Consider the following 57,671-nt stretch of genomic DNA (forward strand, 5'->3'; position numbering starts at 1 on the left):
GTGGTATTTAGCCACCTTCCCTCTTCGCGTCCTTAATAGAAATTAATAATCCTATGTCAGACCATATATAGATACTCGCTAGATTACCAATAGCAAAAAAAGCACTTTCGAACAATCCATAGGTCATCCAACTTATAAGAGTAGCTATCGCTATTGATTTATATTTGTAATTATCTACTTTGAATATTTTATAAACTATTATCAAGATAAATAATATGAACGTTCCAAATCCTAATAAACCATTTTGAATAAATAAACTTATATACGAATTATCATACGTCCCCACACCTAACTCTGATGCAAGGATTCCAATTCCTTTTCCAAAAATCCACTCGTAACCAGTCAAACTTTGAATTAAATTCGACCAATTCGTCATTCGAAAGCTTAGTAACTGGTCAATCGTTTGAAAGTTGAAAGATAGGTTAAATAAAACAAATACAAAAATTATAAGAAATACCATTAAAAGTATAATTTTAACTTTAGCATTTTTAAAGACTCTTAGTGAAAAATATACAACAATCCAAATTATTAATGAGTACAAAGGAGTACGGCTATCAGTTAATAGAAGGATATATAAAACTATACACATCAGAATAATAGATATGATTGTTGATTTACGTGTACCCTTTCTGAATATAAGGTTTTTTAATAAAATCAAGATCAGTATATAACAAAATAAACCTAGGAAATTAGGGTTTATGAAAGAGAAGGTATATCTTAACCGGAAATACTGTGGATCTATGTAGTATTGTTCCGTAACACCTATAACCGAAAGGAGTATTGCAATTGCCAATCCTGTTGCGACTGACAAGAACCAAGTAGTATTGATCTTAATATACTCCTCCCTAGATTTAAACCTACTAGGTAATAACATAAACGCAAAAGTACCCAATAATATATACCCTATTATAGAAATTAGCCCAGACATTATATTACTTGGTGTCAAAAATAAAGATGCAGCAAGCGCCAATACCCAAATGTAAAGCCCAATTAATATAGGAATATTTGATTTACTAAAACCGTAATTAGGTTTCATGACTGGTAGAACAAGAACAAGGGTTAATGCAACAAATCCTATTAGTTTTAAAGTATAGAAAAACCCTCTTTGGGGAATATCAATAAAAGAAAAAAGGTTTATTAAACCAAACAAAAAAAGAAAGGTATAAAATATATTTTTAAATTTCAAAATATTACTCCTTGTTATTTTATTATTACAGTAATTCTTATTTTATACTACATAGTAATTCAATCATAGGTAGTTACTGTAGTATCCAATGCCAAATTATATTATATAATGCAAAACAGTCTTTTGTGGAATTATAATAATTTGAAGAAGATTTTTAGCATTATTAATTTTTTGTGACACTTGGTCATGTTAAAAGGAGAAAGAAGACTAAAATGTAAAGAGTAGCCAAACATTAACTGGTAAAGCCGGTTAAGTCGTTATCCTATGATATTTGTTGAAAGTACTAGTATCCTACATGGAAGAAATACAGGAGCTGCCGTTTACCCATAGCCTTTAAAAGCAGAGAAAATAAAAAGATGGCCAACTAACCCTGCTAGGCTAGTTCACCATCTTTAGTATTTAATAATCAGAATATCATTTATTTTATCTTTAGCACAGTTAAATGTTTTTTTCTTACGGTCATCCCGGATGAATTCCATCATCTGTTGATTAAAATGTGCTTACACGTTTCGCACACTATTAGATTCCTTAAGAAAACGGGGCATATAGCCAAAGTCGGAACCTTTTCTAAATGATTCCGCATCTGTAGCATTGTAAGATCAGTTAACATCATATGCAATGCATAATGGGAAGTAATTGATTAAGCTATGGCTTGGATAGGCAAGACCAGAATTGCACTAGACGATTACAAAGTGGACGAATAAGATAACAAATTACATAATTACTCAGCCTATATACCTGAGAGCAACTTTCAGACCCTTTAGTTATATTCTTACGTTCTTAATTTTTCTAATAATTTTGCCAGGTATCTTTACTATTATATTTTTGGGACCCAGGTCTAAAATGGATTTAATATAATATAGTCTGTTATATCTTTTTGTATATCTTTCCATATGCTTAATAAAGTAATTCAAATCACCTAATTCTACTGCTTTTTTAAAGCCTATATGACTTTGTTTGGATATCTCCATTCGTAAATCTTGAATCATTTTTCTAATAAAAGGAATATTCCTGGAGGCCGGCATTCTTTTTTCTGGACGCCAATGCCCTATTTGATCTTTTTTATATAACCTATATCCAAGCTCCTCACGTGTGTGTTGAAAATGACTTGATTGTGATTTTACAATAGTTTCTACACTTATATTATCTAATTTTACTTTTTTTGTTTTAATACCGTCTTCAAGAATATTCGATATTATTTCATTACGGACGAGAATAACATTGTTTCCTTTACTATCGGAAGTATATTCTGGTAGCCATGCGTCCCCTAACGTAATATCAGCAGTTTCATTCATCACATCATCAGTAAAATCTGAAGCATTACTCTTAAAATATCCCTGTCCCCAGTCATGACCTAATAGTTCATTCATCTTTTTAACAACTGTAATCTCCTTGCCATTAACAATACCGGTCATTTCAACACCATAATTATTTGCAGGTTCATTAGGGATTTTTTTTCTAAAATTAATAAACTTTAAATCTCCAGGATGTATTCCTACCTGCCAAGCCAAACAATCAGCAAATTTGGCACTTTTTTGATGACCACAAATTAGACCTACCGTAAACTTAATTCTTTCCTTAATAATTGGGTCCTGTTCCGATAGGAGTCTTATTGCCATTATGAAACTGGGGATACCAATTATAGCGTAACGACCAGGTACTTCCTTTAATTTGTTAATTACTTGTGACAATTCTACAGGATAGTATTTTGTCTTAGCTCCTTCCTGTAACTCTTCTATTGTTCTAGATATATCATATTTAAAAAGTAATGGATCTTTCTTATCTTTATTTTCCTTAACATGAATTACTCCATCAATTAGTTTTCTCTCAAGTAACTCCTTAAAAATCCATGTACCAAACCCACCTGAGCTTGCATTTTCACGGTAACTGCCTTCTACCACATGGCCAGCATAGAGATCTTTATAGTACCCTATCCGTTTATCATATTTTATGCCAGGAACATCTGCATAAAGTTTTCTACTAATTTCATCCTCATTTGGACTTACATTTGCATTAGGACATACCGATAACATTGATATGTTATTCTCTTGTTGCCCTTCAATTTCAAAGTGTTTTCTAAAATGGGGTCTGTATTCCCCGAATTCATTTAATTCCATTTTCACATTTTTATTTACTACTGCACATGCCCCAGTTCCATATGTGTAATCGTTTTTAACTATAGTATTGATGTATTCACTTGTATCACTCATATTGCTAAGCACACCCGCCTAACTGAATTTTTATCATCTTACAAAACTATAATAATCATTATTTAAAAAGTAATTTATTTTTGCTTTTCATTTTTTCTATGATATTTCTAACAATTCTTTTAGAAGCTAATACTAACTCCTTCTCATACTTATCAAACCCAAGAATCCAGATTAAAATAGAATAAATCAAAGAAAATAGTACAATCTTAAAGACAAAAGCCAAAAGGCCACCTTGTGGGATTAAAAGGTTTAATACGGAACCTGCGATTAATGAGATTAAAACTGGTATGGTTATCAACAGTATATTTTTCCAGAAAAGTGGAATATCCAGTTTAATTCTACGGAAATAATAGATATTCATAATAAAAGCATTTCCAATAAGATATGACAGTCCAGTACCAACCGCAACTCCCATACCACCATATACTTTGGCCAACGGTATTGATATAAGTACGTTAACAACAGCAACTACTATTAAAACAACAGAACGAAAACCCTGTAAATTTTTTGCTTGCAAGATAGAAAGACCTAGATTTTGTATTAATGGTATAGTAATGGGAACCATAATAATTAGTGCCATATAATAGGCGTAGCTATAACTTTCACCAGCCCATACTTCTATAAAGGGGCGTCCAAATAATATAAAGCCACATATTATATAGGCCATAATAATATATTGAATCCTACCAAATTTTATCATCATATTCGTTAATTCATCAGTACTCGCATTTCTAGCAATCATTATTGAAATCCTTGGTAAAAACAAACCACTCAAAGCCGTGGAAAATTGCAAATAAAGCTTAATAAATTGGATTGCGATTGCAAACACAGCAACTGCTGCTGTTCCAGACACAGCACCTAAAATAACTTGTCCAGTATTCCAGTTAACTTGGTCAACCACTATCCCAAGAAAGATAAAAAAGGAGTAGGCTAATATTTCCTTTAATAATCGAAAATCTATCTTACCAAAGTTAATCTTTATACTGATGTACTTATAGCAATAAAAAACATTAAACAGTAACATAGTAATATTCAGTATAGTTGTTACTAGGACCAACATAACTGATCCATACCCCATAAATAAAAAAGGTAAGGTTATTAGCGGGGTCATTATTGAACGAATTATTCCTATCAACTTTACAACAATAAACTTTTCGTACGCTTGCAGGATGGAACCAAATACTGATAAAGGAAAAGAAAGCGCAAAGTTAATGATTAGGATAACAATCATTAATTTTGCTTTTTCTAATTCCACATTGGTTAGGTTGCTTTCGAAAACATTTTCAACTGTGTTATAAAGCACCAATCCAACAATAACAGTTAAAACCCCGATGATAGAATATAAAAACAAGAACATGCCATTCAGTCTTGCTTCAGAATCTTTATCTCCTATTGCTCGATTTCTTGCCACATAGCGTACGATAGCATTTCCTAACCCTAAGTCCATTATACTTAAATAAGCAGAAACAGAGCCAATCATAGCGTACAACCCGTACTCCGATTGGCCCAATAGTCTGATCATTATCGGCGTATATAGAAGGGCGATAATAAAAGTAATAAAAATAGATATATAGGATAATATCGCACCTGCTTTAAGCTGATTTACTTTCAAACAAGTTCCTTCTTTCCATTGCTCTTTATCTAATTTTTCGTTAATGTGGCAATCTCGCATAACACTTTATCTATTGTTTCAATTGCAGACTTATTGGTCGTTTTCATCTTCTCCTGAATATCACCATAGTCACTTTCAATTTTCTCCAACAAAAACTTTATTTTTTCTCTCATCTCATCATAGGTTAAATACCGAATATCTATAATGTATTCATCAAGTCCATATCTCTCCCCTATAATCCCCCAATATTTAGTACTATATGATAGTGCAATTGCTGGGATTTCACATTGTATTGAAGAAACGACTGGATGCATTCGGCTAGAGATTGTAAATAATGATTTTTGAATATATTCCCTAACCTCATATGGATACATCTCGTTATTTTCAACAATCAATCTATTGCTATATTTATTTTTAACTTTATTGTAAAGTTCGTTTGCAATTTTCCTATCATCGACATGTTCTGGTTCTAACACATGTGCAAGTAATACTAACTTTTTATCCGGATACTTTTCCATGATTTCATCAATCATAAACAAGTTAAAATCTATCCATTCATTTCTGTTTCCATCTTTTGAGTATCTATAAATTAATTCACTAGGACAATATGTGATATACTCTTTGGTCTTCTCTATTTCTTTTTGTTTAGAAAGAGGAAGCAAAGCTAAATCATCCATAATATCGATATTCTTTATTCCCAATTTTTTCAGATAATCATTAGTTATTGGATCCCGCGGATATATGTTATCTAAGTTATTTAAAAGTTGCTTCATCACTTTCTTTCTAAAGGATTTATACGGACCCATTGTTTGCCCAAGCATTACAACTTTAAAACCATTTTTTTTAAGTATATTAAACTTAATTGCGTTTAACACAGGGCCTTTCCATCCGTAATCCTCGGTAAAATCATCACCGCCTAAAACGACCACTAAATCAATCTTGTTGGAAAAGTCAGCTAAGATATTCTTAAATCCAATATACGCCAGTAAATAATCATCTCTCTTTAAGTCCTTTTTGAACATAGCATCCATAGGTACGGAATAAATTTCTTTTTCTCCGGTGGCCATTTTCAATCTATCTATATTTCTTTCATCCAAAGTTTCAACATAGTATTGATTTTTCTTGCCAGTTACTTTATTAAAATAACTAATGAAATTTTCACCCATCATCATAGAACCGTAATTAAATGTATTTGAACAATTATATATATATATATTCAAAACTTTCTCTCCTTAACAAGCAATTTATATTGAAAAGTTGTTTATTATACGAGGCGACTAACCCTTAAAATCGATGTACCACCCTTTTAAAATAGTGGTATACCAACGGTTTGATTCGTACTGTGAAATCTAATTAACAACCGTTAGGGCCGTATCTTCTAATTTGAATTTTAAAGGCAGGCAGAAATTACATAGCATCTGGGAGACAGGAAATATCCTAATCCTTCATCAACCGAATTAAGTTAAAAGCATGTGCTCTATGTATCCATTCCATGGTTCCATGGGGAACTTTTAAGAGTTTCTCGTGAAAATCGGCAACTGTTGCATCTTATTACCAGGTATAGAAAAGAGCTGAGCTAGTTCTATTCTATCAATACTTTGATAAGGTTTACCTAATACCAGGTGATACTACCGATATCCTGTTCTAACTAGTTGTGATATTGCAATATGTTAGAAGCGACTTTTAAATAAGGCATAGGCTTCCTTCGTTTAGGGGATTTAAGTCTCTCTACCCGATGGTATATTGCTTTAAGTTCATCCGGTTGCTTATGGATGAAGCTCACTAGAAAGGCCATATATTATTACACGTAATTGCCTTCTTCCCCATGACGGTAAGAACTAAGTAAACTCGGGAAATAATGTTTTAACCAGCGAAAATGATTATTTTACAACTTCCAGCTAATCTGTTAACTGAAGCATTCACCTGTACATGGCAGCATTGACTAGTTTATCTTTATGTCTTGTTTGACTTGTATAATGTCATACTATTCCTTTTCCATTTTCACATGAATGAAGTCTGACATAGCCAATGTAATGCTCCATTCTTCAAAGAAATCATACTCTGTATTTAATTCTTTGAATTAATTTGTAATATATTTGAGGAAAATATAAAAACAATATAATACGTAATCTTAGTTTTTTATTTGGACCTCGATAACTTCTCATTAATGACTTTATTAGTTTTATTAACCCCGGGTAATTTTTTTCAATATCATCATTAATAAACACCAAGGATTTTTTGATAGATAATTTTCTCTGTAAAAAAAGATATGTCACACAAGAGTTATAATTCACAAAGAAGTTCTCAATGATTTTTCCGTTTTTAATTTCATCAGCTATTCTTTCTAGGTTAGGATCATTAATTTGTTCTATACTTTCATAGATTCTTTTCATTGCATTAATTGCATCAAATCTTTTAATGTTGTAAGAATTTGATATAGATCCCTTCCTCTGAACGTAAAAGGATAGGACTTTATTAATGAAAGTAACATTTTTAGAACTTAATATAGAACGAATGATGAACTCCTGATCCTCACCATTTGAACATCCTTCAGTAAAATGGATATTGTTACTTATTAACATTTCTTTCTTGTAAGCAATACTAGCAGTCCATATATGCAAAGTTTGGTCAATAATCAGTCTTTCTAATGCAATATCTCTACTTAAGTTTATTGTATTAGGGATTATTTCCTCGGGGTAAATCTTAATTGTGTCGTTACTTTCAGTAACAAGATTATATCTCCAACAAAAAATATCAGATTTTTGGTTATATAAATTTATATTAATACTCTTTATTAAATCCTCCGAGATGTAATCATCACCATCTAAGAAAATTACATAGTCACCAGCTGCGATTCTTAATCCTTCATTTCTTGCTGAACTGACTCCTTTATTATCCTGTTGAATTAATTTGAAATTTGTTAAACCATTTTTAAAAATAAATTTTTCAACAACTCGATAAGTAGAATCAGTTGACCCATCATCAACTACTATTACTTCAAAATTTCTTTCTGTTTGATTAATTAATGACCTTAACGTCTTCTCAATATAGTCCTCAACATTATATGCTGGTACTATTATACTAACTATCATAATAAACTCCTTAACCAAATCAGTATATGAATAAAATATAATTTAAGTGAGCATTGGCTAATTCTTAAGTTGTTTAATTTTCCGGTTAATCATTATTGCTACTTTAAAAATATTTATACATACTTTAAACCCAAATACTCTGCAAATAAATGTGGTTATCTTACTAATAAAACCTTGTCCATACTTTAGAAATTGTTTATTCTGTTTTAATAGATTTATAACTTCTTTTTTATCCTCTTTATTTAATTGACCAGCAAACCAAATAGACACAAAATATCTTATTGAGAAATTTCTCAATAACATCTCCCTAAGATCACTTTTAATATGATATTTTTCCAATTCCTTTAACCAAAACATAGGTACGTACACACTATCTATTATATTTTTTTTTGAAAAATCAGATGTTATTTGACCATCACGTTCAAGTCTATAAACATATAGTGGTTTATCATAATATTCAACAAGATTAGCTTTTAAATACACATTGGGTGTCCATAAGACATCTTCATAGTTTCTTCCCTTTTCGAAATACAGGTCGTTTTCAATAATGAATGATCTTTTTATTACTCCACAACATGCAAACCACGGAAATTTAAAATCATATTTCAGTAATAAATTAAGCCAAGATATACCATTCTTACTCTGTAATTCCTTTGAATTAAAATAGACTTTTCTTTCTTCAAAAATGTTCTTTTTCTGATAATAGTAAATTAATCTATAGAAAGTAAAGTCAGGGAGATTTTGACATTTAATAAACTTAACTAAGTCCGATAAAAAATCGCCATTCCAATAATCATCAGAATCCAAAAACATAACATAATCACCAGTTGAGTTCAGTATCCCGACATTTCTGGCATCCGATAATCCACCATTGTTCTTATTAATAAGTTTTATAAAGTCGTAGTGGCTTTCATACTCGCTACAAATTATTTCACTTCTATCAGTTGACCCATCATTAACTAGAAGAATTTCAATATTTGTGTATGTCTGTGATATTACACTTTCAATACATTCTCTTAAATAATCTTCAACATTATAAACTGGTATTACAATACTAATTTTCATCTCTTCACAAGCCACCAATTAATACCACCTTCAACCTTTGTTCTTTCCAATCAGAGTATTCCTCCAAAAGTTAACAGCTTTAATCAACCCTATGGCAAATAAAAAGTTGTGTACCACAACCTAATTCTCCAACTACCCGCAGCAATTCCAATAGGTATGTTGATAAAAACTTCTTGGTATATAGCATAATAAACTAATAAATAGTTGATTCCCAAAAGACACCATGTAAATCTATAAATATTATTGATTTAATCAACATTGAATAATAATTAAAATCATCTGCTATTAAGACTCTAGTTGATCCTACAATAGTGAAAATCGGAATTTTATTTAATCTATTAACAATTTCGGTTACCGCTACAGTGCTTATACTTTCATTTATACAAACTAATTAAATCCAAATGTTTTTACCCTTATTTAATCAATAACTGATGGAAATTAGCTCCCACTTCTCAACGCTTCCAATGCCAAATGTCGGAATCATTTGCAACTCCTTCATTTTTTACTCCAAACAACCCTATTAACATATTCAGTATAAGAAAGAATAACCCTAAGTACCTTATCAGAAACATTAGGCATCGAATAATCACTAACTGGCCTTAATGTAATTTCCTCTTGAGTTTCCAAAACTGTTAGTCCCTGTAGAATTCTTTCCTTCCTAAGCCCCACCATCATCACAGAAGCTTCTTCCATAGCTTCTGGCCTTTCATGAGCTTGCCTTATATTCAGTGCTTTCAACCCAAGAATTGATGCTTCCTCACTAATTGTGCCACTATCACTAAGAACAGTCTTAGCTTTCGTTTGAAGTTTTATATAATCATTAAAGCCGAGAGGTTTCATTGTTTTAACAAGTGGATTAAACTCTATTCCTTTTGCATTAATCATTTTTTGAGTTCTAGGATGAGTACTTACTATTATAGGAAGTTGGTAGATCTCCGCAATTGTATTTAGGCTATCAACCAAATCAATAAAGTTAGTATCCGACCCTATATTTTCTTCTCTATGAGCAGAAACAACAAAATATTTACCTTCTTCCAACCCCAGTGTTTCTAGAATATCCGACTTTTCGATATCTTCTTTTCTAGAGTTTAGAACCTCAAACATAGGGCTCCCTGTTTTAATAATCCTATCTGAAGGGAACCCCTCTCTTAATAGGTATTCTCTAGCAATATCGCTGTAAGTGAGATTTATATCCGCAGTGTGATCAACGATTTTCCTGTTTGTTTCCTCAGGTACCCTTTGATCAAAACACCTATTTCCAGCTTCCATATGGAAAATAGGGATTTGTCTCCTCTTTGCAGCAATTGCCGTTAGACAGCTGTTTGTATCACCTAAAACCAAGAAGGCCTCTGGCTTTACTTCTTCTAGAATTGGATCAATTTTAACCAAGATATTTCCGATTGTTTCTACAGCTGTGCCCGTTGCCGCATTAAGAAAATAATCAGGTTTCTTCAAATTAAAATCTTTAAAGAAGACTTCGTTTAACTCATAATCATAATTCTGCCCAGTATGGACTAGAATATGTTCTATCGCATTGGATTCTTCTAATTTATTGATAACTGCAGACAGCCTGATAATTTCAGGTCTTGTACCGACTACTGTCATAACTTTTAATTGCTTCATATATATTATACCTCCAAGAAGTGTGTGTCAGGTTGATTCGGATCAAAGCATTCATTTACCCACATAACCGTTACTAAATCTTGTTCTCCCACATTTACGATTGAATGAGTATAGCCCGGTGGGATATCAACTACCTGCAATTTTTCACCACTCACTCGATATTCAATAACTTCTTCAGAGTCAATATTCCTAAACCTGATGAGTCCTTCCCCACTTACAACTAAAAACTTCTCATTCTTTGTATGATGCCAATGGTTTCCTTTAGTGATTCCTGGTTTGGAAACATTAATTGAAACCTGTCCTCTTTCAGGAGTCCGAATAAACTCTGTAAAAGAGCCCCTTTGATCTATATTCATTTTAAGATCATAGGAAAAATCATTCTCAGGTAAAAAACTTAAATAGGTACTATAAAGCTTTTTTATTAAAGGATCCTCCATACTCGGGATACTTTTATCTAATCGAGATTCCTTAAAGCTCTGGATAATATTCGCTAATTCACCAAGTTTAATAGTATGAGTCACAGGCACAGCACAGAAGATACCGTCTCTAGTTGGATTACCGTTCAAAGCTTTTAGAAATTCATCCAAGACGTCATCTATATAACAAAGGGTCAAATCTGCATCAGGATTATTTATGCTTATAGGCAACTCCCTTGATATATTATGGCAATAAGTAGCTACCACAGTATTGTAATTTGGTTTGCTCCACTTACCAAATAGGTTGGGTAATCTATATATATACGTTTTAACATTTGTTTCTTCACTATAAGAAAATAAGAGATTTTCAGCTGCTTTTTTGCTATTTCCATAAGGGTTTGCCTTTTCGGCTTGGATAGAAGAGGTAGCTAAAATAGGTGCTTTATTGTTGTGTTTTTTTAGTAAGTTTAGCAGTTCACTTGTAAACCCATAATTCCCGTCCATAAATTCACTTTCATCCAGTGGGCGATTTACACCGGCAAGATGAAAGACAAAATTGCATTCTTCAGTAAACTGATCTAAATCAGCTTTACTTGTTTCCCTGGATACTTCAAAAATTTCGTTATAGCCTTTGTTTTTTAAGTCAGCTATAAGATTCTTCCCTACAAATCCTATTGCACCTGTGACTAAAATCTTCATTTTTACAAGCAACCCCTTAGTTCATTGTTAATACATGTTTTTTCCAAGCTTTTAGCTCATTTCTTACATAATCCAACTCTAGTAACTTCTCTTTAATCTGATCAATCTTTAATCGATCTGTGTTATCAGAATTATATTCTTTATCGGTTGATAGCTTATGGTCTCCGTCTGCAAAGTATTTATCATAGTTTAAATCTCTGTCGTCAGAAGGGACTCGATAGAATCCGCCCATATCCTCTGCTATTACATGCTCTTCTCTCGTTAAAAGAGTTTCATATCTTTTTTCTCCATGCCTAGTACCAATTACTTTAATCTCGTTATCTGCATTAAATAGTTCTTTTACCGCCTGTGCAAGATCCCCTATTGTAGAAGCAGGCGATTTTTGCACCATAATATCTCCGGCTTCGGCATTTTTAAAAGCAAATACAACTAACTCAACCGCTTCCTCCAAACTCATAAGGAATCTCGTCATATTTGGATCGGTAACGGTTAATGGCTGCCCATTCTTAATTTGATCAATAAATAACGGAATAACAGATCCGCGGGAAGCCATTACATTTCCATATCTAGTTCCGCAAATTAATGTCTGACCAGGAGAAACTGTTTTTGACTTTGCTACAAATACTTTTTCCATCATTGCTTTTGAAATTCCCATTGCGTTAATTGGGTAAGCTGCTTTATCAGTGGAAAGGCAAATGACTTTTCGCACACCAAAATCAATGGCGGCAGCCAGAACATTATCCGTCCCCAATATATTTGTTTTCACTGCCTCAAGTGGGAAAAATTCACAGGAAGGAACTTGCTTTAATGCTGCCGCATGAAATACATAATCTACTCCATGCATGGCATTTTTAACACTAGATAAGTCTCTCACATCTCCAATGTAGAACTTCAATTTATCATTTTTATATTTTTTCCTCATATCATCTTGTTTTTTCTCATCACGTGAGAAGATGCGAATTTCTTTAATATCGGTATTTAGAAACCGATCCATAACAGCATTTCCGAATGAACCAGTACCACCGGTGATGAGTAAAGTCTTATTCTTGAACATTTTTTATTCCTCCCATTTAGGTTATATTCGAAAATACTCGTCCATTTTTTTCAGCAATCTATCTTTATCGAAATTCTGATCGTAGTAGGATTTCGCATTATTCCCCATTCTCAACATTTCATCTGTAGACATTGATAAAAGATTAATAATATTTTCCGCTAACTTTTCTGCGTCACCAGCAGGGGATGTTACGCCTGCAGCAGCTTCTCTGACTATCTGATTTGCTTCACCATCAGCCGAGACAATGACAGGTATCCCGCAAGCCAGATAAGATTGAAGTTTAGCAGGTATTGTCATAGAAAACAGAGGACTATCCGTTAAACATAAAATGGCTGCATCACTTGCCGCTAAAAATTCCGGTATTTTTTCTGCAGGCTGTCTTGCAATAAAGTTAAACATTTCAGTTGTACCCTGGCGGGTAACCATCTCAATTAATGTTTCCTTGTACCTTCCATCTCCAACAATATTAAAACGAATTTTCTTCTTTAATTTCTTCTCTTTTAATATTGCCGCTGTTTGCGGCAGGATATCTAACCCCTGAGCATTTCCGATATTGCCAGCAAATATAACATTAAAGGAATCGTCATTTGGAATTTCAACCAAGCTCTTTTTACTTAATGGTTGATAAAAATCCTCTGCATATTGCGGCCAATATTTTATTTTGTTCCTAGGTACTCCACGGTCTTCAATCGCATTTACAAAGCTATTTGAAGTAGTAAATATATAAGTACAGCGCTTATAAATATAGTCAACCATCTTTCCAATTGCACCTATTATTTGCCTGTTCTTAATTCCAGTAATGATTTCCACATTCTCTGGCCAAAGATCTTGGACATATAGGTAGCATGGAATTTTTCTCTTATTGGCATACCATACCCCAGGCAATGCCTGAGTCATTGGGGAAACTTCAAAGATAAATACGTAGTCAGCTTTTATCTTCGTGAAAACCTTCCAGAGGAATCCAGTGATTACGAAAGAAAGATAGTTTAATGCAAGCATAATAGAACTCTTCCCTCTAGGGATAAGTGGAATCCTTATAATTTCGATGCCATTATAAAGTTCTTTTCTTTTCTTAAATAAGCCATATCCCTCAAAATACTTTCCTTGTGGATAATTTGGAATGCCAGTAACTACTGTTACTTTGTAACCTTTTTTTACCCATTCTGCACAAATATCGTTTATACGAAATTGTTCAGGGAAGAAATACTGAGAAATAACCAAAATATGCTTATTCAACCCCTCACCAACTCTTCTCTTTATTTTTCTGTTAACTCTATAGATTCTTCAAAACTTCGGACACGGTAATCATTTTTATAATCAGATATTTCCATATCATAGACTAGATTTCCAAACACTTTGTTCACAATTCCTACCCTGGACTCTAAAACCTCAAGGAATGGATTAAAAAAACTAGTCAGAATCATCTTTTTCCCATGGACGTTAGCAATGGTTTTAACCATATTCGAAGTATTAACATAGAAACCATTTTGGGGGAAATGAAGACCGTTTTCTTCATTGATAATCATCAGTCTGATAAACTCGCTTAAATTATCGATATGCAGCATACTCCTTTGATTATCCACCTTTGGAAACAGCGGTAGCAAGCGAGCCATTTTGGACAATTTAGGATAATTTCCTTTTGAATTTTTCCCGTAAATCATCGGAGGCCTAAGAATCACTACCTTAAACTCATCACTTTCTAAAGCCCTGATCCCTTTTTCAGCTTGTAACTTGCTATCTCCGTAAAAGTTGCTTGGAGTCGGTTCAGTCTCTCTTGTAATGATTCTCTTACTACTGCTGCTGTCCCCATAGACAATAATGCTACTAGTAAAAATAAACTGCGATACCCCTTCTTCCTTGGCCTTTTGTGCAACAGCTATTGCCAGATCACGATTCACTTCATAATACTTTTCCTTTAAGCTAGGATCAGTTGATACATGAGCAATTCCAGCAAGATGCAAGACTACATCGTACCCAGAAAAATCATATCTTTTCCATTCCTGCCCTCTTACAGAAATTAGATCCACTATATAATCATCCGGCCAATTTTTTAACCATTGAATAAAATTGTTACCTACATAGCTTCCTTTACCTGTAATTAAAATTTTTTTTAAACTCATAATTAACCTTTCTTTACATCAGGAGGTTTAATTTGATTAAAACCTTCTTTTACACCATCAGATTTTAAAACACTGATTACAGTCAATATGAATATTTTCATATCAAACAAGAATGACATTCTTTTTACATACTCCCCATCCAGTCGGGATTTTACATTAATTGGCAATTCATCTCTACCATTAATTTGTGCCCAGCCAGTAAGCCCAGGATAAACATTATTCGCCCCATACTTATCTCTTTCAGCAATCAAATCATATTGATTCCACAATGCCGGACGAGGGCCAATAATGCTCATTTCACCTTTAAGAATATTAATGATTTGGGGCAGTTCATCCAGACTAGTCTTTCGCATGAACTTTCCTACTCTCGTAATATAGATGTCTGGATTTGCTAATAGGTGAGTAGGCATATCCTTTGGTGTATCAATTTTCATTGTCCTGAATTTTAAAATATAAAACTCTGTCTTGTTTTTCCCAATTCTGCGCTGTTTAAATAATATAGGACCCTGGGAACCAAGTTTTATACAGATGATCAGGAGAAGAAAAACAGGTGATAATACTATAAGACCTATTAAAGAAAGAATGATATCGATCAGTCTTTTTATTGTAATATACATACGCGTAACCCTCCTTGATTAGTTATTTAGTAAATCGGGACTTAACAGAAGTTTATCAATATTGCTGCCTAAACCAATCTACTTTGTATGCCCATCCCAAGAAGGGATTTGCCACTCACAATGAATCCTCGAATCATATAAATGGAAACAGCGTTAGTTCATCTTCCGGAAAATCTCATAGAAAAAAATATTATATTAAAGCTGTCCAGTATATTAGCGAATTTCGTTAACAAGCATCTAATTATCTGGCTAGACAGTTTGCTAAAAACAGGTCTTCCTATCCAACTAATTCCTAGCCATCAATCCCTAACGGCTGTTTCTCAGCGAACTTCATATTAGCAATGCACACAATCGTTTCCTTCATCTCAACCGAATCCTTATCAAGAAGTGTCTCAATCACGTTATAAAGCTCCCACTTCTCCATCGAATCTGCCTTCCCAATAAAGATTTTCGGAAACACCTGTCCCTCCTGAACCTCATTATCATTCAGAAGCTCTTCGTACATCTTCTCACCAGGCCTTAAACCTGAAAATTTTATACCAATTTCATCCACCGAATAACCAGAAAGAGTGATTAGATTTTTTGCCAGATCAACGATTTTAACGGGTTCCCCCATATCAAGGACAAATATTTCTCCTCCTCGCGCCAATGCCCCTGCCTGTATCACAAGCCTTGATGCTTCTGGAATTGTCATGAAATACCTGGTAATATCGGGATGTGTAACCGTTATAGGACCACCAGCTTGAATCTGTTTCTTAAACAATGGAATAACGCTACCGCGACTGCCCAGAACATTTCCAAAACGTACTGCTACAAACTTGGTCTTACTTTCCTTAGCTAGGTTCTGAATAATCATTTCAGCAAAACGCTTAGTTGCTCCCATTACATTCGGAGGGTTTACTGCCTTGTCAGTGGAAATCATCACAAAGGTACCAACACCAAATGTATCTGCTGCTTCTGCGACATTACGCGTACCAAATATATTATTTTTAACCGCTTCTTTTGGGTTATACTCCATCATTGGCACATGTTTATGTGCTGCCGCATGATACACTACATCTGGTTTATATTCATCCATCACATCGAAAATCCGATTTCGATCCTGTATATCTGCAATAATCGGAACTATATCAATAGATTCACCATATTGTTTTCTTAATTCCATATCAATTAAATAAATACTGTTTTCTCCATGCCCTAATAATAGAAGCCTAGCTGGTGTAAACTTACATATTTGACGGCATATTTCAGAACCAATTGATCCTCCCGCACCAGTAACTAGAATAGTTTTTCCTTCCACATAATCAGAAATACTACTGATATCCAGCTGAATTGGTTCACGTCCTAATAAATCTTCAACCTCTACATCTCTAAACTGTGTGACAGAGACATTACCAGACATGATTTCTTCAATCATTGGCATAATTTGAACCTTCGCCATTGTTTTTGAGCATTCCTCATAAATACGTTTTATCTCACCCTTTGACAAAGAAGGTATCGCAATAATTATGACTTCAATCTCATGTAAAGCAACAGCCATTGGAATAAAGGCCGTATCACCTACAACCGGTAATCCGTGGAATTCAAGTCTTTGTTTATTTGAATCATCATCAATAAAGGCAACAGGTAGTAAATCAGAGTCCACCTTATGAAGCAATTGTCTTGCTACCATCGTTCCGGCTGCACCAGCTCCAATAATTAATGTACGCTTTTTTGATGCATCAGATGTGTTGATGTAGCGATCTCTGATAACTCGCCAAGAAAATCTAGATCCACCTATCAAAAGAATATGGAGCATCCAGGTAATCCCTAAAGCCCTTACGTAAACATCCTGAAAAATAATTAGCTGAATGACAGATGTCGTTAAAATTGATAAAGATACAGCTTTTACTATCCCAATTAACTCTCGTACACTCGCATATTCCCATGCCTTGTTATAAAGTTTATAGATAAATGCATATACATGATGGCAGGTTAATAATGCTAGAGAGGTAATTAATAAGGTTTCCATTCTGAATATTCCCAAATACGGGTGAAGGATAAGGTAACTGCAATAGATTGCTGTCAACACGATAAGGGAGTCTAATAGGACCAGTGTGGTCAGCCTTTTCCGGTACGTCACGTTCTAACATCTCTCCTCTAAAAAAGACCGATACAATGTCCGGTCTTCTCCAAAATAGTTTTATTTTTTAATTAAGGTTAATTTTTCTTCCATAAAACGTAATAAATCCGAACGCAAAGTTTCATCCTGAAGGGCAAACTCAATTGATGTTTCAATAAAGCCTAATTTCTCTCCCACATCAAATCGTTTCCCGTCAAAATCATAGGCAAATACGCGCTGAATTTCATTTAGCTTTTGAATCGCATCTGTCAGCTGAATCTCTCCACCAGCCCCTATATTCTGCTCACCTAAGAACGTAAATATTTCAGGACGCAATATGTATCTTCCCATGATGGCTAGATTAGATGGAGCTGTACCTTTTTCGGGTTTTTCTACAAAGCTCTTTACCTGATAACGGCGGCCTTTTTGCTCTGTCGGGTCAATGATTCCGTAGCGATTTGTTTCCTCCATTGGCACATGCTGCACCCCTATAATAGAAGAAAAGGTTTTTTCATACTCATCCATCAATTGCCGGAGGCATGGCTTATCAGCCTGAACAATATCATCACCAAGTAAGACAGCAAACGGCTCTTCGCCAATGAAATTACGCGCACACCAAATCGCGTGTCCTAAACCTTTTGGTTCTTTTTGGCGGATATAATGGATATCGACCTTGGAAGGAGCCTGTACTTTTTCGAGAAGATCAAACTTGCCCTTTTCCATCAAGTTATTCTCTAAATCATACGCATGATCGAAATGGTCCTCGATAGATCTCTTTCCTTTACCGGTCACAATAATGATATCCTCTATCCCTGAGTCAATCGCTTCTTCCACGATATATTGAATCGTTGGCTTATCAACAATCGGCAGCATTTCCTTCGGCATCGCTTTTGTCGCAGGCAGGAATCGTGTACCAAGTCCGGCAGCCGGTATAATCGCTTTTCTTACTTTTTGCAAGGTATAGCCTCCCTTTTTTCAACCTCTATATATAACGAATCATAAATTTTACATTTTCAAGGAAAATGTCTAGGTATAAGTTCTCAATTACCAAAAATAACTAAAAATTATTAGACAATTGCAATTACTATGTTTCATAATCAATATTAAGGGTATTTAATTGTGTATTTTTATAGTCGTTTTTAATTTTTTCATAAACATATCTAATCTATTACTTCAATATTAATAAAAATGGGCATCTAACCCATCCTCACACCATCCTACCGATGACTTGCATCTAAGGAAGTTTATTGTACTTCCCACAGCATGGCCGAGTGTCTCCTTTGATAACGGTTAGGAGGCATCACCTAATTTGGTTCATCATTAAAATAGCCCTAAAAACTTACGCTGTCTGACTGGCTGCGGCATTTCTCTCATGATCGTCTGCCCGCTAATGAGTAACTCTGCATTTTCTTCGAAATAATAGATTTGTTCCAAACCAAATTGTTTCTCAATTTCATCTAATGCTTGGTTCATCCAAAATTGTCTTGTTGATACATTATGCGCATCGGATGCCACAAAATGAATTAAGTTAGAGGATAGTAAATCCATTGATACTTTTTTAATTTTCTTCCCAAACTTACCTGCAATACTTCCGCACGTAAGCTGAGTGCTGACACCCTTTTGGACAAAGTCATATAGGAGATTTGGATTTTCAACAATGGCCATATTCCGTTCCGGATGGACCAGAATTGGATTAATACCTTTTTGTTGAAGTTCAAAAAATAATGTACTTGCATACCTTGGTATATGATTTGAAGGAAATTCAATCAAGAGATAAGAGGAATGGTTTACTGTTTGAATCAAACCCTGCTCCAGATCCTCGAGCAATTCACCGTACACCCTGACCTCTTGGCCGGGGAGAACCTTTAATGGAATTTGGTTTTTCTCCAAATGTTCATTTAATTGATCAATCTCGGGTAATAGTTTTGTTCTTATATTTTCGTACGCACCATTTTTATGATGTGGGGTTGCGATGATCGTATCGATACCTTCGCTCACAGCAAGCCTGGCCATGTCTATTGAATCCTTTAAACTTTGCGCACCATCATCTACACCTGGCAGGATATGACTATGTATGTCAATCATTTCATCAAGCAACCCCAATCGTTGTATATTTATTCCAATCAATGAATCTATCTTACTTATTTCCAATGGAAAAGTCTAGTTATTTTCCTACTTTTTACCATAATAATAGTACGTATTATCCTTCATTTTTTTGTTATTAAGAACAACACCTAGGATTTTAGCCCCAGTTTTCAATAATAATTCCTTCGTTTTGACAGCATCGTCTATCTGTGTCCGTCCGCTGCTTACTACCAGAACGACTCCCTGGCAAAGATTCGCAATAATTTGCGCATCTGTTACGGCAGTCACTGGCGGTGTATCAATAATAATGACATCAAAGTGTTCCTTTGCCTGATTAATTAAATCAGTCATCGCTCTTGATGATAGCAACTCTGCCGGGTTTGGCGGGAGCGGTCCGCTTGTCAGTACGTGCAAGCCCAAAGGCTCAACAATTTGTAATGCTTTCTCAAACTCTATTTGTCTCGTTAATACACTTGTTAATCCTACACTGTTCGTAAAAGAGAACGTATAATGCGAAGAGGGTTTGCGCAGGTCGGCATCTATGAATAAGGTCCTTTTTCCCTGTTGGGCAAAAGTCACGGCTATATTGGCAGCAGTTGTCGATTTTCCCTCTGTTGGTCCTGAGGAAGTAATCATAATCGTTTGCATTTCCTCATCTACCGAAGAAAATTGAATATTTGTTCTCAGCGTACGAAACTGCTCCGAAATCGGTGATTTTTGTTCAAAATACGTGACAAGCTTCCTTTGATTGCCGTTACCGATCTGTTTACTTTTCTTACGCGCCATGCTGTACACCTCTTCCTGATCGCTTCGCTCTTGCTCTTGATTCCATTTGAGCATTGCTTTCTTCAATTACACCAATTACACCGATAATCGGTAAATCAAGGATTCGTTCGATATCCTGCTCGGTTTTAATTGTATTGTCTAAATACTCCATTAAGAAAGCTATTCCAACACCAATCATTAATCCGACTACCATCGCAATCGCGATATTAAGTAGTGGCTGTGGTTTGATCGGTGAAGCATTCTCTGAAACTGTTGCTTTCGCTAGGATACTAACATTATCGACATTCATTATATCAACGATTTCTTCTTTAAAAATCTCTGCTGTCGTATTGGCTATTTTCGCCGCCATGTGCGGATCCTCATCTGTAACCGATACATTCACAACTTGAGAATTTTGTTCACTGGCAACGGTGATTTTATTCGTTAGCTGGCCTGCTGATAAATCCAAATTTAATTTCTCAATGACCTTATCTAATATGGCTGGACTCTTCATAATGACGTTATATGTTTCGATGAGTTGTAGATTCGTTTGAACCTCATTGTAGTTATATGCAGTTTCTTCACCCTTCGCTTGATTGACAAGTAGCTGTGTAGATGATTGATAGATTGGAGTCAAAATAAAAAAGCTTGTTACTCCGCTAATCAAAACTGCCAAAACTGTAATCATGATAATGAACCATGCCCGTTTTTTTAAGGTTTCAAATAAATCCTTCAAGCTGATAGTTTCTTCCATTTCATCCTCCGATTGACATAATATTAAACATTATACAATAAAATGACAATAATTTATCTGTTTTTTATAAATTTTATTTATTTTTTTATAATATTAGCAGTAATTATATTGTGTATCCAATGATATGGCGTATAGTCCTAAGCCAGTAAGTAATATTACAGTTTGAGCGAAAATAAAAATTAAATGTCTCGCATACTATATGTTCTGAAACTTCCATTATTAAGATAATTGAAAATGCAAAATTTTTAAAGTGGAAAATAATACTTAATTTTTAGAAATATATTTATTGTAGTAATATGTCTTTTATTCTAAGTTTAACACAAGAGAAGACAACCTTGATTTCTTAATTACTCAATTTAATTACATATCTTTGTATATCTATAGTAATTATCTAAATCTTAATTTATGTCATACTCTTTAAAAAAATCTGTGTCTGCGTTAAACTGTAACTGAGTCATCCTACTAACTCTTTCTACTTTTCGGGTAACTAAAACAGCGATACTATTAGAGGAATTTAGACTCATTTTTTCAAAACAATATAAATCATATTTATCAGCTGGAGGATGGAACATGAAATATGTCACAATATTTTTCCTTACAATATTCACCGTTCTTGTTATAGTTTTTGGACAGGTATACTGGAGTAATCAAATTGAACAAACTGTTGCTATGGAGAATGAAAAGAAGCAAGATGAGCCCAAAAAAGAAGCGAATCCCTCCTCTCAATTTGAAATTGTAGAGAATGAGGAACTTAAGAGCGCCCTTGAAAAAGCGGTTAGCAGTCATAAAAAAGCTAACATCTTGATTGCCGGCTCCAAAGCATTAGGAGATCAGGATAGCGGTTTAGGAAAAACAATCAGCCAGGAAATAAAAGATGAATTTGAAGATAGCGTAATGGTTTCCCATATAGAGTTTGCCGGTACCTCCACCCAATTATTAGCAGAAGACTTAATCAGTGATTATCAAGAAACGAAGCCAGATATTCTTATTCTTGAAGCTCTGACCCTAGCTGATAATGGCAATGTTGAAGTGGAGGATAATCACGATAATATTTCTACTATCATTGAAGAACTACAATCAATTAATGAGGATCTTTACGTGATTCTTATGCCTACTCACCCTATCCCAAATGCCACAATCTACCCGAAACAAGTGGACGCATTAAAGGAATATGCAGCAGAAAATGACTATACATACATAGATCACTGGGAAGCTTGGCCAGATTATACGAATGAAGCCGAGTTGATGGAATATTTAAAAGAGGATAAGAGCGCTCCGAATGAAAAAGGGATAGAGATTTGGAGTAAAGAGGTCTTGAAGTTATTTGGGATATAGATATTCGAGAAGCTACCTGAATCAAGGAAGCTTCTTTTTCTATTTTGATTCATAAAGTATGTCCCTAAATATGAACCACTCAATTCACTCATCATGATAAAACCAAGAAGATATCCATAATCGAAATTTCATCTTTTACTAAAGCGGCAATACAACTGTGGGGTATACAACAACTCTGATCTCATTATCTCCTAGAATCAGGAAAGAGTGTTAGAATGTAAAAAAAATGCTTTAAGGGGATATTTTATGGATAGTATGAATGCTTATTATATTATAAGATTATTTTCAGTAGTAACTTTTATATTGGCCTTAATATCATTGTTGTTAAAATTCAGACCATATGATTTTAACAAAATAGGGTCAGATACAACAACTGATAAAAATGAAATTATTAATCAGATATTCATAAATATCTTGTTTTTGTTTGCTGTATTTTTCATCATAATAATGACTCTATTATATCCAGCACCTATTACCTTACCAACTATTACGAGCAATATAAAAGACAATTATATTCCTTTAGTTGTCATCAGCGAACTAATCAGAACAAAGCCTTTTATTGAAATGGCTTATAATATTATTGGAAATGTAGTATTGTTCATTCCTTTTGGATTTTTTCTGCCACTAAAATACAATAAAATGAAGAAATTTACACAATGTGTCATGGTAGGTATTAGTTTTTCAGTCGGAATTGAAATGTGCCAATTGCTTCTTCCGCACAGACAAACTGATATTGATGATGTATTGTTAAATTCAGTAGGAGTAATATTAGGGTATTATTTATATAGACTTTACAGAAAACCTGTTGAGGACATGTATTAACAAGACATGATAGGATCATATAGCATGGCACCAACATAATGATAGATTTCTATTAATACTGTATATGAATCCGTGCAAGATCAAACTTCTAAAGATTATCAACCAGAAAAAAGACTAGCTTTTTATATGAGGGTATAAATACGCATTTCCAAAGCACTCAATTTCGGGTGCTTTTTGTTTTAGGAATAACCAATTAGATAATTAATAAATTACCCCCATTTCCCCTTCCAAATAAAATGTAATTTGAACAACAAGCCATAAAAGATAAAATATCCGATTTTTATCCTAGTTTTTTACATTCTTTAACAACCCTCTTTAAATTTATTCGGTTCATCCGATGAATAGAGAAGAACAAATAAAAAAAGAGGTGAAAGAACTTTTGGGAAAATATTTTATTAAAGCTGCCAGTTTGCTGATTTTGCTATCATTTATCATTACTCTGTTACCGGAGAAAGCAGATGCCGCCAGCTTTACATCTAAAGTCAACGCTGATGTCCTAAATGTCCGTTCCAAGGCAACTACCAAATCCTCTGTCATCGGAAAAATCAAAAAAGGCAAAGTGGTCACAGTTCAATCTGAGCAAAATAACTGGAGCAAGATTACATACGATAAGAAAACCGGCTGGGTAATGAGTACATATCTTACATATGTCAATTGGACGGGCTATGCAGAAGTAAATAATCTGTCCATTAAAAAAACGGCCTCTTCCTCTTCCAAATCTCTTGCAACTATTAACAATGGGACGGCCGTCACAGTAAAAGGGCAAACTGGAAGCTGGGTTAAAGTCTATTATTCCAGTAAAAAGATAACTGGCTGGGTATCTGCTTCAAGTTTAACTAAAGCAAAGCCAACGAAAGTTAATGCAAATCTCGGAACCTATTATGTCACAGCTACCAGCCTGAATGTTCGGGCAACAGCGAGCACAAAAGCAAAGGTTATTACAACAGTGAAGAAAAACGCTTCGGTGACTCTTCAGCAAAAGAGTGGATCCTGGGGGAAAGTGAAGACTTCTAACGGGAAAGTCGGCTGGGTAAGTTTCTCTTATCTATCTACTAAAAAACCAGTTGCGAATCTTGGTACCTATTATGTGACAGCTACGAGCTTAAATGTTCGTGAGAAAGCCAACACGAAAGCTAAGGTCATCACGACTGTAAAGAAAAACGCTGCGGTTACTCTTCAACAAAAGACTGGATCTTGGGGGAAAGTGAAAACCTCTAGCGGTAAAGTTGGCTGGGTAAGTCTCTCTTATCTTTCTACTAAAAAACTGGCTGTGAACCTAGGCAGCTATTATGTCACGGCTAGCAGTTTGAATGTACGTGAGAAGGCGAATACTTCTTCCAAAGTCATCACGACTGTGAAGAAAAGCGCTGCTCTTACTCTTCAGCAAAAAAGCGGTACTTGGGGGAAGGTGAAGACTTCAAACGGTAAAGTCGGCTGGGTAAGTCTCTCTTATCTTTCTACTAAAAAACCGGCTGTGAATCTTGGAACTTATTATGTTACGGCTAGCAGTTTGAATGTCCGTGAGAAGGCGAATACTTCCTCCAAGGTCATCACGACTGTGAAGAAAAGCGCTGCTCTTACTCTTCAGCAAAAAAGCGGTACTTGGGGGAAAGTGAAAACCTCCAACGGAAAAATCGGCTGGGTTGTTATGAAATATATTTCAACTAAAAAACCGGTCAATACGAAAACACCACAGCCGGTATCTAATAAAACAGAGTACCTGGTTACCAACGCCAACACTTCTCTGTACAAGAATGCTGACTCAAAATCTACCATATTGGCTTCAATTCCTAAAAACTCTAGTGTAATGAAACTGAATACAAATGGTAGCTTTACACAGGTAAAACTGGCATCCGGTAAGATTGGGTGGATTACAAGTAAAACACTGATCATATCCAAAAGTGTGCGAGGAAAAGTCATAGTCATTGATCCTGGTCATGGCGGGGATGATCCTGGAGCCACTGGTGTAAGTTTAGGAACAAAGGAAAAGACTATTAATTTAAGCACTGCCAATTATTTAGCGACTTTACTGAAAAATGCAGGAGCCACTGTTATTATGACACGCAACAATGATACCTTTATTTCATTAGCTAACAGAGCAGCACTCAGTAACTCCAAAAAAGCAGATGCGTTTGTGAGTATTCATTACAATGCAGCTCCAGATTCTCCATCGGCAAGAGGAATAGAGACTTATTACTATCAAAATAGCAGTCTGGCAAGTGCTATACACGGTGAATTGATTAAATCAACCGGTTTAAAAAATCGTAAGGTCAAACAAGGCAATTTCCAAGTCATCAAGAGTAATAAACAACCTGCTACCTTGTTAGAACTTGGATTTCTTTCGAATGCAACCGAGGAAAAAACCATTTCCCAAAACAGCTATCACAAGAAAGCCGCACAGGGTATTTTAAATGGCTTAAATGTATATTTCAAAAATAAATAACGTCCAGCCTGAAGCCTCCGATTATTCCTCGGGGGCTTTTAATTTTCACTAAAATCCAATCCAGCACTAAATCCCTCGAATACACTATAATAATTATCCATAAATGGATGTGATAGGGTGTCAAATCAATTGAAAGGACTAGCTGGAGCCTGGCTAACGGCTATAGGAACCATTGTTGTAGCCATCGGCTCTACTCCAAACACTGGATTATCAAACAATATACAAAGAGAACTTAATTTAGTCGGAAATGCCATGGAAGCAGTCGGTGCTGGCTTATCTGCAGATGGACAGGCTAATCAGCTCTCACTTGAATATACAGGAAGTGTATTATCCAACATAGGTTCCCTGGAGTCCTTTAGTGGGATTGCTATTGATTTTCCTAATCATACTAAAACGAATATTTCTATTCAGGGTAATTTGTTACAAGCGCTTGGCAGTGGAATCAGTGCGGCTGATGAATTTGGCGATACTACTACTTTAGGATCAGCAGAACCTTTTATCGGCAACATACTCCAAACCATGGGCAGTGTCATCCAAGTATTTGGCGTTAAAATTCAAGCTAATGACGATGATATGGGACAAAAATACATTGCCACTGGGAGTTGGATTCAAGCAATTGGCGCTGTATTGTCCGCTATCGGCCAACAATTGGAGGAAGCTCAGGAACGCGAGCCAGATATCAACGAATAGGATGCCCTCCTCTAACGGAGGGCATTTACATACAGGTTTAGTATTTGCACAGGAAGGATACAGATGGAGAATCAATCAGAGGAAACTATCAGGGCCAATTCTGTGTGTCCTCATCTGCACTTTCCAATTAAATTGAATGACTAGCTGATTAACGGCTATATACTGTAGGCAATCGGATATTCCAAGCAGGTAGATGGAATTGCTTTAAAGAATATGCCGAAAAGAAGTAGCTGCTCTCGTATCACTTGAGAAGATTGCCATGATGACTATAAGTCTAATCCCCTATTAAACGTTCTTTTATATATATTTCTTAAACTTTTTATCGACACCTCCTGCCTTCCAGATAGCAGTTTTACAGGTTTCCCTATCACTTTTCCACAGTTGCTGGCTAACCATTTCATTTAGTATTACTATTTGTTGGTATTTGTTTTGTTTCACTTCGTGTTTTTTACGGTATAAATAGAGTACAACCATTCCAAATTATGTATAAAAAAAGGAGGCGCGAAACTATGAGAATCCGAGCAGGCAGTTGGAGAATGCTTTCCAAACAAGAAAAGATCTTTATCCTAAATGCAGTCAGTCAGCGTCGGACATTTTAATCATCGCCAATCGGATGTTCCTTACCTCAAGAATAATTGTAGGGCAGGAACGTAGGTTAAGGGTCTTTTCCTCTGTTCACTTCAAAAAAATAAATAAACAAGCCTTCGCTTTATTTTACTTTCTCACTTTTCCTCAATTGTTGCTTTCAAGTAACCAATCATCCGTATCTTGACGGGTGATTATTTTATTTGGGTCTATTCATTAATCGATTGATTAATTTGATCTTCTAACACCTTTGGGTTGAAAGTATACTATACCTATAGATGGTTACATTCTTTTTCCATAAAAAATTCAATATGTATTAATTGAAATTATCTACGAATTGCCGATATAGTAGAAGTAAGTAACCGTTACTTATGACCCAATCCTAAAGGTGGTATGAGGAAAATGGCGAATCTGAAAATTTCCCCACTATTAAAAATATCCCTAATGATTATACTTATTGTCCTTTTATTCGTTGGCTTTTATTTTATAAAGGGACCGTTTCTCGATAAGGATGCTCTTGTCAAAAAGGTCGAGACTGCTCTCGCCGATCAAAATGTACGTCAGCTCTCCCGGATTCTAACCTCATCAAATGAAGACCTGGTTATTGACGAACAGAATACAAAGATTTTGATGGATTACCTCAAAAAAAACCCTGATTACACCCAAAGCCTTCTGACAGTTCTCCATGAACAATCCCGATATTATGATGAAGATACATCCCAAAAGGGCAAAGAACAGCCGAGGATTGAAGGATTTTTAACACTGAAAAAGAATACGAATTCCTGGCTGCCCGACAGCTATTCAATTGAAATCGATCCAGTTTATCTGACGATCACCACCAATTCTAAGCATGCCACCTTAATGGTAAACGGTGAACAAGTCGTTAAGGCCAACGAAGTCATTTATGAAAAGAAAGTCGGCCCCCTTCTACCGGGAGAATATAAAGTCGAGGCACAATTGAAAACAAATGATACGGATATCAACGAAAAGAAACAAGTTGTTTTGTGGAATAGTGATGAGAAAATCAACATGAATTTAAACGATGAGGAAGTCGGCTTGGATTCAAATGAATAATAAAGTACTAGATATGGAAGACAAAGATCTCTTTTACGGTCTTTGTCTTTTTTATATTGAAATATCGTAAGCTAATCAACGAGAAAGGAACTTAGGCCTATTCGCATATTATATTGTCAAAACTTCTCAGTATACTTTTACAAATAGGAATTTTGAATCAAGCACAGAAAACGAACATTCGATACTATTGTAGAAGAAGGCCCATTTTGATTCAATTTGCCATATAAAAATACTGAGGAAATCGTTTCCTCAGTATAGAAAAATTATTCCGATGTAGACAGTTCTTAATATACTGTTGGCAACTCATCCGAATTCTTATCATCCTTTTCTTTCTGTTTTACATATAAAAATTCTTCAATATAGTTAGCCAATTGTATTCACTCCGTTACTCAGTTTCACATTGTACTGTGTTGGCAATTCTGCTACTCGCGTCGGTTTCACACTGTACTGTGTTGGCAGCTCTGCTACTCGTGCTGGTTTCACACTGTACTGTGTTGGCAGCTCTGCTACTTGTGCTGGTTTCACATTGTACTGTGTTGGCAGCTCTGCTACTCGCGTCGGTTTCACACTGTACTGTGTTGGCAGCTCTGCTACTCGTGCTGGTTTCACATTGTACTGTGTTGGCAGCTCTGCTACTCGTGCTGGTTTCACACTGTACTGTGTTGGCAGCTCTGCTACTCGTGCTGGTTTCACACTGTACTGTGTTGGCAGCTCTGCTACTTGTGCTGGTTTCACATTGTACTGTGTTGGCAGCTCTGCAAGGTCTGTTTTAGATGTAGAAATTGAAAAAACACTGATTCCTAACACGCAAGCACCGATTAACATAATTTTCTTTTTCATCTGAATTCCCCTTTTCATTATTAAACTTAAAAGTATAATTGATTTATGATTATATATACATTTAACCATATATTTACTTTTATTAGATTGATGAATTCAGGGACTTTAGATTCATTTTATTCTTTATAACAAGCAAATACACAACTATTTGCCTTTAAATATAACTTTAGGAATACTCTCGGAAAGGGGATGCCATCAATGGACTTCTCCGCAATTGGTCAACGAATTAGAGAACTAAGAAAATCGCTTAAACTTTCTCAGGATGAGTTGGCACAGGGGATTTGTACACAAGCACAGATAAGTAAAATTGAAAAAGGTGACGTATATCCTTATGCTAATACTTTATACCTTATTTCAAAGAAGCTGGGAGTGGACGTCAACTACTTCTTCGAAATTGGCTCAACTCCCAGAGTAGACTATGTTAACGAAGTAAGCAGGCAACTGCGCCTAACTCGTCGCCATCTTCTCTATGATGAGATGAACCGAATTGTAAAATTAGAAGAGAATAATCCGCTTTTCACTCAAAATGGTCGTAACAAACAGCTGATTTTATGGCATAAAGGTATTTACGAGCATGCTGTAAATAATAATGCAGAAAAATCAATAGAACTGCTGCAATCAGCAATTGACTTAACGCATGTTTTAGATAAAGTTTGGAATGAGCGGGAAATAGAAGTGTTAATGTCCATGGGAGCAGTCTATGTTACGGATAACCAGAATGAAATTGCCTTAAAATTTTTTTTAGAGGCTAAAGCACACTTATCTCAATTATTTTTTATTAGCGATCATTCCATCCTTCCACGGCTTTATTATAACATCGCAAGAGTATATACAAGAATCAAACAATTCGATGAGTCCATTACATATTGTAAAAAGGGTATCCAATACTGTATAGAAAAAGACAATCTCTTTCCTTTAGCTGAATTACATTATCAAGTTAGCTACAATTACGAAAAACTTGGTGATTATTCAAAATCTATATTTTATGTGGACAAGGCTATTTCGATCTTTGAATTAAATGAAGATACGAGGTTTATGAGTTTCGTAAAGGAAAAAAAGAAATCATTAGAAGCGCGTTATTCAGAATTAAAAGAAGCTGATCAAATGATAGAATGATCAGCTTCTTCTATTATACCGTAACAATCTTAGCGCCCGTTGAAGAGGCTGCGTATATATTTACTTTCCCAAATGAGCTTGTCTGAATGGTATATACATCTTTTTGCGGATTGCCGAGTATTTCATAGGTGAGACCGCCATATTTTTTCGGGTTCAGGTAGCCTGACTCATTACCTGTAGTGGGTGACTTAGATAATGGGTAAACACGCCATGACGTAGAACCTGAAGGTAAAACAACAAATTTCTTTTTAGGAGCCGGGGCCAATGATTTTTCTATATAATTCCGTGGATCGACGGAATTAGTGTTATTGATATTCCACCGGCCCTTATGAATTTCGAAGTGAAGATGCTGGTTTGTGGCATCCCCTGTGGAACCCATATACCCCAATACATCCCCCTGTTTGACTTTATCTCCTTCTTTATACTTTCTGGAACGGCGGCGCATATGTGCATATAGTGTTTCAAAGATTTGTCCGTGTACATTATGGATAATAAAAATAACTTCTCCATGGCTTGCAGAGTAATACGAACGACTGACAACTCCACCTGCGGCAGCTCTGATCGCTACATTGCCTGGCAACGCGATATCTACTCCGAAATGTTTCTTGGATTTATAACTTTGCGTATAGCTACCGAGAGACGGTTTAATAAAGTCCATTTTTCCATCTCCTCCATGCTTGTCTTATTTATAAATTATGCAGGCATGGAGGAACGGATTGGATAATTTCGTAGTTTAAAACAAAAAGAGAGCCTGTTTTTTTATGTTAAAAACAAGGCTCTCCAATTTAATGTTGCTTACGATATTTTTTCCATACAAAATACAAAACAACTCCGGTCAGTCCACCCACTGTATCAATCATCACATCGTGAAAGAGTGGCGTGCGGTCCCCTGTAAATGACTGGTGCCATTCATCTGAGCAGGCATATAGAAAGACAATTCCCATCGTGATTGCAGTTACCTTCACTGCTCGCTGTATCCATACTCTGACGATACTGGCCAATATAAACGCCATTACTAAGTAAACGCCAAAATGGGCACCCTTACGGATAAAAAACTCAATAAAAGCCGGCAACCCTAATGCTTGCACACTTACCTCCATGCCAGCATACGTGAAGCTTATTTTTGAAAGCAAAGCTACAATCGAATCGGGAAGCTTCAAATTTTCACTCAGCAAAGGTTGAATATTTTGTTCGGTATAAGGCTGTGAGGAGGAATAAAATACAACTCCCACAATCAACAATAAAAGTATTAAACGGTATATGATCTTTTTCCTAGCATTATTCATATTCCTATCCTAGCGGAATTCATCGGTAAGGTAAATGCCAAAGGCCTGCAAAATGGAAATTTTCTCTTAATCAATCGATTGATTAATTCGTTTTGTAACATGTATTTTTGTCTATCTGTATGAGGAGAATTAAAATACCATGGCTAATAATCCCATTGCTGTATAGGTCATGCACATGATGACTAAAAGCCAGCCTATAGGGTTTGCTCTTTTAAACGCTATTTCATTAAGATAAATAAAATATCCCGTCAATAGACTTACCGTAACTAACTTGATCCAACCTGCTATATAGACATAGTTCAGGGGCACGAAAGAAGAATAGGTCCCAATACTCGATATAATCAACATGACAGTTAAAATAGTTAAAAAAGTCATGTCTCTAACAAATCTTTTTCTCCCTTTAATCTCTTCTCTACTCTTCAAATAACCTCCACCTCCTCTTTGTGACCTTAATTCCACACTGGAGGATGTTTTTCCTGCAGAAATATGTAAGAATAATTACCTATTCCAAAGAGTTCTTAAAGGGAATCCATTGCATTATCTACATAGTAAAAAGACCAAATCCCACTCCCTAAGAGCAAAATTTGGTCTTACCTTATATGATTTATGCCATACTGGCTAGTCGGTTATCTTGGTAACGGATATTTTGGATTCCAATGACGTTTAGAAATTTTTTAATTTCATTAATAGCGGCTGTTTTATGTCCGTCTATGACTGCTAGGTCCGTGACAAAGGCAATTTTCGGGTATTTTGTTTCACGTTTCTTAGGGTTTAGCATCGGCTTTTCTTCAATAAGTTGAGCGTCCATTTCCTCTTCACATGTCAGAATAACCGCTTCACCAATTTTCATGTTTTCCCAATCAAAAGAGAACGAAAATTCAATTGAACACTCACCGTCAATAAACTTTGGTTGTACTTTTACGTTTAACTCCACTATGCCCAGCCTCCTTCATTGGTTATTTGTTCCTAGTATAACAGGAGTGCCTATGAAGGTGGCCTGACCACATATGAGTAAAACACCAATATTCTTACATGTTTATTCAAAAATGCTCGCTCTGGCGCATATTTTTATAACTCCAGGAATATTCCTAGACGAATATTTTATATTCTTTATTCTACCTTTAATACCTAAAATATTCCATATGTTTTTGTAAAATTCCTTTAATTCTTTTGACCTCTTCCGCGCGAATTACCTCATAATAGATTCCATTTATTTTTTCAGCTGCACCTTCCATGCTGATATGATCAATATGCTGAACTGCCTCCTGATAGTTATTTTTTATTTTTATCATCTCTGAAATTGTGATATTTGTTTTTACATTATTCATTAAGGTAGTGGCGATTTGATCATAGTTAGTTAAGCTTCGGATATTGGCACCTGTGCGAATCACCTCACCAATTACTTCATACCGGCGCTGCTGCCGTCCTTCTTCTCCATTTGGCTCCAGCTGGCGCATGCGCATATAGGCCAAAGCTTCTTCACCATTAAGCCGGATTTTACCTTTAGCAAAATGTTGGCCATCATAAGAGAAGTCTAATTGGTTTTCAACCGTGATACCTCCGATGGCGTCCACCAACTCTTCCACCCCATCCGTATTGATACTCACATAATAATCAATCGGGATTTCTAAAAATTGTTCAACGGTCTCCATCGATAGTTCCGCTCCGCCTTCTTGATAGGCTTGGCTGATTTTATCCCAATTCTCGCTTCTAGCAATTTTTACTCTTGTATCCTGTGGAATACCGAGCATTTTTATATTATTGTGTTCCGGATTGACCGTTATGACCATAGTAGTATCCGGTCTGCCGTTTGTATCAATACCTAGCAGCAATAATGAGAATGGCTCTTTTTTAGTTAAATCAAGCTGTTCTTCTCGATAGGGTGATTGACGTTCCCGCAGTGGATCCTTTATTGCTTGAAAGGCCTGATAAATAGGATATCCGACAACCATGACAATCACAATTACGAAGCCGGAAATCCATAACCATCTATATTTCTTTCGTTTATCTGCACCTCGATTTACATTCATCGCATTCTCTTCTTTTTAGTTTTTATCTTTAGTCTTCTACTTTCCTCCCCCTTTTCATACGTTTTTTTGATCAGTTTTGTTACAATTAAGATTAAACTTGGTTAAACTGTCTCGTAAGGAGAATGATATATGCACGATGCACTTAAATTCTACGGGGAGCGAATTTCGGATATTCTCTCTCCTAAATCAACTAATGATGTTAATTTAGTTTCGAAGGGTCTTGTTCTTTATCGTCAAGGGACAGTGGTAAAGCTATCGATCGAATCTGATCTTATTCAAGGTGTCGTACAGGACGTGACAAAGGTGAACGTCACTTTGGATTTAAGTTTTCCAAGCAATAGCTCTTGTTCCTGTCCAGCGATTGATTTATGCCGGCATCAGCTGGCTGTATTCTTTGCTGCCTACAGTAAGGAAGCCAGCGTAACTGAATGGGTGGATCATTGGAAGAACAAAGAGGACCCCATGTTCCGTTTAAAGGAATCACTAAAAAATGGCCCAGTATATAAAGAAAAAAGCAAGCCTGCTAAACCGGAGCATACATACAGTGCCTGGAAGGAATTTTTTATCCATACCGCACGGGAAGAATTAGCCATCCCTCCTTACTTTATGGCCGGGATCAACCGCTCTGCATCAAATTTTCAGCGTGCGATTCAGCGCAGCGAGCCCTCCAATCAGCAATGGGTGCCTTTATACCGCAGCATTGCCTATTATATGGGCTTGGTACATTTATTTGATCTGCAAAGCCGTACAAAGGATCACTTTCAGGAAGAACTGCTGGAATCCATGATTCACGAACTGTTCCTTGCCTTTAGGGATGAGGTTCATCGGTTTGAATCCTCCATCCGTCCATTTGATTCAGAGGAGTTCATCCATTCCTGGATTGGAGAAACAAAGAATTTGCCAACCGGAGAAATGGGAAGCGGCTACTATCGCTGGGATATCTATCGCACGATTTGGACAAATATTATTACGACAAAAGAAGAGCGTGCAGCTGAAATAGATCGTTTATCAAACCAGCTCCCGGCTCTCGCCGACTCCTTGCAAATTGAGTTGGTCTTTTGGATGATGATTCACATATATATGGTCGATGGCAAGGATGAACAGGCGTTGGATTGTTTAAATAAGCTTGGTCCGATTTCCTGCTTCTTCCTTACCTTTGTGTTAGAGGAACTGCATAATGCAAAGGAACATGCACGAATGGTTCCCTTTGTTGATTTCTTCTCAAAAAATATTAAAGCTTATTTGCATGATTATCAGACTCAGGAGTATAAGAGAACTCGATTTTTATATAATGCCCTGCAAATAATTCGTCCTTTTTGCTCAGCCGCCAAACGGTTCGACTTACTTGAACGTATTCTAAGGGAAACCATTCCTTACTCCCTTATTCCATATTCACACTATTTGTATGAGAAGAAGGAGTATAAAAAATGGGTCGAGCTCCAGGTTGCTGAGCGTGTTGATGTCCTATACGAGTGGGCCAATCAAACAAAGGAAATTCAAAAGGAACAGCCGGAAGTTCTCCTTCCTATTCTTCATCTGCAGGTCGTTAATTTGATTGCAGCTAAAAACCGTTCATCCTACCGGGAAGCGGTCCGTTATCTGAAAAAGCTGAGAACTATTTATAAAAAGCTTAAGCGCGTAAACGTTTGGGAATCTTATATTGAATATATCAGCGACGATAATAAGCGATTACGTGCTTTTCAGGAAGAACTAAAGAAAGGAAAGTTAATTGATGCAGCTGATTGAGACTCTTCATATTCAAATTGAATTACTTGAAGGCGGACGCGTCTTTATTTATGGAACAGATGAGGGTGAGCCTGTTCCTGCCGAATTGTGGGCAACAAGCTTCTTTCTGTGGGACGCAGATAGTTTCTTTGGGACGAAAGTGGATATCCAAACACTTGATGGTAAAAGCGGCGTCCTCATGAGCGCTCATAAATGGATGAAGGTGCTGGCAGAAGAGCCTTTTAACAGCTTTATTAATTGGTCCTGGTCCAATTGGGCATCCATTAGTTTAGCTTTAGCTCAATCCTTATATGAAACCGTTGAAAACGGAACGGTTATGCCTGATTTTAACGATACAAATCATGATGGCATTACTTTCCCGCTTCCACAGGAAATTCTCGAAGACTTCCAGGATTCCTTTTGGGAACAGGAAATGGCCAGACACGAGCTTGACGGTATCCAAACAATAACGGTTCGGCGTTTTGCGGAGGAATGGTTAAATGAAGCGATTAAAGACCGTCCCGGCAATCATCGCGTAGGTGATTTGCTTGATTTGTTTACTGAAAAAAATATCTCCACCAAGGTACTCAGCCGCTTCTTTGAAGGAGACCGTTGGGAAATTTGGACCGGTGCCAAAGAAGATGAATTGCCTTTTTCTATGGGAATGCGCCTGAGCGAGCCTGATTTTGCAGCGGGTGATGAGGTTGACCAATGGAAGCTAGAACCGTTTATGCGCGGCAAGCGAAATGAGGAGCAATTTTTCGTTTGGGATGATCGCCATAGGATTCCTTTTGCCTGGAAAAAGCATATAGAGATGGCTGAGAAGGAAATCGCTCGCTGGAAGGATATTTTCCCTTGGATTGATGATATTGTCACTGAGGATCAGGCCTGGGATTTCTTAACGGATGCCTCCGAGGTCCTGCACATGCTTGGCGTAGAAATTCTATTACCATCATGGTGGCAGGCAATCAAGGATGCCAAAATCGCCATGAAGGCTAAAGTGAAAAATTCGCCAAGCCGCCGAAAATCATTTGTGGGTATGAACGCCTTGCTCGACTATAATTGGCGCTTCTCCGTCAATGGTGCTGAGGTTTCCGAGGAGGAATTTAACAAGCTTGTTGAGGAAAAACGAAAGCTTGTCTACATTAGAGGCCGCTGGGTGAAACTGGACCCTGCCTTGATGAGACGCATGCAGGAGTTGAAGAAGGAAGCAGATGAGCGCGGATTGCGTATCAATGATTTACTTCAGCAGGAGTTCGCACAGGATGAGGAGCTTGAGGATGAGAACGAAGGGGATTATGCACGAATCCAATTTGAACTGAACAGTGACCTAAGACGCTTTATGACACGCATCAACTCACTTCAGGATATCCCGACTGTTCATGTGCCAGATGCCTTCCAGGGCGAATTACGGCCGTATCAGCAACAGGGAATGAGCTGGCTGATGTTCTTACGTGAATATGGATTCGGTGCCTGTCTGGCCGATGATATGGGTCTAGGGAAAACGATTCAGCTCATCAGTTATCTGTTAGCGGTTGAGGCGAAGAATGGTCCAACAAAATCACCATCCTTGATTGTCTGTCCAACTTCCGTGCTTGGAAACTGGCAGAAGGAGTTTGAAAAGTTCGCTCCATCTATGAACGTACATCTTCATTATGGCCCAAGTCGTATGAAGGGTGAACAGTTTAAGGATGGGCTTGGCAATGCCGATGTGATTCTGACAACCTTTGGTTTGCTTCATCAGGATGAGGAAGACTTTTTATCCATGCAATGGAATGCAGTTGTGCTCGACGAAGCGCAGAATATCAAGAATTCCCATACGAAACAATCCCGTTCTGCCCGTAAGCTTGAAGGCATTCATCACATCGCCTTAACCGGCACTCCAATGGAAAATAGACTGAGTGAGCTTTGGTCCATTTTTGATTTTATTAATAAGGGCTATCTTGGCTCACAAACGCAATTTGATAAAAACTTTGCCGGACCGATTGAACGCAATGGTGATAAGAATAAAATTGCTACCCTGCAAAGGCTTATTCAGCCTTTCCTTTTAAGAAGGACGAAAAAGGATGAAGAGGTTGCTCTCAATCTGCCAGATAAATTGGAGCAAAAGGAGTTTATCAGTCTAACAACCGAGCAAGCCGCTTTATACGAACAGCTTGTTAAAGATACGCTAGATCAGGTTGAAAAACTGAGCGGTTTCGAACGGAAAGGGCTTATTTTGCAGATGCTAACCAAGCTGAAGCAAATCTGTAATCACCCTGCCCTTTATTTAAAGGAAGAGGCACCAAAGCATATTCTTCATCGATCCGGAAAAATGGAAAAGCTAATCGAATTGCTCGATATCATTTATGAACAGGATGAAAGTGTGCTTATTTTTACCCAATACATTGAAATGGGTAATATGATTAAGCAAATCGCTGAGCGCCGCTATGGACACGTTGTTCCATTCCTGAACGGCAGCGCCAATAAAAAACAACGGGATACCATGGTGGCCGATTTTCAGGATGGCAAGTATCCGATTCTTCTGCTTTCCCTGAAAGCCGGCGGTACAGGGCTTAACCTGACAGCTGCCAACCATGTCATTCACTATGACCGTTGGTGGAATCCAGCTGTTGAAAATCAGGCAACTGACCGTGCCTACCGTATTGGACAAACGCGCTTTGTACATGTCCATAAGATGGTTTCCTCCGGTACACTTGAGGAGAAAATTGACGTTATGTTGGAGAAAAAACAATCGCTTAATGATGAAATTGTCCAAAGCGACAATTGGATCACCGAGCTGTCCTCGGACGAATTAAAGGATTTGCTGGTGCTTGAAAGGTAAAGTTTTTAAGCCATCCCCTTTTCATAATTGGGGGATGGTTTTTTTGTGCATATGGAAGTCGAAATAATAAAAATTGATTATACAAATAAAATAATTTACAGTTATTAGTAACAAGAAATGGAAACAGAGGTGAGAAAACTGAGTTTTAAAGAGGTTGTACAAACTTTTGAGAAGACACAAGATTTAGCTGATGCACCGCTTACGTATATTGCAGTGATCTGTTGGACCATCATTGGAATAGCTATTTTCTATCATGTCATACGTGATTGGAGATCTTTATCCAGTGTTGCGGTTGGTATAAGAGTAATTTCCTTGGCCGCTGTTGGCTTCATCGCGTTTCACTTATATACGACGATCTCTGAATATGATTATTCACTTGATGAGGAAAAATGGAAACAGGATTATTTACTTGCTTACTTGGATTCACAGCCTGAAGAGAGGCGCGCCATTAAACAGGTAGAGGCAACAAATACAGATAGTGACAAGACAATCTCTTCAATGCATCTAAAAAAGGGATCACCTACCGTACACGTGAAATTTTTAACTGTCGGGAAGAATGGCGATAAACAGGAAATTTCTACCCAAGTAAAGATTAAACACGTTCAGGCAGATACAGATCCATATCTCACCTATAAAACGATTGAAGAAAAATTATCCGATCAATATAGAGATGATATGTATTATGAAACGACTCTATATATCAATCAAGATAGCAATTTGTATAAATAAAGAAAGAGGATTTCCTCTTTCTTTTTTTAAGCAATTTATTTACTTACCCTCTTATAAATACAGTCAAACCACTTATTTGACGAAATTTCTTCTTCATTGTATACTTTTCTACATTATTCCTTCTTTTTCCACATTTTTATATCCATTTATGTAGTAATTTGTTGTGAATGTATAGTCACGGGCCTGGCATATTATATAGTATATGCCCAATTACAGCCAGATTAATTAACAGGAGTTGCTTGCATTAATGATCCTAGAAGAAAAAATCTCTTTTGAACGTACTTTAAATCGCCCCTCTAGACTAGCGAAAACAGTCTTACGTAATCATTCAACTATCCTATCCGATTTCCAGCTTAAACAAATACTCAATTTACTTTATGACGATTATAAATACTTAGGAATGACCGTTTCCATATACGATCATCCAGATCAAGTCATCGCAGACCGAACCCATTATGGAAAGGAATTTATTGATGATTGGTGTTATGAGGATTCTTTAAATGGCACATTGGGCGGATATCATAAGCTTGGTAAGATTGCTTTATTTCCCTTTAACCATAAGGTAAAAAACAAAAAATACGAGCTCGGGCTTATGCAGCTCTTTTTACTTCAGGATCTCTTTCATGAAATTCGCCATGCCTACCAGCGTGTCTATATGAAGAGGCAGTATAATACACCTTATGTCAACACAGGCAGCAATGGCTATCAATCACAATGGGTTGAACGGGATGCTAACATGTTTGCCCAAAGGATGATTGAGAAGCATCGCAACTCCATTAACACCATTTTGAATATCGACTTCCTATGGCAAAGCTGCTGGGGACGTTTTTACGTAACGATTGTACACCAATAGAAATCAAAAGGAGACTCCATTAGGAGCCTCCTTTCTCTTACAATTTCTCAAGTAGTAACTCGCCTAATTTACGAATCATATCCCCACGGCTAATTACACCCACAACCTCACGATTTCCATTGACTACAGGTATCTTTTTGAAGTGGTGTGTTGCCAGCAGCTTGAGTACATCTTCAAGCTCATCCTCTTCTCGAACAAAGACTACTTTTTTCTTCATAATAGCTTTAACCGGAGATTCACTTTTTGATTTTAAGGTTTCATCCAACTCTTCTATATAAGTGACATAAGAGGAAATGAAGGCTTTTGGGTTCATATATCTCAGGACATCCCCATCTGTTACGATCCCCAACAGTTTATTGTTTGGATCGACCAGAGGAAGTCCTCCGATTTTATGTTTCATCAATACTTCCAGCAATGTTTTAATACTTGCATCTTCATTTAAACTAATTACATCCTTGATCATGAAATCCTTTGCTTTCACCTTAAATCCCTCCTGGCTGTAATAAGAAAATATGTATCTACCGTTATCTTACCAATAATTTCAATTCTATTTCTAATAGAAATTTACCTTTTAGCAAAATAATTATCCCAAAACTGAAAAAAGCCGCGCATTGGCGGCTATCAAGAGGGGGTATAACTTTTATAAGTGTATTGGAGGCATTTTGTGTGCAGATTATGTTTGTGAGGGATTAATGTTCGTGGAGTTGATACGTTTGTTCACATAATTGATATTGAAGCTCCTTCATGTTAGACAATTCTTTTATGAGGATTTGCAGAGTCTGTTCGATTTTTCTCAAATCTGACTCACTTTTGGATACACGGCTATTTACACTGCCAACGATTCGGATTAAATCAGCGACTACTTCCCGCTCGTTCATAAAATAGGCACTGCGTTCGTTTCCAGACTGCCTTCATGAAGGTTATTCACCCGTTTACGATCTAAAAAGTTAACACTTTCCACTATAACTTCTGTTACATACGTACGCTTTCCTTCTGGATTTTCATAATTACGTGTATGAATTCTTCCAACGATACTGACTACAGAACCTTTTTGACAATAGGATGCTGTATTTTCAGCTGCCCGACTCCAAATTGTGCAGTTTACAAAGTCCGTCCCATACTCGCCATCTGCATTCTTAAAATTCCTTGTAACAGCCAAAGTAATGTTTGATACAGCTTTGCCTTCCGGTGTATAACGCAGATCAGGATCCTTCGTCAGCCTTCCAACAAGCGCAACCTGATTTAACATACTACCTTCACCTCTCTTTTATATAGCTTACAGAGGTATCATAAAAGAGTTATGGTTAAAAGTAAAAGAGGCGATTTGGGACTTTAGAGGGAGATTTTCACTCAAATTTCCTTTTTGAATATATAAATATGGTGTTTGTAATCAATATTTATAATCTGTGAATTATTTAACAAACTCTTCGACAAACAATATAAATATTTTTTCTTTTTTTTACCATGCTATAATGAACATATAATAATTTAAAATTGGAGGTAAGTTGATGAAAACCTTTAAGTTAGTTTCCTTGCAGTTACTTCCAGACAATCAGCATCCAACCGAATTACATATCCTAGACGGATTAATTATTAATAAAGAAAATGAGGCAAACACTTGGCTTATTGAGGCAGTCGTTGATTATGAACATTTCAATCTTTTCAAGGAAATCACTGCTGATACTGACAAGCTTACCGTTAGCTGTATCATCACAAAGAAGGATAATATCCCTGCCTACTTCGATGCAACTATCGCTGATGTCCGCAAGATGGATCAATTCGCCAGCATCCTGTTTCGGGCAAAGATTCGCAATCGCAGAAGAGAAGCCGTTGAATTCCTATTGGATACACTAGTAGATGAAGGATATAATGGTGAGGATTTAAAAAACGCCTTTAAAGAAGGCCTGGGTAATAAATAACAGCTGGCGAGATTACCTCGCCAGCTTAAACTTGTTACTTATTTTTATCTTTACCATTGTTATTGTTGTTATCAAGGATATCGTCTGCGCCTCGATCTGCATCGTTCCTGATTCTATCCCCATCTTCTCTTACATCTGTATCTAACTCAGAATCTTGACCATTATCATTAGTATCATTCATACCATTATTATCATCGTTACCGTTGATACCATTGCCATTATTGTTATTGTTGCCATTCATACCGTTATTATCTTTTGTGCTTTCGTTCGTATCTATCCCATTATTATCGTTCGTTCCGTTATTTTGCTCTTGGTTGTTGTTACGTTCTGGAGGCGGGTTATTGTCATCGTTATTATTACACCCCACCATTAATACAGATGCCAACGCAACCCCCATAATCGCTTTATAAAACTTCTGCATTCGGCATGCTCCTTTCATACATTTATGACCTGATCAGGTCTGTTTTTAGATTACCCAGAAGAGGACAGATTATGATGGGCAAAAAAAAGCAGGCCCAAACATTTGGGCCTTCAAATAGGGAGAAGTGATATGGTTATCCACGTGCCAGTGCATATACACTAGCTTATATTCCTTTAATAACACAAACAGGTAAATTCTAAACGTATTTGCGAAAATTGCCTTCACCGTAAAATAAACTTCTCTTATTTCAGCTTATGCTTACCCTAATTTTTATTGATTGGATGGTTCATACTAATACAGCCAGAGTTCCTGAAAGCATTTTGCATAAAGGCCTCAAGGTAAAAGGCATACATCATAAGTGAGGAATACTTTATGGATATAAAAAAAGTCGAACAGATGAAAGATCAATCTATGGAGAGACTCCATTTAAAGGAGCTGAAAGACCAGGTAATTGTTATTACTGGTGCTTCTAGTGGGATTGGGCTTGTTACGGCACGTATGGCAGCTGAAAAAGGAGCTAAGGTTGTCGTGGCAGCCCGGAATAAAGATGCCCTCCAGGAATTAGTCTACGAATTGAAAAGCAAAGGGCATGAAGCAGTCTGGGTTGCTGCAGATGTTGGTATTGAAGAGGATGTCCTTAAAATTGCTGAAACAGCCATCTTAAATTATGGCGGCTTCGATACATGGGTAAACAATGCTGGTGTTTCGATTTATGGAACAACAACCGAAGTCAGCATAAAAGATATGCGTCGTATGTTTGATACTGTTTTTTGGGGTGTCGTTTACGGATCCAGAATCGCGGTCGAGCATTATAAAACACGTGGTGGCCCAGGTGCCATTATTAATATCGGCAGCTTCTTCGGCGATAGGGGAACTGTTGTTCAGTCAACCTATTCTTCCGCAAAATTTGCTTTACACGGCTGGACGGAGAACCTGCGGATGGAGCTCGAGAAGGAAAATGCGCCGATTTCTGTGACACTCATTCATCCCGGAAGAATTGACACACCTTACAATGAGCACGCTCGTAGTTATCTGGAAAAGCAGCCGACCCATATAGGGATGATTTATGCACCTGAAACAGTAGCCGAGGCCATCCTTTTTGCCGCAGAGCATCCAAAACGCGATATGTATGTTGGATCTCAGGCTAAACTCCTGGCTATGCTTGGCCGGTTTGCCCCAAGGTTTACCGATAAATTTATGGAAAAGACTATGTACCATACACAGCATGATGACCGTCCATCCAACCCACCGGAGGATAGCGCCCTGTACAAAGCTGGATACGGATTGCATGAACGCGGCACCAATAAAGGCTGGATTCGAGAAACAAGCTATTATGTGAAAGCATCCAAACACCCAGTCCTAACTTCCGTACTGGTAGCCGGGATTGGCGCTTGCCTATTAGCGACCTTCATGCAAAATAAGTAAGCAATATTGAAAAAGCAGAAGGCCTTTGTTGACCTTCTGCTTTCTGATTCTCTTTATGAAAAGAAAAAAAGAAGATGTTAGGACTTCTGATCGCCTAAAGCAAACGTTATTTCGGCTTCACAAGCCAACTCGCCATTCACAGTCGCCCTGCCAATTCCTTTTCCAATCGGACCGCGCACTCTTGTCAATTCTACTTCCAAACGCAGCTGGTCACCAGGACGCACCTGTCTCTTAAAGCGGCATTTATCAATACCGGCAAAAAATGCAAGCCTCCCCTTATTTTCCTCTTTAATCAGAACAGCCACCGCTCCCACTTGAGCCAGCGCCTCCACAATCAGCACCCCCGGCATAACTGGATAATCCGGAAAATGACCATTAAAAAACTCCTCATTTGCCGTCACATTCTTAACCCCAACTGCCCGCTTCCCCTCGTCAACCTCCAAAATCTGATCAACCAACAAAAACGGATACCGATGCGGAATAATCTCCTTAATCTGCTGAATATCTAACATATAATTTCCCCCTTATTATTAAAAAAGCTGAGACGACTGCCCAGCTCCGAAAAGCATAAGAGGAGGTGCGCAGGGAGAGCGTCTTTTCTCTCCCGCAGCAGCTACACTTATGTCTCGAGGAGCTAGGAGTCGAAGCTGGATTACATCAAAAAGCTGAAGGGCCTTTATTATTGAACGAAGACTAAATGCGCCACGTCCTGTGGCAACGTCTTCATGACCTACATCCTGTAGGCCCGCGAGGAGCATAAGACAGGATCTCGGAGGGAGGTGTTCTTCCCTCCCGTAGAGATCATGCTTATGTCCTGAGCTTCTAGCCGTCGAAGCTGGATTGCATAAAAAGCTGAGACAACTGCCCAGCTCCGAAAAGCACAAGAGGAGGTGCGTAGGGAGAGCGATTTTTCTCTCCCGCAGCAGCTACACTTATGTCTCGAGGAGCTAGGAGTCGAAGCTGGATTACATCAAAAAGCTGAAGGGCCTTTATTAATGAACGAAGACTAAATTCGCCACATCCTGTGACAACGTCTTCATGACCTACATCCTGTAGGCCCACAACAACTATAAGGAGACGCAAAAGTGGTAAGACCACTTTCCATCAAACTTCTCCTACCCAATAAAAAACAGGAAGGGATATATCTTGCCTTCCTGCCCGTATTATTTGTCTTTATTCTCCGTGTTCTTATTGACTAGATCAACGATATGAGTCCATGTAGATTTCTTAAACACATCCATAGCTTTTCCATCACCCATAACGGAATAGCCAACCATGGCTCCACCAACAAGGGCCATCATCGTCAACACAAGGACAATTATAATACGAGCCCAAAGTGGCACTAACCGGATTTTGATCTTCTGATTCTCATCCAGTTTTTTCTTATCTATTCGACTGTTTGGTTCAGACTCAGTCTGCTCACTTTTATTATTAACCAACACTTGCATTCTTTTACTCCTTTAACGAATACCGTTGACCAATCCCATCATTTGATCGGCCATACTAACCGTCCGTGATTGAAATTGATATAACCTCTGAGTTTGCATCATTTCTGTCATCTCAGTACTAATATCGACATTAGATTGCTCCAAGTTTCCTTGAACCATAGAAATTTCATTTCTAAAAGCACCGGTTAGTTGGGTATATATGTCGTTTTCTGTTACATCCAATTGTGCCATATTTTTCGGAAGAGTGAAAGTATTATTATTTATCATTTCCATAAATTGAGGCTTCTTGACGGAGATAATCCCAAGGTTAAATGATTGCATCCCATTTTCAGTAGTGACATTTAGTTGGCCTTTATCTGTAAATGTTATGTTACTAGGGTTACCATTTATCCTAATTTCCTGATTATTTTCATCCAATACTGCACTGCCATTTGATGTTACCAATTGCACTTGATCAGAACCATCAGAAACTGGACTAAGATAAAATGCTCCATCCCTTGTATAACCGAGCTCACTGCTAGTGCCTTCTGCCGTGCGAATGGCAAAAAATAAATTCTCATTAGTAAGAGCGACATCCAAATTACGTTCCGTTTTCTGCAGAGTACCCTGTGCCAAATTAAGCTGAGACTGACTCATTTTTGCACCAACACCCACTCGAATACCATTTGGTGTCAATCGACCTTTTTCTTTTTCTGTTCGCTCCTGATTATTGAATTCCTGAGCCAGCATGTCTGAGAAATAGGTTTCTTTTCTTTTAAAACCGGTCGTCGAAGTATTTGAGATATTATTCGAAACTGTTTCCAGCTTCTTTTGCAGCTGTCCCATTGTATTTGATGAGGTTATCATCATTCGATTCATCCTTATTTACCCTCCTCTTCAATCCGTACATAAACGTTACAGCTTACCTATTTCATTGACTGTTTTTTGCATGCTTTGATCATAGGCTTGTACAATCTTCTGATTGGCTTCAAAAGTACGATAAGCAGCCATCATGTCCGTCATGGTTTTAGAAGAATCCACATTGGACTGTTCAATTGAACCTTGCTGAACAGCAAATTGAACATTATTTAATGTATAGGCAGAAGGCAGCTCTCCCTCATTGATACGATATAATCCATCGCCTTCCTTGATGAGCTGTGCAGTTGGAGTAGCGCTAAAGCTTATTCCAATTCGTCCTCTATTTAATGTTCCTTCAGATATTTCACCCTCGGAACTAATCGCAAAATTTTCGGAGTTTAAAAGGATACGTTCCCTATTCTCATCTAGGACATAATAACCGTTTGCAGTTGTTAAATAGCCTGATCCATCTAATGTAAAGTTCCCGTTTCGTGTATATCTCAAGCCATCAGGAGTCTCAACTGTAAACAGGGCAGTACCCGGTTGATTCGTTTCAGGATCAATGGGCATGTCTTGGTCCACAATAGCCATGTCCGTAGTATTGTCGGTTGTTTTAACATCACCCTGTGAAAAAGATGGGATTGTCTCTTGTACATAAACACCCGTGTTCAATGCACCCACATATTTTGAATGATTGATGGACACTGATTCCTCAACGGGAAGATTCACTTTTTCGTAACTGCTAAGTAGCATTTCTGGAAATGAACGTACACTCGCTTGATCCTCTTTATATCCGACCGTGTTGGCATTCGCTAAATTATTTGCAAGCAGCTCCGTTTTGCGTTGCTGAGCCAGCATACCGGATGCTGCTGTATAGAATCCTTTAAACATTTTTCCACCCCCAAATAGGCCTAACAAACACCCATATTACCATTATATAGGGAATGATTTTATAAGATACGGACTTTTTTCCTAAAAATCGATTTCTCTCGACAATGTGGGAGTATATGTGGACTTTGTAGGAGTTAACTGGAGACTTTTTTCTTCGACTTTTCTCTTTGTGTGGGAGAAGAGATGCTGTAGAGGTGTGGCAAAGGTGGGGTATAGGCGCCTCATAGCCGGAGCATAGGTGGACCATAGCTGCTTTACTACACCTTTCACACACCTTTACCCCGGTATAGGTGCTCCATGGCCGGGGCATAGGTGGACCATAGCTGCTTTACTACACCTTTCACACACCTTTACCCCGGTATAGGTGCTCCATAGCCCGGGCATAGGTGGCGCATAGCTGCTTTACTGCACCTTTGACCCGCCTTTACCCGGGTATAGATGACTCATAGCCCGGGCATAGGTGGCGCATAGCTGCTTTACTGCACCTTTGACCCACCTTTACCCGGGTATAGGTGCCTCATAGCCGGGGCATATGTGGAACATACCTGCTTTACTCTACCTTTCACTTACCTATGACCCACCTTTACACGAGCATATGTCGCAGCATAGATGAATCATTCCCACGCACCCCATTGCTCCCCAATAGAAGACATCCCTTTACCCACACAAAAAAACCAGTTCATCGACTGAACTGGTTTTTATATTTTCTGGCGATTATACTAATTTACGGCGTGTGATGCGGTCGATATTATCAAGCATCATACCTGTTCCGATCGCTACGCAATCCATTGGATTTTCTGCGATTAATACAGGTACCTTTAGTTCTTCAGCCAATAACATGTCCATGCCGTGAAGCAGGGCTCCGCCACCTGTTAGAATTACTCCGCGATCAATAATATCAGCGGAAAGTTCTGGAGGTGTTTGCTCTAACACAGATTTTGCTGCATGAACAATGACATGAATGGACTCACGTAATGCTTCTTCGATTTCTTCTGAACCAACTGTGATGGTTTTTGGTAGTCCCGTCACCATATCGCGTCCGCGAATATCAATTGTTTCATTACGGGAACCTTTAAAAACGGTTGCAACTTTCACTTTTATGTCTTCAGCTGTACGCTCTCCGATTAAAAGCTTGTATGTACGTTTGATGTAATTCAAAATTTCGGCATCAAATTTGTCACCAGCCATTTTAATGGATGCTGATGTAACGATATCCCCCATGGATAATACGGCAATGTCTGTTGTGCCTCCGCCAATATCGATGACCATATTACCGCTTGGTTGGAAGATGTCCATACCAGCGCCAATTGCAGCTACCTTTGGCTCTTCCTCAAGGTAAATCTTTTTGCCGCCGCTTTTCTCTGCAGCTTCACGAATCGCTTTTTGTTCTACGCTTGTAATATTAGTTGGACAACAAATTAAAATACGTGGCTTTGATAAGAATCCTTTTACGTCCAATTTGTTAATGAAGTATTTTAACATGGATTCTGTTACATCAAAGTCAGCAATAACACCATCTTTAAGCGGTCGAATGGCCACAATATGTCCTGGAGTACGGCCAACCATACGGCGTGCTTCTTCTCCAACAGCTAATACGCGATTTGTATTCTTATCCAAGGCTACGACAGATGGCTCATTCAACACAATTCCTTTACCTTTTACATAAATGAGTACATTTGCAGTACCTAAATCGATTCCAATATCTCTCGAAAACATAACCTCATTATCCTCCTCAAGGAACTCTACAATTCCTTCTACTGTACTAATTAAAAATTTTATCATATTTTGTAGAACAAAAGGAACTATGTTACCAAAAAATCTGCCATATTCAGGAACAGAGTAGGGAATATGACTCAAATTAAAAAGGCCGTTGATTTCCTCCGGCCCCTTCCTCCTGTTATTCAATTACTGAACCGGCTCTTCCTCTGTTTTTTTATACTTCTGCTTTGTTGCTTCTCCGCCTCTTAAATGCCTGATTGATTTATGATAATCAAGTATTTCCTTAACCTCATTAGCCAATTCTGGATTTATGTCTGGCAGTCGTTCAGTCAGATCTTTATGGACAGTACTTTTGGATACACCAAACTCCTTCGCTATTACGCGAACTGTTTTTCTCGTTTCCACGATATACTTTCCAATCTTGATAGTTCTTTCTTTGATGTAATCGTGCAATTTCCTCGCCCTCCCTATTTTTTTGAGAAGTACGAGATGTTGATTCGCTGTAATGCAGCCTTTAGTATGTATTTTTATGAATGAGTAATTCATTTTCTTGGATCCCTGATAGATTTAACGAGTCTTCACCTCTTGCATTCTCTATGTGTCAGGTTTGTAAAAGTTTATTAGCTTGGTTCCACTTTTATGCACAAAACATGCAATAAGGACAAGACTTCTTTGGTTTTCTTGCCATTTAGGCTTATTCGACAAGCTTCTTCTGGGCACTATTTCCCGAGAAATAACAGGCAATACGTCGAAAAAAATGCCTCCAGACAATAGAGCCTGAAGGCATTTCCTTTATTCGTTACCTGGTTCTTGATTAGGATCGGACTCTTGATTATCATTTGAGTCTTCAGATGTTTCATTACCTGCATCATCTTGATTTTTAGTTGTTTCTTCTTTTTCTTGATCAGCTGAATCTTTAGCCTTTGTATCGGCTTCCGTTTTCTCAGCTTTCAATGAACTGATTGGTTTATCAAGATGCTCTAATGGATTGACAGCAACATTATCTTTTCTAACTTCGAAATGAACATGGGTGCCAGCTTCTTCATTAATAGCACTTGTTCCGCCTTTGGCAAAGGTTTCACCTTGTTTAATGGTGTCTCCCTCTTTTACTTTAATATCCTTAATGGAGGAATAATGAGTTTCTACCCCTTTATCGTGCTCAATAACTACTAAGTTACCTAGCAATGCATCTTCCTGAACACTTTTCACTTTTCCGCTCATAGAAGCCGTAACTTCAAAGCCTTTTCCATCTTTCATGGCATAGTCGATTCCTGTGTTAGGCTGATACGTATTATTATAGACAACAAGGGATGCTTCCTGTTGCTTTGTATCCCCATCCACATCATAAAATTCCTTTTTAATGACAGCAGACTCTGCCTCGGTCATTGGAATTGTGAAGGTTTCCAGTGAATTGTTCACTTCAATAGATGGCTCATTATTTTCAGACGTAATGTTTTGTTTGTTCTTGGATGGATCTTGCGTAAATTCATCATCGCTTGCTTGATAAACTAAAATACCTGTCAAAAGGACCGCTGCACTAAAAATATAAACTGCCGGCAAAAACCAACGCTTTTTCATTATACTTTTTACTTTTGACTGAGAAGATCGTTTCTTTTCTTCCTCTCTCATTTTCATCACCTCTGTCATCATTCTGAACACTTTTCAGAAAATATATACATGGGCGGTGAAAAAATTTATATCTTTTGTAAAACAGGCTGAAAATATGCATGAAATACATTATTTATAGCATTTAAATTATTCAATGTTGTTTGAATAGGTTTCTAGTGGCTAATTCAATTCCTCAAAGTTGGTATGGAGTGGGCTTATGTATATTTTTGATTAGATGGAATAGTGTTCCTTTGTTTTTCAATCGCTCAAAGGCCCTTTTTATCACACAACTAATTTATATTATCGCTCAATCTCAGTTCATTTCGCTCATATATTTTTCTTTCGCTCATTAATTCTTATTTTCGCTCAATTATAAGATGTTCCTGATTTTTGACCATCGTTCTCATCTTTTATAATGGAACCACCATTTATTCTTCAATTCCCTCCAAAAAATATTCCACAGAAACCAAAAAAGGCGAGGAAACAAATCGTTTCCTCACCAATTACAATGTGAACCTGCCCGACTCACTTCTTCGCTGTATAAGTAGGCAGGTAGGCTGTTGCCTGTGATATTTTTACATCCTTATAATAGTAGGAGATGATGTCCTTATAGGATTTGCCTGACTGTGCCATTCCGTTTGCTCCATACTGGCTCATTCCTACTCCATGACCGTAGCCCTTTGTCGTGATTACAACTTGGTCGCCCTTTTTGTACCAGGAGAAATCACTTGATTTAAGGCCAAGCTGCTCTCTTACCTTTTTACCAGTGAGACGTTTACCGCCGATCTCGATTTCGCCAATTCGATTTCCTTCTGTTCGACTAATGATCTTGCCAACATCCTCTTTGCTCGCAACTTTCACATTTAGGAGACGTTCAAACTCTGATAACGATATCGTTGTTTCGCTTAAATATTTTGGGGATTTCTCATCCCAGGGACTGGCCACACTGCGCAGGTATGGAAGTGCGTTCGGCCAGTAATCTTCTGAGTTCTCGGTGTACCCATTGCTGGTGGAGAAGAAAGAGGGAGTAATTAGTTCTTCCTTATAGGTTAAAAGCTGCCCTTTCGTTGCGGAAACGGCCTCTTTAATCTTTTGCATATTCGTTTGATATTTATTTCCCCAGGCGGCTTTTAACTCTTTATCATTTAAATAGACCTGATCATTCACAGTATCTGTTATATCGGCGCCTTTTGGAATTTCCTTCTTCGTTGTGGCTGTAAGTGCCTTTACGATAAACGTTCTGGCTGTCAGAGCTTGAGCCTTTAATGCCTCTAGCTCGAAATTAGCAGGCATTTCTGCTGCAACCACACCAGCTACGTATTCCTCCAAATCTACAGCTTCCACGGTCTTATGAATGTTTCTGTACACTTGAATGGTAGTTTGTATCTCCGCCTTTTTCTCCGGCTGCTGTTTTTGTTTTGGTTCCCTTAACACGTGCTGCTCAGCCTCCGCTTCATCTTCATCATTAAAAGGTGCGACCAGGAGTGTGGGAATCATAATAGTAACGGCTGCAACAAGACTAATGGCAAAAATAATCGGTTTCCAATGCTTCATATAGTAGTCTCCCCTCTATTCAGTTAACTGTCCAACACTTCATATGTATGAATTCTCTTATATGAATATGTCTATAAATCGTTAAGAGGGGCAAACTATTTATCATGAATGATTCTTCTTTTTCTTTTCATAGTTTCTGTAAAGACTAAATAAAATATATAGAATGATTCCAAACAATAAAACATCAAATAAAATCTTAGCTACCTTAAAGATCAAAATCGCTAAGCAAACGATTAAAATAATTTTTATTATGGTCGATACGCTTATGTCTTTCAAACTAAAAATCTCCTTTCCTTTATTTTATCAATTATAGTCTAACAAAATTTCAGATTATTTAGTGAGTTTTCCCCAAAAGTGATGGTATTGTGTATAAAGTTGTGGATAACTAGTGAACGATCATTGTTTTTATTAAAATCTGTTAAAAAACCTGAGAAATAAAGGTTTAAAATCTTGAAGACCTATTTTTACACCCACTTATGTGGATAACCCTGTTGATAGACCTATTACAATTGTGTATAACTTGTTGTTAATTTGTTTATATACCTGTGGGTAACTCAATAATAGTTGAGGTTTATACAATGGGTAACCACTAAATAGCCGTCGTTTTTTGTGAAAACGAAAAAGCCAGACATTTCTGCCTGGCTTTAAACTCTCTAGAATTTATGCGTTTTCCGCAATAACTGTAGATTCTTCCTGCTCAGAGGATTCATTAATACGCTCGATATCAGCACCAAGAGCAGCAAGTTTACCATGGAAATTAACATATCCACGATCCAAGTGCTTAAGCTCTGTTACTCGAGTGACACCGTCAGCAACAAGGCCGGATAAAATCAAGGCTGCTGCTGCGCGCAGATCTGTAGCTGCTACTTCAGCTCCCTGAAGATTAGCTTCTCCAGAAATAATAACAGAACGGCCATCAATTTTAATATCAGCGTTCATGCGACGGAATTCTTCAACATGCATGAAGCGGTTTTCGAAGACCGTTTCAGTAATCATGCTCGTTCCATTGGCACGTAATAACAATGCCATCATTTGAGATTGCATATCAGTCGGGAATCCTGGATGCGGCATTGTTTTAATATCTACTGCTTTCATGCTATCTGACCCGATAACACGCAGGCCATCTTTTTCTTCCTTGATTGTAATACCCATCTCTTCCATTTTAGCCACAAGAGAGGATAAGTGCTCCATTACTGCACCTTGTACCAATACATTTCCGCCTGTAATTGCAGCAGCAACCATGAAAGTTCCAGCTTCAATACGGTCAGGAATAATGTAATGTTCAGTACCATACAGCTTTTCTACACCCTCAATACGGATTGTAGCTGTTCCTGCACCCTTAACCTTCGCACCCATTTTATTCAAATAGTTAGCCAGGTCAACAATTTCAGGTTCTTTTGCACAGTTATCTAATACAGTGACACCATCTGCCAATGCAGCAGCCATCATGATGTTTTCAGTAGCTCCCACACTTGGGAAATCCAAATAGATTTTTGCACCTTTAAGACGACCATCAACCTCAGCTTCGATAAAACCGTTGCCGACTCTCACTTTAGCGCCCATTGCTTCAAATCCCTTTAGATGCTGATCAATTGGACGTGAACCAATTGCACAGCCGCCAGGTAAAGCGACGCGAGCTTTTCCGTTCCTAGCCAATAAAGATCCCATTACAAGGACTGAAGCACGCATTTTACGAACGTATTCGAACGGCGCTTCTTCTGCTAATGGCTTTGAGGCATCCACTGTTACAGTATTATTGCTAAAAGTAACTTCTGTATTTAAATTTCGGATTACTTCATTAATTGTATATACATCGGATAGCTCCGGAACGTCTTTAAGAACGCTTTTTCCTTCACTTGCTAATAATGTTGCAGCTAATACAGGTAAAACGGCGTTTTTTGCACCCTCTACACGAACTGTACCTTCTAACCTGTTTCCGCCGCGGACAATGATTTTTTCCAAAGTTATTCCCCTCCGCGTTCAATATCTCTATATTAGTATTCAAATGCTATTATCGGTGTGCCAATGGTAAACTGTGTCCCACTGTTCTTTTGATCCTCTCTCATATCTCGAAAGGCCAGTTGGAGGTTCATTCCATTGGTCATCATATTCTTAAATTGATTGCTTTTTGCAGCAACAGAAATAAAATTGCTCTCTATTGCACTTTCCATTGACTTAGCTTCATATTCATTCATCCAGTTTTTTAGTAGAACCTTATCCATATTAGCACCGGTTATCCCTTTGATACAAGAGAAATAGTGAGGGGGGTCCTTAAACATGACCTTTGTCCCATTTTTTAGCCAGTTTTGGATAAAATCAACTTGTCCACGTGTCCACTCAGTCCCTTCTATACTGGTAATTAGGACTGTTTTTTGTGAATCACTGGACATGATTTTAATCTTTGAGGTAATATTCAACTTTTCATTCAGATATGTACCAACCAATGTTTTTCCGTTGCTGCTGGAATCTTCGCTCCAAACATAATTGGTATATTCAGTCTGTATGTCAGCCGCCACTTCAGAAAATTGATTATCAACACTTACTCGGGCCAAAACAATCCAATCCGTTATTTCTGCTGCTGGATCGACACGCTTTATTCCCTCTGCAATCATTAGCAAGTCGTTTTTAGCCAATGCTTCTGTCGTTTTATTCCCCACATATAAAATCATCAAACCAACAATTATTGAAAGAATCACTTTTTTCATGTACGCCACTCTCCCCTATTGCTTTAGTTTTACCTTAGGGAATCATATGCATACTGAAATCCGTTCGTCACTTTCTGACAGCCTCGGTTAATTAAAGAGATTCGTTAATTGCTGAGCATAACTCCAGTAATCAAGAAAAAAACCGCTGACTGCTGAACCGATAGTGATGGTCAACAATATATACAGCACTCTCGCCTGAAAAACTCTTCCTGCTCTCAGCAGCTTATCAAAGTGCAGCGCTTGTAATGCCCACCATGTAACAGCTATAAAAAATAAATGACTTACAATACTGAGTAAAGCTTGCATTCCGAATGAATTCATGGTCTTTTTTCCTTTCAAAACTAAAGATATACGAATTCAGTGTACCATATTTAGAAGGGCCGTTCCTCTTTTTCTATAAATTATCGACATTTTCTAACAAAAATACTCTAAATCATATGAAAATAGACGGATTCTATCAAATAATGTAATAAACAGACATAATTAGGCACGCATATTATTATTTTACAACATAACACCTGTTAATAGCTATATTCACTTCTTCACAATTTAATGGTAATTATTAAGTTTTCTTTACAAAGAAAACAAATAAAGAGCCAGGAGGTATCTTGCCTCCTGGCTCTGTAAATCTATTTTAACATTTGATATATATCCGTGAAATTCTGATGGAAGAAATCGAGCAGATAATGAGGGAATAATCCGAACAGGATCGACCCCCCTGCACAAATTCCGATTACATAATGGATAACTGATATTTTCAGCTTCCCCTTTGTTTCTTCCTTCGGTCTCATAAATAGATGGACGATGATGTTGAAGTAATAGATATAGGAAATTACGGTAGTTACCAGCATGATTGCCGCCAGTATATAATGGCCTTGTTCCTTTGCAAAAAGGTTCATGAAAATATTCAGCTTTGCGATGAATCCTGCCGTACCGGGAATTCCTGCCATGGAGAGAATGAAAATACACATGGAGACCGCCAAAAATGGTGATCTTTTATATAGGCCGGCCATCATATATTGATCCTCGTCCCCAATCTTCCTATCTTCCGCCAAGTATTGGATGATGGCAAAGGCTCCGGTCATCATTAGGGTATACGCAGCAAAATAGTACCAGACCGATTCAATCGTATATTCTCCAAAGGCCGTAACCGCAGCAAGCAAATATCCTGCATGGGCAATGCTTGAATAAGCAAGCATCCGTTTCAGATTCTTTTGCTTTAATGCAATCAGATTTCCGGCAATCATCGTTATACTAGCCAGGACAGCCAGATAGTTTTGATTGGCCGTAAAAATCGATAGAAATCCGATATCATCCATTGTCGCTGTTAAAAACACGGTAACGACGATACGAAGTAAAAGCGCAAAGCCTGCTGCTTTTGAAACGATACTCAAGAAGGCAGTTACCGGCGTCGGCGCTCCTTCATATACATCAGGTGCCCACATATGGAAAGGCACGGTTGCCAGCTTGAAGGATATCCCGATTACGAAAATAAAGAAGGATAGTCCAGCAATATATTGAAGCTGCGAGTTTTCTTGAGTCGCAAATATAGTTCCAATTTCAAATATATTTGTCGTTCCGCTCACACCATACATATAACTCAGTGCAAACAGGATGATGGCTGTCGAGATTCCCCCATTGACCACATACTTCATTGAAGCCTCAGCTGATTTTTGATTATTTTTCTGCATTCCAGCCAGAATATAGGATGAAATGGACAAAAGCTCAAGCCCCACAAACAATGTAATTAAATCCCCGCTTGATGTCATGATCATGGCACCTAATAAAGCGGTTAAAAGTAAATAATAAAATTCTGCCTGATATGGTTGCATCCCAGCTCTCGGTTTATGTACCACAGCCAGTATCATGACAAAGGCTGACCCAATCAAAAGAATTAGCTTAAACGCTTTAGCAAAGGCGTCCAATCGGAACGTATCATACAAAATCGATCCGGCCTCCAATGGAATTAAGCCAAGTAAAGAAATGATGGCTAGCGCGATACTACCAAAAGCAAACCAGCCAAGTACCTTTCTTCCAAATTGTTTAGGCATGCATAAATCCAATACAGAGAGGATAATCGCAGCACCAAGGATTATAAATTCAGGTATCATTAAATTCCAGTTCATCGACAGTAATGTTTCCATATCCATAACTCAGTCACCCCCTATCCCTGTCATCATGTCAGCAATTTCAGCCTGAAGCGGTCCTTCCAGGATGACAGGGCAGACGCCGATCAAAATAATAAAACCGAGTAATACAGATGCAAGTACCGCTTCGTTCGGTCTTAAATCGGCTATGGATAACTCGTTCTTTGGCGCTCCAAATGTCATATTCAGAACGGCACGCAGCACGTAAACAGCCGTCAATACAATTCCTAAAGTGCCAACGGCAGCCAGGATGGGTTCGGTTTTAAACAATCCCAGGAACGCCATGAATTCACTGATAAAACCGGACATCCCCGGCAATCCGAGTGAAGCCATCCCTCCTGCCAGTAAAATTCCGGAGAAAATCGGAATAGATTTAGCCAATCCACCCAGCTCTTTTATATTTGTAGTGCCGACTCTTTCATAAAGAAAGCCAACCAGTAGAAAAAGCAAGGCGGCGATCAAGCCATGAGATACAACCTGAAATAAAGCTCCCTGAACCCCTGCTGTATTTAATGCCCCCAGTCCCATAAGGACAATTCCCATATGAGAGATTGAGGAATAGGCCATCACAAGCTTGAAATCCGTTTGTTGCAAAGCAAGCCAAGCACCATATAAGAAATTAATGACGCCAAGCAAAGCAATCCAAAATGCCATCTCTTTAAACTCACCTGGAAACAACCCTATTCCAAATCTGATCAACCCATACGCACCAATCTTCAGTAATACTCCGGCATGCAGGATAACAATTGCTGGAGGCGCCTGTACATGGACTTTCAGCATCCAGGAATGGAACGGAAAAATCGGCAGCTTGATTCCAAATGCAATGACAATCCCTGCAAAGAGGACATATTTCAATTCTGTACTGATTGGGGCAAGCAGCGTCTGCCCGCCAACTGATAAGATTTGCCCCAATATCTCAATATTAGCTGTGCCGGTTCTCGCAAAAAGCACCATGATGACAAACAGGAGGATGGCAGATCCCAAGCCGTTATAAATCAAGAAGCTAAATGCAGCTTTTTCTTTGTCAAAGTAACCCCATTTCCCAATCAAGAAGAACATGGCCACCAAGGTAACCTCAAAGAAGAGGAAGAATAAAATCAGGTTCTGAGATAGGAAGACACCCAGCATACCAACCTCTAATAAGAGAAGGAGAATAAAATAACCCTTCCACTCTTTTTTTATTTGAAGAGCAGAGGCTAATGCTGCCAATGTTGTTAAAATCGCTGTGAGAATGACCATCACTAGG

Annotated in this window: 54 protein-coding genes (1 of these 54 running past the window's edge); 12 read left to right on the forward strand and 42 right to left on the reverse strand. The window is 37.5% G+C overall.

Annotation, left to right across the window (positions count from 1 at the left end; translation table 11 throughout):
• Positions 1–7: 7 nt before the first annotated feature.
• From AC4D4A_RS05660 to AC4D4A_RS05740, 17 genes are all read right to left on the reverse strand, one after another.
• Entirely contained in the window at positions 8–1,186 is a 1,179-nt protein-coding gene (locus AC4D4A_RS05660) for an O-antigen ligase family protein (protein ID WP_490994988.1), read from the reverse strand.
• Positions 1,187–1,950: 764 nt separating this feature from the next.
• Positions 1,951–3,396: a Coenzyme F420 hydrogenase/dehydrogenase, beta subunit C-terminal domain gene (locus AC4D4A_RS05665; protein WP_490994989.1), complete on the reverse strand. Its 1,446-nt coding sequence runs from the start codon at positions 3,394–3,396 to the stop codon at positions 1,951–1,953.
• A 58-nt stretch (positions 3,397–3,454) separates the two neighbouring features.
• Positions 3,455–5,008, reverse strand: coding sequence for an oligosaccharide flippase family protein (locus tag AC4D4A_RS05670; RefSeq protein WP_490994990.1), 1,554 nt, complete (start codon positions 5,006–5,008; stop codon positions 3,455–3,457).
• Positions 5,009–5,037: 29 nt separating this feature from the next.
• Positions 5,038–6,228 (reverse strand): polysaccharide pyruvyl transferase family protein, encoded by a 1,191-nt coding sequence (locus AC4D4A_RS05675; RefSeq protein ID WP_490994991.1) that lies wholly within the window; start codon positions 6,226–6,228, stop codon positions 5,038–5,040.
• An 834-nt stretch (positions 6,229–7,062) separates the two neighbouring features.
• The gene (locus AC4D4A_RS05680) at positions 7,063–8,100 is read right to left on the reverse strand and encodes a glycosyltransferase family 2 protein (RefSeq protein WP_490994992.1); all 1,038 of its coding nucleotides are present in this window, start codon (positions 8,098–8,100) and stop codon (positions 7,063–7,065) included.
• 57 nt (positions 8,101–8,157) lie between these two features.
• Positions 8,158–9,180 carry a glycosyltransferase gene (locus tag AC4D4A_RS05685; RefSeq protein WP_490994993.1) on the reverse strand — a complete coding sequence of 341 codons (1,023 nt, stop codon included), beginning with the start codon at positions 9,178–9,180 and terminating at the stop codon, positions 8,158–8,160.
• Positions 9,181–9,660: 480 nt separating this feature from the next.
• On the reverse strand, positions 9,661–10,788 hold the full coding sequence (gene wecB, locus AC4D4A_RS05690; protein WP_490994994.1) for a non-hydrolyzing UDP-N-acetylglucosamine 2-epimerase: 1,128 nt from the start codon (positions 10,786–10,788) through the stop codon (positions 9,661–9,663).
• Positions 10,789–10,793: 5 nt separating this feature from the next.
• Positions 10,794–11,903, reverse strand: a complete 1,110-nt coding sequence (locus AC4D4A_RS05695; RefSeq protein WP_490994995.1) for a capsular polysaccharide biosynthesis protein CapF — start codon at positions 11,901–11,903, stop codon at positions 10,794–10,796.
• 16 nt (positions 11,904–11,919) lie between these two features.
• The gene (locus AC4D4A_RS05700; RefSeq protein ID WP_490994996.1) at positions 11,920–12,957 is read right to left on the reverse strand and encodes a polysaccharide biosynthesis protein; all 1,038 of its coding nucleotides are present in this window, start codon (positions 12,955–12,957) and stop codon (positions 11,920–11,922) included.
• Between the two features lie 21 nt (positions 12,958–12,978).
• Complete coding sequence (locus AC4D4A_RS05705) at positions 12,979–14,193, reverse strand: glycosyltransferase family 4 protein (RefSeq protein ID WP_490994997.1); 1,215 nt, start codon at positions 14,191–14,193, stop codon at positions 12,979–12,981.
• 20 nt (positions 14,194–14,213) lie between these two features.
• Positions 14,214–15,077, reverse strand: coding sequence for an NAD-dependent epimerase/dehydratase family protein (locus tag AC4D4A_RS05710; protein WP_490994998.1), 864 nt, complete (start codon positions 15,075–15,077; stop codon positions 14,214–14,216).
• Between the two features lie 2 nt (positions 15,078–15,079).
• Positions 15,080–15,694 (reverse strand): sugar transferase, encoded by a 615-nt coding sequence (locus AC4D4A_RS05715; RefSeq protein ID WP_490994999.1) that lies wholly within the window; start codon positions 15,692–15,694, stop codon positions 15,080–15,082.
• Positions 15,695–15,986: 292 nt separating this feature from the next.
• Positions 15,987–17,816 carry a polysaccharide biosynthesis protein gene (locus AC4D4A_RS05720; protein WP_490995000.1) on the reverse strand — a complete coding sequence of 610 codons (1,830 nt, stop codon included), beginning with the start codon at positions 17,814–17,816 and terminating at the stop codon, positions 15,987–15,989.
• Positions 17,817–17,876: 60 nt separating this feature from the next.
• On the reverse strand, positions 17,877–18,752 hold the full coding sequence (gene galU / locus AC4D4A_RS05725) for a UTP--glucose-1-phosphate uridylyltransferase GalU (protein ID WP_490995001.1): 876 nt from the start codon (positions 18,750–18,752) through the stop codon (positions 17,877–17,879).
• Positions 18,753–19,115: 363 nt separating this feature from the next.
• Positions 19,116–19,880 (reverse strand): tyrosine-protein phosphatase, encoded by a 765-nt coding sequence (locus AC4D4A_RS05730; RefSeq protein ID WP_490995002.1) that lies wholly within the window; start codon positions 19,878–19,880, stop codon positions 19,116–19,118.
• Positions 19,881–19,967: 87 nt separating this feature from the next.
• On the reverse strand, positions 19,968–20,666 hold the full coding sequence (locus tag AC4D4A_RS05735) for a CpsD/CapB family tyrosine-protein kinase (protein ID WP_490995003.1): 699 nt from the start codon (positions 20,664–20,666) through the stop codon (positions 19,968–19,970).
• Positions 20,656–21,399 carry a YveK family protein gene (locus AC4D4A_RS05740; RefSeq protein ID WP_490995004.1) on the reverse strand — a complete coding sequence of 248 codons (744 nt, stop codon included), beginning with the start codon at positions 21,397–21,399 and terminating at the stop codon, positions 20,656–20,658. The genes AC4D4A_RS05735 and AC4D4A_RS05740 overlap by 11 nt, the downstream gene beginning before the upstream one ends.
• Positions 21,400–21,969: 570 nt before the next feature.
• On the opposite strand from AC4D4A_RS05740, the gene AC4D4A_RS05745 reads away from it, so the two are divergent.
• The 5 genes from AC4D4A_RS05745 to AC4D4A_RS05765 all read left to right on the forward strand — a co-directional run bounded on the left by AC4D4A_RS05745 (position 21,970) and on the right by AC4D4A_RS05765 (position 28,348).
• Positions 21,970–22,734 (forward strand): SGNH/GDSL hydrolase family protein, encoded by a 765-nt coding sequence (locus AC4D4A_RS05745; RefSeq protein ID WP_490995005.1) that lies wholly within the window; start codon positions 21,970–21,972, stop codon positions 22,732–22,734.
• Positions 22,735–22,980: 246 nt separating this feature from the next.
• Positions 22,981–23,556, forward strand: coding sequence for a VanZ family protein (locus AC4D4A_RS05750; RefSeq protein WP_490995006.1), 576 nt, complete (start codon positions 22,981–22,983; stop codon positions 23,554–23,556).
• Between the two features lie 379 nt (positions 23,557–23,935).
• Positions 23,936–25,999, forward strand: a complete 2,064-nt coding sequence (locus AC4D4A_RS05755) for an N-acetylmuramoyl-L-alanine amidase family protein (protein ID WP_490995007.1) — start codon at positions 23,936–23,938, stop codon at positions 25,997–25,999.
• A gap of 117 nt (positions 26,000–26,116) precedes the next feature.
• On the forward strand, positions 26,117–26,689 hold the full coding sequence (locus AC4D4A_RS05760) for a DUF6944 family repetitive protein (RefSeq protein ID WP_490995008.1): 573 nt from the start codon (positions 26,117–26,119) through the stop codon (positions 26,687–26,689).
• Positions 26,690–27,676: 987 nt separating this feature from the next.
• Positions 27,677–28,348: a TcaA second domain-containing protein gene (locus tag AC4D4A_RS05765; RefSeq protein WP_490995009.1), complete on the forward strand. Its 672-nt coding sequence runs from the start codon at positions 27,677–27,679 to the stop codon at positions 28,346–28,348.
• Positions 28,349–28,711: 363 nt separating this feature from the next.
• Here AC4D4A_RS05765 and AC4D4A_RS05770 read toward each other — a convergent pair whose 3' ends face one another.
• Positions 28,712–29,188, reverse strand: coding sequence for a ribosomal eL19 family protein (locus AC4D4A_RS05770; RefSeq protein ID WP_490995010.1), 477 nt, complete (start codon positions 29,186–29,188; stop codon positions 28,712–28,714).
• 198 nt (positions 29,189–29,386) lie between these two features.
• On the opposite strand from AC4D4A_RS05770, the gene AC4D4A_RS05775 reads away from it, so the two are divergent.
• Positions 29,387–30,304, forward strand: coding sequence for a helix-turn-helix domain-containing protein (locus AC4D4A_RS05775; RefSeq protein WP_490995011.1), 918 nt, complete (start codon positions 29,387–29,389; stop codon positions 30,302–30,304).
• A gap of 13 nt (positions 30,305–30,317) precedes the next feature.
• Here AC4D4A_RS05775 and AC4D4A_RS05780 read toward each other — a convergent pair whose 3' ends face one another.
• The 5 genes from AC4D4A_RS05780 to AC4D4A_RS05800 form a co-directional block, all read right to left on the reverse strand.
• Entirely contained in the window at positions 30,318–30,962 is a 645-nt protein-coding gene (locus AC4D4A_RS05780; RefSeq protein WP_490995012.1) for a M23 family metallopeptidase, read from the reverse strand.
• A gap of 127 nt (positions 30,963–31,089) precedes the next feature.
• On the reverse strand, positions 31,090–31,590 hold the full coding sequence (locus AC4D4A_RS05785; RefSeq protein WP_490995013.1) for a VanZ family protein: 501 nt from the start codon (positions 31,588–31,590) through the stop codon (positions 31,090–31,092).
• 129 nt (positions 31,591–31,719) lie between these two features.
• Positions 31,720–32,013, reverse strand: a complete 294-nt coding sequence (locus tag AC4D4A_RS05790) for a hypothetical protein (RefSeq protein ID WP_490995014.1) — start codon at positions 32,011–32,013, stop codon at positions 31,720–31,722.
• A gap of 181 nt (positions 32,014–32,194) precedes the next feature.
• Positions 32,195–32,524, reverse strand: coding sequence for a hypothetical protein (locus AC4D4A_RS05795; protein ID WP_066105755.1), 330 nt, complete (start codon positions 32,522–32,524; stop codon positions 32,195–32,197).
• A gap of 187 nt (positions 32,525–32,711) precedes the next feature.
• Positions 32,712–33,620, reverse strand: a complete 909-nt coding sequence (locus AC4D4A_RS05800; protein WP_490995015.1) for an LCP family glycopolymer transferase — start codon at positions 33,618–33,620, stop codon at positions 32,712–32,714.
• 129 nt (positions 33,621–33,749) lie between these two features.
• Here AC4D4A_RS05800 and AC4D4A_RS05805 point away from each other — a divergent pair, with 129 nt between their 5' ends.
• The 4 genes from AC4D4A_RS05805 (at position 33,750) to AC4D4A_RS05820 (ending at position 39,751) form a co-directional block, all read left to right on the forward strand.
• Positions 33,750–35,366: an SWIM zinc finger family protein gene (locus tag AC4D4A_RS05805; protein ID WP_490995016.1), complete on the forward strand. Its 1,617-nt coding sequence runs from the start codon at positions 33,750–33,752 to the stop codon at positions 35,364–35,366.
• Entirely contained in the window at positions 35,353–38,169 is a 2,817-nt protein-coding gene (locus tag AC4D4A_RS05810; protein ID WP_490995017.1) for a DEAD/DEAH box helicase, read from the forward strand. The genes AC4D4A_RS05805 and AC4D4A_RS05810 overlap by 14 nt, the downstream gene beginning before the upstream one ends.
• A 129-nt stretch (positions 38,170–38,298) precedes the next feature.
• Entirely contained in the window at positions 38,299–38,898 is a 600-nt protein-coding gene (locus tag AC4D4A_RS05815; RefSeq protein ID WP_490995018.1) for a hypothetical protein, read from the forward strand.
• Between the two features lie 247 nt (positions 38,899–39,145).
• Positions 39,146–39,751, forward strand: coding sequence for a DUF3920 family protein (locus tag AC4D4A_RS05820; protein WP_490995019.1), 606 nt, complete (start codon positions 39,146–39,148; stop codon positions 39,749–39,751).
• A 37-nt stretch (positions 39,752–39,788) separates the two neighbouring features.
• On the opposite strand, the gene AC4D4A_RS05825 is transcribed toward AC4D4A_RS05820, so the two are convergent.
• The 3 genes from AC4D4A_RS05825 to ssb form a co-directional block, all read right to left on the reverse strand.
• On the reverse strand, positions 39,789–40,232 hold the full coding sequence (locus AC4D4A_RS05825) for a CBS domain-containing protein (RefSeq protein WP_490995020.1): 444 nt from the start codon (positions 40,230–40,232) through the stop codon (positions 39,789–39,791).
• 208 nt (positions 40,233–40,440) lie between these two features.
• Entirely contained in the window at positions 40,441–40,629 is a 189-nt protein-coding gene (locus AC4D4A_RS05830) for a hypothetical protein (protein WP_066105730.1), read from the reverse strand.
• On the reverse strand, positions 40,626–41,000 hold the full coding sequence (gene ssb, locus AC4D4A_RS05835; RefSeq protein ID WP_490995021.1) for a single-stranded DNA-binding protein: 375 nt from the start codon (positions 40,998–41,000) through the stop codon (positions 40,626–40,628). The genes AC4D4A_RS05830 and ssb overlap by 4 nt, the downstream gene beginning before the upstream one ends.
• Positions 41,001–41,259: 259 nt before the next feature.
• On the opposite strand from ssb, the gene AC4D4A_RS05840 reads away from it, so the two are divergent.
• On the forward strand, positions 41,260–41,670 hold the full coding sequence (locus tag AC4D4A_RS05840; protein WP_139892094.1) for a YwpF family protein: 411 nt from the start codon (positions 41,260–41,262) through the stop codon (positions 41,668–41,670).
• A gap of 34 nt (positions 41,671–41,704) precedes the next feature.
• On the opposite strand, the gene AC4D4A_RS05845 is transcribed toward AC4D4A_RS05840, so the two are convergent.
• Positions 41,705–42,091: a hypothetical protein gene (locus AC4D4A_RS05845; protein WP_140461881.1), complete on the reverse strand. Its 387-nt coding sequence runs from the start codon at positions 42,089–42,091 to the stop codon at positions 41,705–41,707.
• Between the two features lie 351 nt (positions 42,092–42,442).
• Between AC4D4A_RS05845 and AC4D4A_RS05850 the strand changes: the two genes are divergently transcribed.
• Complete coding sequence (locus AC4D4A_RS05850; protein ID WP_490995204.1) at positions 42,443–43,516, forward strand: SDR family oxidoreductase; 1,074 nt, start codon at positions 42,443–42,445, stop codon at positions 43,514–43,516.
• Between the two features lie 77 nt (positions 43,517–43,593).
• Here AC4D4A_RS05850 and fabZ read toward each other — a convergent pair whose 3' ends face one another.
• The 15 genes from fabZ to AC4D4A_RS05925 form a co-directional block, all read right to left on the reverse strand.
• Positions 43,594–44,028 (reverse strand): 3-hydroxyacyl-ACP dehydratase FabZ, encoded by a 435-nt coding sequence (gene fabZ, locus AC4D4A_RS05855; protein ID WP_490995022.1) that lies wholly within the window; start codon positions 44,026–44,028, stop codon positions 43,594–43,596.
• Between the two features lie 310 nt (positions 44,029–44,338).
• A complete protein-coding gene (locus AC4D4A_RS05860; RefSeq protein ID WP_490995023.1) occupies positions 44,339–44,614 on the reverse strand; it encodes a hypothetical protein in 276 nt (91 codons plus the stop codon).
• 65 nt (positions 44,615–44,679) lie between these two features.
• Positions 44,680–44,964 carry a DNA-directed RNA polymerase subunit beta gene (locus tag AC4D4A_RS05865; RefSeq protein WP_490995024.1) on the reverse strand — a complete coding sequence of 95 codons (285 nt, stop codon included), beginning with the start codon at positions 44,962–44,964 and terminating at the stop codon, positions 44,680–44,682.
• Between the two features lie 12 nt (positions 44,965–44,976).
• Positions 44,977–45,822 (reverse strand): flagellar hook-basal body protein, encoded by an 846-nt coding sequence (locus AC4D4A_RS05870; protein WP_490995025.1) that lies wholly within the window; start codon positions 45,820–45,822, stop codon positions 44,977–44,979.
• Positions 45,823–45,858: 36 nt separating this feature from the next.
• Positions 45,859–46,692 (reverse strand): flagellar hook-basal body protein, encoded by an 834-nt coding sequence (locus tag AC4D4A_RS05875; protein ID WP_490995026.1) that lies wholly within the window; start codon positions 46,690–46,692, stop codon positions 45,859–45,861.
• Positions 46,693–47,406: 714 nt separating this feature from the next.
• On the reverse strand, positions 47,407–48,408 hold the full coding sequence (locus AC4D4A_RS05880; RefSeq protein WP_066103249.1) for a rod shape-determining protein: 1,002 nt from the start codon (positions 48,406–48,408) through the stop codon (positions 47,407–47,409).
• 189 nt (positions 48,409–48,597) lie between these two features.
• Positions 48,598–48,864 (reverse strand): sporulation transcriptional regulator SpoIIID, encoded by a 267-nt coding sequence (gene spoIIID / locus AC4D4A_RS05885; protein WP_139892089.1) that lies wholly within the window; start codon positions 48,862–48,864, stop codon positions 48,598–48,600.
• 339 nt (positions 48,865–49,203) lie between these two features.
• The gene (spoIIQ, locus tag AC4D4A_RS05890; protein ID WP_490995027.1) at positions 49,204–50,040 is read right to left on the reverse strand and encodes a stage II sporulation protein SpoIIQ; all 837 of its coding nucleotides are present in this window, start codon (positions 50,038–50,040) and stop codon (positions 49,204–49,206) included.
• A 504-nt stretch (positions 50,041–50,544) separates the two neighbouring features.
• Complete coding sequence (spoIID, locus tag AC4D4A_RS05895; protein ID WP_490995028.1) at positions 50,545–51,573, reverse strand: stage II sporulation protein D; 1,029 nt, start codon at positions 51,571–51,573, stop codon at positions 50,545–50,547.
• A gap of 102 nt (positions 51,574–51,675) precedes the next feature.
• Positions 51,676–51,849, reverse strand: a complete 174-nt coding sequence (locus tag AC4D4A_RS05900; RefSeq protein WP_490995029.1) for a hypothetical protein — start codon at positions 51,847–51,849, stop codon at positions 51,676–51,678.
• 384 nt (positions 51,850–52,233) lie between these two features.
• Complete coding sequence (murA, locus tag AC4D4A_RS05905; protein WP_490995030.1) at positions 52,234–53,535, reverse strand: UDP-N-acetylglucosamine 1-carboxyvinyltransferase; 1,302 nt, start codon at positions 53,533–53,535, stop codon at positions 52,234–52,236.
• A gap of 32 nt (positions 53,536–53,567) precedes the next feature.
• On the reverse strand, positions 53,568–54,278 hold the full coding sequence (locus AC4D4A_RS05910; protein WP_490995031.1) for a YwmB family TATA-box binding protein: 711 nt from the start codon (positions 54,276–54,278) through the stop codon (positions 53,568–53,570).
• Positions 54,279–54,365: 87 nt separating this feature from the next.
• Entirely contained in the window at positions 54,366–54,599 is a 234-nt protein-coding gene (locus AC4D4A_RS05915) for a DUF1146 family protein (RefSeq protein WP_066103265.1), read from the reverse strand.
• Between the two features lie 308 nt (positions 54,600–54,907).
• Complete coding sequence (gene nuoN, locus AC4D4A_RS05920; RefSeq protein ID WP_490995032.1) at positions 54,908–56,428, reverse strand: NADH-quinone oxidoreductase subunit NuoN; 1,521 nt, start codon at positions 56,426–56,428, stop codon at positions 54,908–54,910.
• A gap of 3 nt (positions 56,429–56,431) precedes the next feature.
• Positions 56,432–57,671, reverse strand: the 3' portion of a protein-coding gene (locus AC4D4A_RS05925) for an NADH-quinone oxidoreductase subunit M (RefSeq protein ID WP_490995033.1). Its footprint extends 281 nt past the window's final position; only the last 1,240 of its 1,521 coding nucleotides appear in the window; the start codon falls outside the window, past its right edge; it ends in the stop codon at positions 56,432–56,434.

Source organism: Pradoshia sp. Z5_111 (genome assembly GCF_058267535.1).

What these genes read in the sequence shown, in the direction of transcription:
- AC4D4A_RS05665 (WP_490994989.1), bottom strand. Translation starts at nt 3,396, where the DNA reads ATGAGTGATACAAGTGAATACATCAATACTATAGTTAAAAACGATTAC.
- AC4D4A_RS05680 (WP_490994992.1), bottom strand. Translation starts at nt 8,100, where the DNA reads ATGATAGTTAGTATAATAGTACCAGCATATAATGTTGAGGACTATATT.
- wecB (WP_490994994.1), bottom strand. Translation starts at nt 10,788, where the DNA reads ATGAAGCAATTAAAAGTTATGACAGTAGTCGGTACAAGACCTGAAATT.
- AC4D4A_RS05695 (WP_490994995.1), bottom strand. Translation starts at nt 11,903, where the DNA reads ATGAAGATTTTAGTCACAGGTGCAATAGGATTTGTAGGGAAGAATCTT.
- AC4D4A_RS05700 (WP_490994996.1), bottom strand. Translation starts at nt 12,957, where the DNA reads ATGTTCAAGAATAAGACTTTACTCATCACCGGTGGTACTGGTTCATTC.
- AC4D4A_RS05710 (WP_490994998.1), bottom strand. Translation starts at nt 15,077, where the DNA reads ATGAGTTTAAAAAAAATTTTAATTACAGGTAAAGGAAGCTATGTAGGT.
- AC4D4A_RS05715 (WP_490994999.1), bottom strand. Translation starts at nt 15,694, where the DNA reads ATGTATATTACAATAAAAAGACTGATCGATATCATTCTTTCTTTAATA.
- AC4D4A_RS05730 (WP_490995002.1), bottom strand. Translation starts at nt 19,880, where the DNA reads ATGATTGACATACATAGTCATATCCTGCCAGGTGTAGATGATGGTGCG.
- AC4D4A_RS05735 (WP_490995003.1), bottom strand. Translation starts at nt 20,666, where the DNA reads ATGGCGCGTAAGAAAAGTAAACAGATCGGTAACGGCAATCAAAGGAAG.
- AC4D4A_RS05740 (WP_490995004.1), bottom strand. Translation starts at nt 21,399, where the DNA reads ATGGAAGAAACTATCAGCTTGAAGGATTTATTTGAAACCTTAAAAAAA.
- AC4D4A_RS05745 (WP_490995005.1), top strand. Translation starts at nt 21,970, where the DNA reads ATGAAATATGTCACAATATTTTTCCTTACAATATTCACCGTTCTTGTT.
- AC4D4A_RS05750 (WP_490995006.1), top strand. Translation starts at nt 22,981, where the DNA reads ATGGATAGTATGAATGCTTATTATATTATAAGATTATTTTCAGTAGTA.
- AC4D4A_RS05765 (WP_490995009.1), top strand. Translation starts at nt 27,677, where the DNA reads ATGGCGAATCTGAAAATTTCCCCACTATTAAAAATATCCCTAATGATT.
- AC4D4A_RS05770 (WP_490995010.1), bottom strand. Translation starts at nt 29,188, where the DNA reads ATGAAAAAGAAAATTATGTTAATCGGTGCTTGCGTGTTAGGAATCAGT.
- AC4D4A_RS05775 (WP_490995011.1), top strand. Translation starts at nt 29,387, where the DNA reads ATGGACTTCTCCGCAATTGGTCAACGAATTAGAGAACTAAGAAAATCG.
- AC4D4A_RS05780 (WP_490995012.1), bottom strand. Translation starts at nt 30,962, where the DNA reads ATGGACTTTATTAAACCGTCTCTCGGTAGCTATACGCAAAGTTATAAA.
- AC4D4A_RS05785 (WP_490995013.1), bottom strand. Translation starts at nt 31,590, where the DNA reads ATGAATAATGCTAGGAAAAAGATCATATACCGTTTAATACTTTTATTG.
- AC4D4A_RS05800 (WP_490995015.1), bottom strand. Translation starts at nt 33,620, where the DNA reads ATGAATGTAAATCGAGGTGCAGATAAACGAAAGAAATATAGATGGTTA.
- AC4D4A_RS05805 (WP_490995016.1), top strand. Translation starts at nt 33,750, where the DNA reads ATGCACGATGCACTTAAATTCTACGGGGAGCGAATTTCGGATATTCTC.
- AC4D4A_RS05810 (WP_490995017.1), top strand. Translation starts at nt 35,353, where the DNA reads ATGCAGCTGATTGAGACTCTTCATATTCAAATTGAATTACTTGAAGGC.
- AC4D4A_RS05820 (WP_490995019.1), top strand. Translation starts at nt 39,146, where the DNA reads ATGATCCTAGAAGAAAAAATCTCTTTTGAACGTACTTTAAATCGCCCC.
- AC4D4A_RS05830 (WP_066105730.1), bottom strand. Translation starts at nt 40,629, where the DNA reads ATGAACGAGCGGGAAGTAGTCGCTGATTTAATCCGAATCGTTGGCAGT.
- ssb (WP_490995021.1), bottom strand. Translation starts at nt 41,000, where the DNA reads ATGTTAAATCAGGTTGCGCTTGTTGGAAGGCTGACGAAGGATCCTGAT.
- AC4D4A_RS05840 (WP_139892094.1), top strand. Translation starts at nt 41,260, where the DNA reads ATGAAAACCTTTAAGTTAGTTTCCTTGCAGTTACTTCCAGACAATCAG.
- AC4D4A_RS05845 (WP_140461881.1), bottom strand. Translation starts at nt 42,091, where the DNA reads ATGCAGAAGTTTTATAAAGCGATTATGGGGGTTGCGTTGGCATCTGTA.
- fabZ (WP_490995022.1), bottom strand. Translation starts at nt 44,028, where the DNA reads ATGTTAGATATTCAGCAGATTAAGGAGATTATTCCGCATCGGTATCCG.
- AC4D4A_RS05865 (WP_490995024.1), bottom strand. Translation starts at nt 44,964, where the DNA reads ATGCAAGTGTTGGTTAATAATAAAAGTGAGCAGACTGAGTCTGAACCA.
- AC4D4A_RS05870 (WP_490995025.1), bottom strand. Translation starts at nt 45,822, where the DNA reads ATGAATCGAATGATGATAACCTCATCAAATACAATGGGACAGCTGCAA.
- AC4D4A_RS05875 (WP_490995026.1), bottom strand. Translation starts at nt 46,692, where the DNA reads ATGTTTAAAGGATTCTATACAGCAGCATCCGGTATGCTGGCTCAGCAA.
- AC4D4A_RS05880 (WP_066103249.1), bottom strand. Translation starts at nt 48,408, where the DNA reads ATGTTTTCGAGAGATATTGGAATCGATTTAGGTACTGCAAATGTACTC.
- spoIIQ (WP_490995027.1), bottom strand. Translation starts at nt 50,040, where the DNA reads ATGAGAGAGGAAGAAAAGAAACGATCTTCTCAGTCAAAAGTAAAAAGT.
- spoIID (WP_490995028.1), bottom strand. Translation starts at nt 51,573, where the DNA reads ATGAAGCATTGGAAACCGATTATTTTTGCCATTAGTCTTGTTGCAGCC.
- AC4D4A_RS05910 (WP_490995031.1), bottom strand. Translation starts at nt 54,278, where the DNA reads ATGAAAAAAGTGATTCTTTCAATAATTGTTGGTTTGATGATTTTATAT.
- AC4D4A_RS05915 (WP_066103265.1), bottom strand. Translation starts at nt 54,599, where the DNA reads ATGAATTCATTCGGAATGCAAGCTTTACTCAGTATTGTAAGTCATTTA.
- nuoN (WP_490995032.1), bottom strand. Translation starts at nt 56,428, where the DNA reads ATGGATATGGAAACATTACTGTCGATGAACTGGAATTTAATGATACCT.